Annotated in this window: 58 protein-coding genes (1 of these 58 running past the window's edge); 18 read left to right on the forward strand and 40 right to left on the reverse strand. The window is 58.6% G+C overall.

Annotation, left to right across the window (positions count from 1 at the left end):
• From ACI3K0_RS11005 to ACI3K0_RS11015, 3 genes are all read left to right on the forward strand, one after another.
• Nucleotides 1–229: the end of a DNA recombination protein RmuC gene (locus tag ACI3K0_RS11005; RefSeq protein ID WP_183823541.1), read on the forward strand. The gene continues 974 nt to the left of window position 1, outside the view; the window shows 229 of its 1,203 coding nt (coding positions 975–1,203); its start codon lies beyond the left edge, outside the window; it ends in the stop codon at nt 227–229.
• A 49-nt stretch (nt 230–278) separates the two neighbouring features.
• Entirely contained in the window at nt 279–1,178 is a 900-nt protein-coding gene (locus tag ACI3K0_RS11010; RefSeq protein WP_148145963.1) for a ribokinase, read from the forward strand.
• 185 nt (nt 1,179–1,363) lie between these two features.
• Nucleotides 1,364–3,700 carry a methyl-accepting chemotaxis protein gene (locus ACI3K0_RS11015; RefSeq protein ID WP_404945327.1) on the forward strand — a complete coding sequence of 779 codons (2,337 nt, stop codon included), beginning with the start codon at nt 1,364–1,366 and terminating at the stop codon, nt 3,698–3,700.
• A 44-nt stretch (nt 3,701–3,744) separates the two neighbouring features.
• On the opposite strand, the gene ACI3K0_RS11020 is transcribed toward ACI3K0_RS11015, so the two are convergent.
• The gene (locus tag ACI3K0_RS11020; protein WP_183684933.1) at nt 3,745–4,686 is read right to left on the reverse strand and encodes a nucleoside hydrolase; all 942 of its coding nucleotides are present in this window, start codon (nt 4,684–4,686) and stop codon (nt 3,745–3,747) included.
• Between the two features lie 189 nt (nt 4,687–4,875).
• On the opposite strand from ACI3K0_RS11020, the gene ACI3K0_RS11025 reads away from it, so the two are divergent.
• Together ACI3K0_RS11025 and ACI3K0_RS11030 are read left to right on the forward strand one after the other, a co-directional pair.
• The gene (locus ACI3K0_RS11025; protein ID WP_148145966.1) at nt 4,876–5,304 is read left to right on the forward strand and encodes an Hsp20 family protein; all 429 of its coding nucleotides are present in this window, start codon (nt 4,876–4,878) and stop codon (nt 5,302–5,304) included.
• A gap of 43 nt (nt 5,305–5,347) precedes the next feature.
• Nucleotides 5,348–5,605 carry a DUF1150 family protein gene (locus ACI3K0_RS11030; protein WP_148145967.1) on the forward strand — a complete coding sequence of 86 codons (258 nt, stop codon included), beginning with the start codon at nt 5,348–5,350 and terminating at the stop codon, nt 5,603–5,605.
• Between the two features lie 24 nt (nt 5,606–5,629).
• Here ACI3K0_RS11030 and ACI3K0_RS11035 read toward each other — a convergent pair whose 3' ends face one another.
• From ACI3K0_RS11035 to ACI3K0_RS11110, 16 genes are all read right to left on the reverse strand, one after another.
• Nucleotides 5,630–6,334 (reverse strand): tRNA (guanosine(46)-N(7))-methyltransferase TrmB, encoded by a 705-nt coding sequence (locus ACI3K0_RS11035; protein ID WP_148145968.1) that lies wholly within the window; start codon nt 6,332–6,334, stop codon nt 5,630–5,632.
• 96 nt (nt 6,335–6,430) lie between these two features.
• Nucleotides 6,431–7,693: a methionine adenosyltransferase gene (gene metK / locus ACI3K0_RS11040; protein ID WP_183823548.1), complete on the reverse strand. Its 1,263-nt coding sequence runs from the start codon at nt 7,691–7,693 to the stop codon at nt 6,431–6,433.
• A gap of 174 nt (nt 7,694–7,867) precedes the next feature.
• Nucleotides 7,868–8,284 carry a helix-turn-helix domain-containing protein gene (locus ACI3K0_RS11045; RefSeq protein ID WP_148145970.1) on the reverse strand — a complete coding sequence of 139 codons (417 nt, stop codon included), beginning with the start codon at nt 8,282–8,284 and terminating at the stop codon, nt 7,868–7,870.
• A gap of 147 nt (nt 8,285–8,431) precedes the next feature.
• Nucleotides 8,432–10,033: an apolipoprotein N-acyltransferase gene (lnt, locus tag ACI3K0_RS11050; protein ID WP_183823550.1), complete on the reverse strand. Its 1,602-nt coding sequence runs from the start codon at nt 10,031–10,033 to the stop codon at nt 8,432–8,434.
• 73 nt (nt 10,034–10,106) lie between these two features.
• On the reverse strand, nt 10,107–11,285 hold the full coding sequence (locus ACI3K0_RS11055; protein ID WP_183823553.1) for a hemolysin family protein: 1,179 nt from the start codon (nt 11,283–11,285) through the stop codon (nt 10,107–10,109).
• Between the two features lie 10 nt (nt 11,286–11,295).
• Nucleotides 11,296–11,805: an rRNA maturation RNase YbeY gene (ybeY, locus tag ACI3K0_RS11060; protein ID WP_183823555.1), complete on the reverse strand. Its 510-nt coding sequence runs from the start codon at nt 11,803–11,805 to the stop codon at nt 11,296–11,298.
• Nucleotides 11,806–11,826: 21 nt separating this feature from the next.
• Complete coding sequence (locus tag ACI3K0_RS11065) at nt 11,827–12,885, reverse strand: PhoH family protein (RefSeq protein ID WP_148145974.1); 1,059 nt, start codon at nt 12,883–12,885, stop codon at nt 11,827–11,829.
• A 23-nt stretch (nt 12,886–12,908) separates the two neighbouring features.
• Nucleotides 12,909–14,333: a tRNA (N6-isopentenyl adenosine(37)-C2)-methylthiotransferase MiaB gene (gene miaB / locus ACI3K0_RS11070; protein WP_183823557.1), complete on the reverse strand. Its 1,425-nt coding sequence runs from the start codon at nt 14,331–14,333 to the stop codon at nt 12,909–12,911.
• A 55-nt stretch (nt 14,334–14,388) separates the two neighbouring features.
• Nucleotides 14,389–15,192, reverse strand: coding sequence for a lysophospholipid acyltransferase family protein (locus ACI3K0_RS11075; RefSeq protein WP_148145976.1), 804 nt, complete (start codon nt 15,190–15,192; stop codon nt 14,389–14,391).
• Nucleotides 15,193–15,216: 24 nt separating this feature from the next.
• Nucleotides 15,217–15,645, reverse strand: a complete 429-nt coding sequence (locus tag ACI3K0_RS11080) for a Fur family transcriptional regulator (RefSeq protein ID WP_148145977.1) — start codon at nt 15,643–15,645, stop codon at nt 15,217–15,219.
• Nucleotides 15,646–15,684: 39 nt separating this feature from the next.
• On the reverse strand, nt 15,685–16,179 hold the full coding sequence (locus ACI3K0_RS11085) for an N-acetyltransferase (RefSeq protein WP_183823559.1): 495 nt from the start codon (nt 16,177–16,179) through the stop codon (nt 15,685–15,687).
• Between the two features lie 3 nt (nt 16,180–16,182).
• Nucleotides 16,183–16,821, reverse strand: a complete 639-nt coding sequence (gene tsaB / locus ACI3K0_RS11090) for a tRNA (adenosine(37)-N6)-threonylcarbamoyltransferase complex dimerization subunit type 1 TsaB (protein WP_183823561.1) — start codon at nt 16,819–16,821, stop codon at nt 16,183–16,185.
• Nucleotides 16,822–16,839: 18 nt separating this feature from the next.
• Nucleotides 16,840–17,406 (reverse strand): NifU family protein, encoded by a 567-nt coding sequence (locus tag ACI3K0_RS11095; RefSeq protein WP_148145980.1) that lies wholly within the window; start codon nt 17,404–17,406, stop codon nt 16,840–16,842.
• A 112-nt stretch (nt 17,407–17,518) separates the two neighbouring features.
• Nucleotides 17,519–18,010, reverse strand: a complete 492-nt coding sequence (locus ACI3K0_RS11100; protein WP_148145981.1) for a universal stress protein — start codon at nt 18,008–18,010, stop codon at nt 17,519–17,521.
• Nucleotides 18,011–18,121: 111 nt separating this feature from the next.
• Nucleotides 18,122–19,186: a tryptophan--tRNA ligase gene (gene trpS, locus ACI3K0_RS11105; RefSeq protein ID WP_183823563.1), complete on the reverse strand. Its 1,065-nt coding sequence runs from the start codon at nt 19,184–19,186 to the stop codon at nt 18,122–18,124.
• Between the two features lie 145 nt (nt 19,187–19,331).
• Entirely contained in the window at nt 19,332–19,730 is a 399-nt protein-coding gene (locus ACI3K0_RS11110; protein WP_183823565.1) for a VOC family protein, read from the reverse strand.
• Nucleotides 19,731–20,098: 368 nt separating this feature from the next.
• Between ACI3K0_RS11110 and ACI3K0_RS11115 the strand changes: the two genes are divergently transcribed.
• Nucleotides 20,099–20,584: a DUF882 domain-containing protein gene (locus tag ACI3K0_RS11115; protein WP_148145984.1), complete on the forward strand. Its 486-nt coding sequence runs from the start codon at nt 20,099–20,101 to the stop codon at nt 20,582–20,584.
• Nucleotides 20,585–20,596: 12 nt separating this feature from the next.
• Here the strand turns inward: ACI3K0_RS11115 and murJ are convergent, their stop codons facing one another.
• The 7 genes from murJ to mutS all read right to left on the reverse strand — a co-directional run bounded on the left by murJ (nt 20,597) and on the right by mutS (nt 32,070).
• Complete coding sequence (murJ, locus tag ACI3K0_RS11120; protein ID WP_404945328.1) at nt 20,597–22,171, reverse strand: murein biosynthesis integral membrane protein MurJ; 1,575 nt, start codon at nt 22,169–22,171, stop codon at nt 20,597–20,599.
• A gap of 13 nt (nt 22,172–22,184) precedes the next feature.
• On the reverse strand, nt 22,185–25,001 hold the full coding sequence (locus tag ACI3K0_RS11125; RefSeq protein ID WP_404945329.1) for a [protein-PII] uridylyltransferase: 2,817 nt from the start codon (nt 24,999–25,001) through the stop codon (nt 22,185–22,187).
• 160 nt (nt 25,002–25,161) lie between these two features.
• On the reverse strand, nt 25,162–26,172 hold the full coding sequence (locus ACI3K0_RS11130) for an AraC family transcriptional regulator (protein ID WP_183823569.1): 1,011 nt from the start codon (nt 26,170–26,172) through the stop codon (nt 25,162–25,164).
• Between the two features lie 135 nt (nt 26,173–26,307).
• Complete coding sequence (locus tag ACI3K0_RS11135) at nt 26,308–27,237, reverse strand: MYG1 family protein (protein ID WP_183823571.1); 930 nt, start codon at nt 27,235–27,237, stop codon at nt 26,308–26,310.
• 149 nt (nt 27,238–27,386) lie between these two features.
• Nucleotides 27,387–27,869, reverse strand: coding sequence for a transcription elongation factor GreA (gene greA, locus ACI3K0_RS11140; protein WP_183823573.1), 483 nt, complete (start codon nt 27,867–27,869; stop codon nt 27,387–27,389).
• Between the two features lie 137 nt (nt 27,870–28,006).
• The gene (locus tag ACI3K0_RS11145) at nt 28,007–29,287 is read right to left on the reverse strand and encodes an RDD family protein (protein ID WP_404945330.1); all 1,281 of its coding nucleotides are present in this window, start codon (nt 29,285–29,287) and stop codon (nt 28,007–28,009) included.
• A 131-nt stretch (nt 29,288–29,418) separates the two neighbouring features.
• Nucleotides 29,419–32,070 (reverse strand): DNA mismatch repair protein MutS, encoded by a 2,652-nt coding sequence (gene mutS / locus ACI3K0_RS11150; RefSeq protein ID WP_394353668.1) that lies wholly within the window; start codon nt 32,068–32,070, stop codon nt 29,419–29,421.
• Between the two features lie 194 nt (nt 32,071–32,264).
• Here mutS and ACI3K0_RS11155 point away from each other — a divergent pair, with 194 nt between their 5' ends.
• From ACI3K0_RS11155 to ACI3K0_RS11170, 4 genes are all read left to right on the forward strand, one after another.
• Nucleotides 32,265–34,550, forward strand: a complete 2,286-nt coding sequence (locus ACI3K0_RS11155; protein ID WP_183823579.1) for an NADP-dependent malic enzyme — start codon at nt 32,265–32,267, stop codon at nt 34,548–34,550.
• A 112-nt stretch (nt 34,551–34,662) separates the two neighbouring features.
• On the forward strand, nt 34,663–34,875 hold the full coding sequence (locus tag ACI3K0_RS11160) for a type II toxin-antitoxin system Phd/YefM family antitoxin (RefSeq protein WP_246436066.1): 213 nt from the start codon (nt 34,663–34,665) through the stop codon (nt 34,873–34,875).
• Nucleotides 34,872–35,006 (forward strand): hypothetical protein, encoded by a 135-nt coding sequence (locus ACI3K0_RS11165; RefSeq protein WP_343062455.1) that lies wholly within the window; start codon nt 34,872–34,874, stop codon nt 35,004–35,006. Before ACI3K0_RS11160 ends, ACI3K0_RS11165 begins: the two co-directional genes overlap by 4 nt.
• Before the next feature lie 2 nt (nt 35,007–35,008).
• On the forward strand, nt 35,009–35,260 hold the full coding sequence (locus tag ACI3K0_RS11170; RefSeq protein WP_343062451.1) for a type II toxin-antitoxin system VapC family toxin: 252 nt from the start codon (nt 35,009–35,011) through the stop codon (nt 35,258–35,260).
• Nucleotides 35,261–35,263: 3 nt separating this feature from the next.
• Here ACI3K0_RS11170 and ACI3K0_RS11175 read toward each other — a convergent pair whose 3' ends face one another.
• The 8 genes from ACI3K0_RS11175 to sppA form a co-directional block, all read right to left on the reverse strand.
• Nucleotides 35,264–36,136: a GNAT family N-acetyltransferase gene (locus ACI3K0_RS11175; protein WP_183823581.1), complete on the reverse strand. Its 873-nt coding sequence runs from the start codon at nt 36,134–36,136 to the stop codon at nt 35,264–35,266.
• A gap of 98 nt (nt 36,137–36,234) precedes the next feature.
• A complete protein-coding gene (locus ACI3K0_RS11180; RefSeq protein ID WP_183823583.1) occupies nt 36,235–38,031 on the reverse strand; it encodes a hybrid sensor histidine kinase/response regulator in 1,797 nt (598 codons plus the stop codon).
• A 58-nt stretch (nt 38,032–38,089) separates the two neighbouring features.
• A complete protein-coding gene (gene lspA, locus ACI3K0_RS11185; RefSeq protein ID WP_183823585.1) occupies nt 38,090–38,578 on the reverse strand; it encodes a signal peptidase II in 489 nt (162 codons plus the stop codon).
• The gene (locus tag ACI3K0_RS11190; RefSeq protein ID WP_183823587.1) at nt 38,575–39,435 is read right to left on the reverse strand and encodes an RNA methyltransferase; all 861 of its coding nucleotides are present in this window, start codon (nt 39,433–39,435) and stop codon (nt 38,575–38,577) included. Before ACI3K0_RS11190 ends, lspA begins: the two co-directional genes overlap by 4 nt.
• The gene (locus tag ACI3K0_RS11195; protein ID WP_394353663.1) at nt 39,432–40,553 is read right to left on the reverse strand and encodes a class I SAM-dependent methyltransferase; all 1,122 of its coding nucleotides are present in this window, start codon (nt 40,551–40,553) and stop codon (nt 39,432–39,434) included. Before ACI3K0_RS11195 ends, ACI3K0_RS11190 begins: the two co-directional genes overlap by 4 nt.
• Nucleotides 40,554–40,764: 211 nt before the next feature.
• Complete coding sequence (locus ACI3K0_RS11200; RefSeq protein ID WP_183823589.1) at nt 40,765–41,076, reverse strand: lipopolysaccharide assembly protein LapA domain-containing protein; 312 nt, start codon at nt 41,074–41,076, stop codon at nt 40,765–40,767.
• Nucleotides 41,077–41,159: 83 nt separating this feature from the next.
• Nucleotides 41,160–41,459 carry an integration host factor subunit beta gene (locus ACI3K0_RS11205; RefSeq protein ID WP_112454414.1) on the reverse strand — a complete coding sequence of 100 codons (300 nt, stop codon included), beginning with the start codon at nt 41,457–41,459 and terminating at the stop codon, nt 41,160–41,162.
• A 26-nt stretch (nt 41,460–41,485) separates the two neighbouring features.
• A complete protein-coding gene (gene sppA, locus ACI3K0_RS11210) occupies nt 41,486–42,442 on the reverse strand; it encodes a signal peptide peptidase SppA (protein ID WP_148146000.1) in 957 nt (318 codons plus the stop codon).
• A gap of 189 nt (nt 42,443–42,631) precedes the next feature.
• On the opposite strand from sppA, the gene lptC reads away from it, so the two are divergent.
• The 6 genes from lptC (at nt 42,632) to ptsN (ending at nt 47,678) form a co-directional block, all read left to right on the forward strand.
• On the forward strand, nt 42,632–43,300 hold the full coding sequence (gene lptC, locus ACI3K0_RS11215; protein ID WP_148146279.1) for an LPS export ABC transporter periplasmic protein LptC: 669 nt from the start codon (nt 42,632–42,634) through the stop codon (nt 43,298–43,300).
• Between the two features lie 63 nt (nt 43,301–43,363).
• Nucleotides 43,364–43,882 (forward strand): LptA/OstA family protein, encoded by a 519-nt coding sequence (locus tag ACI3K0_RS11220; RefSeq protein WP_246436069.1) that lies wholly within the window; start codon nt 43,364–43,366, stop codon nt 43,880–43,882.
• 33 nt (nt 43,883–43,915) lie between these two features.
• A complete protein-coding gene (gene lptB / locus ACI3K0_RS11225; RefSeq protein ID WP_148146280.1) occupies nt 43,916–44,698 on the forward strand; it encodes an LPS export ABC transporter ATP-binding protein in 783 nt (260 codons plus the stop codon).
• A gap of 128 nt (nt 44,699–44,826) precedes the next feature.
• The gene (gene rpoN, locus ACI3K0_RS11230; protein ID WP_183823593.1) at nt 44,827–46,365 is read left to right on the forward strand and encodes an RNA polymerase factor sigma-54; all 1,539 of its coding nucleotides are present in this window, start codon (nt 44,827–44,829) and stop codon (nt 46,363–46,365) included.
• A 206-nt stretch (nt 46,366–46,571) separates the two neighbouring features.
• Nucleotides 46,572–47,150, forward strand: a complete 579-nt coding sequence (gene hpf, locus ACI3K0_RS11235; protein ID WP_148146003.1) for a ribosome hibernation-promoting factor, HPF/YfiA family — start codon at nt 46,572–46,574, stop codon at nt 47,148–47,150.
• Nucleotides 47,151–47,213: 63 nt separating this feature from the next.
• A complete protein-coding gene (ptsN, locus tag ACI3K0_RS11240) occupies nt 47,214–47,678 on the forward strand; it encodes a PTS IIA-like nitrogen regulatory protein PtsN (protein ID WP_183823595.1) in 465 nt (154 codons plus the stop codon).
• 132 nt (nt 47,679–47,810) lie between these two features.
• Here the strand turns inward: ptsN and hemW are convergent, their stop codons facing one another.
• The 4 genes from hemW to rph are packed head-to-tail and all read right to left on the reverse strand — an operon-like array spanning nt 47,811 to nt 50,802.
• On the reverse strand, nt 47,811–49,004 hold the full coding sequence (gene hemW / locus ACI3K0_RS11245; RefSeq protein WP_183823597.1) for a radical SAM family heme chaperone HemW: 1,194 nt from the start codon (nt 49,002–49,004) through the stop codon (nt 47,811–47,813).
• A 6-nt stretch (nt 49,005–49,010) separates the two neighbouring features.
• Nucleotides 49,011–49,655, reverse strand: a complete 645-nt coding sequence (rdgB, locus tag ACI3K0_RS11250; RefSeq protein WP_183823599.1) for an RdgB/HAM1 family non-canonical purine NTP pyrophosphatase — start codon at nt 49,653–49,655, stop codon at nt 49,011–49,013.
• A gap of 8 nt (nt 49,656–49,663) precedes the next feature.
• Nucleotides 49,664–50,071, reverse strand: coding sequence for a VOC family protein (locus tag ACI3K0_RS11255; protein ID WP_183823601.1), 408 nt, complete (start codon nt 50,069–50,071; stop codon nt 49,664–49,666).
• Nucleotides 50,072–50,082: 11 nt separating this feature from the next.
• On the reverse strand, nt 50,083–50,802 hold the full coding sequence (rph, locus tag ACI3K0_RS11260; protein ID WP_148146008.1) for a ribonuclease PH: 720 nt from the start codon (nt 50,800–50,802) through the stop codon (nt 50,083–50,085).
• 276 nt (nt 50,803–51,078) lie between these two features.
• Between rph and hrcA the strand changes: the two genes are divergently transcribed.
• Entirely contained in the window at nt 51,079–52,167 is a 1,089-nt protein-coding gene (hrcA, locus tag ACI3K0_RS11265; protein ID WP_148146009.1) for a heat-inducible transcriptional repressor HrcA, read from the forward strand.
• Nucleotides 52,168–52,258: 91 nt separating this feature from the next.
• Nucleotides 52,259–52,888 carry a nucleotide exchange factor GrpE gene (grpE, locus tag ACI3K0_RS11270; protein WP_183823603.1) on the forward strand — a complete coding sequence of 210 codons (630 nt, stop codon included), beginning with the start codon at nt 52,259–52,261 and terminating at the stop codon, nt 52,886–52,888.
• A 36-nt stretch (nt 52,889–52,924) separates the two neighbouring features.
• Here grpE and ACI3K0_RS11275 read toward each other — a convergent pair whose 3' ends face one another.
• From ACI3K0_RS11275 to dnaA, 4 genes are all read right to left on the reverse strand, one after another.
• Nucleotides 52,925–53,161 (reverse strand): hypothetical protein, encoded by a 237-nt coding sequence (locus ACI3K0_RS11275; protein ID WP_148146011.1) that lies wholly within the window; start codon nt 53,159–53,161, stop codon nt 52,925–52,927.
• A 123-nt stretch (nt 53,162–53,284) separates the two neighbouring features.
• Nucleotides 53,285–53,881 (reverse strand): bifunctional 2-polyprenyl-6-hydroxyphenol methylase/3-demethylubiquinol 3-O-methyltransferase UbiG, encoded by a 597-nt coding sequence (locus ACI3K0_RS11280; protein WP_183823605.1) that lies wholly within the window; start codon nt 53,879–53,881, stop codon nt 53,285–53,287.
• Between the two features lie 6 nt (nt 53,882–53,887).
• Entirely contained in the window at nt 53,888–54,505 is a 618-nt protein-coding gene (locus ACI3K0_RS11285) for a LysE family translocator (protein ID WP_183823607.1), read from the reverse strand.
• 162 nt (nt 54,506–54,667) lie between these two features.
• A complete protein-coding gene (gene dnaA, locus ACI3K0_RS11290) occupies nt 54,668–56,242 on the reverse strand; it encodes a chromosomal replication initiator protein DnaA (RefSeq protein WP_183823609.1) in 1,575 nt (524 codons plus the stop codon).
• Nucleotides 56,243–56,555: the final 313 nt, after the last annotated feature.

Genomic DNA, 56,555 nt, shown 5'->3' on the forward strand with positions numbered 1-56,555 from the left:
GCGGCTAGATGACAGAACGCGCAAGCTGCAGTCGCATTTCCTTGCCGCGGAAAAGGATGTCGAGCAGATACTGACCTCTACCGAGAAACTGACCCGACGTGGCAACCGGATTACTTCGCTGGAGCTGGAAGCACCCGCGAAAGCCGAGCAATCGGCAGATGCACCGCCGCCGAAATCGGTCGAGAGCCGTACAGGTCTTCTGCGGCTTCGGGTAGTTGACGAGGACTAGTGCCGTCGGGCAGTGTCCGCGCATATCAACACGCATGGCAGGGCACTTCATGATCACCGTCTTCGGCTCCATCAATATGGATCTTATCGCCACAACGGCAGAATTGCCCAAGCCGGGCGAGACGGTTCCAGGTCAGACATTCTCGACGGCCGCTGGTGGCAAAGGCGCCAATCAGGCACTCGCGGCACGGCGGGCTGGCAGCCGCGTAAAAATGTCGGGTGCAGTCGGGAGCGATACATTCGCAGACCCGGCACTGGAACTTCTGAAGGCTGCCGGTACGGACCTTTCTTCTGTTCTGAAGGCTCGTGAACCGACGGGGACGGCACTCGTCCTTGTCGGCGGCGATGGCGAGAACATGATTGTCGTCATTCCCGGTGCCAACGGCACGATCACCGCCGATGAGGCCGTCAAGACGGTCGATGCAATGGCCGCGGGCGACATTCTGATGCTGCAGCTCGAAATTCCGCCAGCTGCCGTCGAGGCCGTGTTCAAGGCTGCGCGAGAAAAAGGCGTTACCACTATCCTTAATACCGCACCATTCACGAAAGAGGCGGTCCGGCTGTCCTCTTTGGCAGATATCGTCGTTGCCAACGAAACGGAATTCGATCTGGTATCAGGCGAACCTGCGGCCAGTGCCGAAGCCCGCATAGCGGCCCTGAATAAGCTGCATTCGGAAAGCGGTCAGACATTCGTCGTGACGCTCGGTGGCGATGGTGTCATTGCCATTCGCGATGGCGAGATCCTGACGGCCAAGGGACTTGTCATCGAGCCCGTCGATACGGTGGGAGCCGGCGATACGTTCTGCGGCTACCTGGCTGCCAGCCTCGACCAGGGCCTGACCTTCGCGCAGGCCCTTCGTCGGGCAGCGGTCGCCGGGTCGCTCGCCTGCCTTTCGCGTGGCGCCCAGCCTTCGATCCCTCTTGCCGAAGCCGTGGATCAGAAGCTGTAAAAACCTCTCATCGGCCTGGAAAACCGGGCCGATGCCTTGTTGCAATTTCAGTCAAATTTAACAGATGCCAGGTAGCGTCGCTGCGGCATCTTCTTCTTAAGGCGTCAGCCGAGCAGAACGCCCCATGACGGGGCCTTCACTTGCCATGTCAGCGATCTCCGCCCCACGGATCCACGAGGCAAGTCATGTCCTTCCTGCGCCTGAATTCCCTTTCGAAAAAACTGATCGTCGTCACCAGCATTGCCATCGCGCTACTGCTCATCGTCTCCAATTTCTTCATGATCTCCCAGACAAGCGACAGGGTGACCACGCTTACGCTGGAGCAGGCCAATGCCGAAGCGCGTTCCATCGGCAACGAAGTTGCGGCCGAAATCGGCCAGCTTGCGGGTGCGGCGCGCGCGATGGCCGGCGTTGTCGGCCGCGGCCACGAGGCGGGCTATCTCGATCGCAAGAATGTCATCGATGCGCTGAAGGCCAATCTCGAACAGAACACCTTTGCCTATGGCAGCTGGTTTGCCGAAGTTCCCGGCGCGTTCGACGGCCGGAACGCCGAGTTCATCGGCAATGGCGAGTTCGGCGGCAACAAGAAGGGCGAACTTGCTCCCTACTGGACCAAAAACAAGGCCGGCAACATCGCCTATAGCGTCTTCGAGGTCGACACCCAGGCGGAATGGTATGCCCTGCCGGCAGCGTCAAAAAAAGGCGCGCTGACCCAGCCCTATATCGAAAGCTCGACCGGCGACAAGACCGCCATGAGCTCGATCGCCTACCCCGTCATGTCCGGTGACAAGCTCATCGGCATTGCCGGCGTCGATGTTTCGATGGCAACGCTTTCGAGGACCCTGCAGGCGATGCGTCCCTTCGGTTCCGGCCGGGTTTTGCTCGTCTCTCAGGGCGGCAAGTGGATCGTTCCGGATATCGCCGACAATCTGATGAAGCCGGTCGAGGGCCAGGGCACGGACGTGCTGCTTTCGACACTGAAATCCGGCAAGCCGGCAACGATCGACAATCTGGCCGGCCCTGATGGCGAACTTTACGAGCGGGTCGTCTATCCCTTCACTGTTCCAGACCTCAACACCAGCTGGGCTGTCGTCGTCGATGTGCCGATGAGCGTGATCATGGCTCCGGTCACCGACCAGACCTTCATGATGATCGTCAGCGGCATCCTCCTGCTCAGCGCCGTCATCGTCACCCTCTCGGTTGCCAGCGGCTCGCTGCTGCGCCGCCCGCTGAACGCCCTGCTTGCCAGCGTCGGACAGCTTGGCGAAGGCAGGTACAACGAGGCCGTACAAGGCCAGGACCGAAATGACGAAGTCGGTGCGCTGGCGAGATCGCTGGAAGGTTTCCGCCACACGCTGGCCGATGGCAAGCGGCTCGCTTCGGAAGCCGAAACCCAGCGCAGTGCCGCCGAAGACCTGCGCCATCGCTCGGCGGCCGAGCGTGAAGCCGCTGCCCGTCAGCAGGCGCATGTGGTGGAGCTTCTCGCTTCAGGCCTTGCGGAACTTTCCAACGGCAACCTGCAGCATCGCCTGACGGGTGAATTCCCAGGTGACTACGAGAAGCTGAAGCACGACTTCAACAGCGCTCTCGAGAGCATCGAAAACACCGTCATCTCGGTCGCCTCGTCAGTGCAGAATATCGGTAACGGCACGCGTGAAATCACGGCCAGCACTGGTGACCTGTCTCACCGCACCGAGCAGCAGGCGGCAAGCCTTGAACAGACCGCCGCAGCGCTGAACGAGTTGACCGAGCAGGTCAACTCCAGTGCCGAAAACGCCGGCACGGCAGCCTCAACGGTCAATCTTGCCTGTGAAGACGCCGAAAAGTCCGGCGAAGTGGTGCAGAAGGCCGTCGCTTCCATGCAGGCCATCGCGCATTCCTCGCAGGAGATCTCGCGCATCATCAGCGTTATCGACGAGATCGCCTTCCAGACCAATCTTCTGGCGCTGAATGCCGGCGTCGAGGCAGCCCGCGCTGGTGAAGCCGGCAAGGGATTTGCCGTCGTCGCGCAGGAAGTGCGGGAACTGGCGCAGCGTTCTGCGACCGCGGCAAAGGAAATCAAGACCCTTATCAATGCCTCTACGACGCAGGTCAACGAGGGTGTGGACCTTGTCGGCAAGGCCGGCGATGCGCTGCAGAAGATCGCAATCCAGGTCATGCAGATCAACGGACTGATCCGCCAGATTTCCTCTTCCGCCGGCGAGCAAGCGGTGGGGCTGAAGGAGATCAACTCGGCCGTCAACCAGATGGATCAGGTGACGCAGCAGAACGCCGCCATGGTAGAAGAGACGACCGCTGCCAGCGCCGTGCTGAATGGCGAGGCGGAAACGCTCAGGGATCTCGTCCAACGCTTCCGCACCTCGGCTCCAAGCGTCGGTTCAGCGCAGCCGCTTCGTCAGATGGCGCAGAGAATGCAGTCTGCGGCTCCGCGCCGAGCTGAGGCGCCCGTCTATGCACCGCGTAAGGTGGCAGGCGTTTCCCATGGCTCGGCAGCCGTTGCGGAAAGCTGGGAAGAGTTCTGAGAAACACGATGGGGTGCCGCCCGTGAAGGGCGGCACCCTGAACTTCAGAGGCGCGCGACGCGTTCCGTCAGCAGCGCGAAGAAACCGTCGGCATCGACATTGCGCATGAAGGTCGCGTTGCGCCTGCGGTCGGTCACATGCCACCAGTCGACCACGGTCATACCGACCGTCAGTTCTGACTCGACCTCGATCTCCACATTGCAAAGACGACCAGAGAAGAGTTCCGGCTTCAGCAGATAGGCAATCACGCTCGGATCATGCAGCGGCCCGCCATCGGAACCGTATTTCTCGATATCAAAGCGTTCGAAGAAGGCCAGCCATTCAACCAGAACCTGGGCGGGACGCGTGCCGAGCGCCGCGATCTTTGCAACGCGGTCCCGTGTCGTCAGAAGCTGATGCGTCACGTCCAGCGGCATGATGACGGTCGGGATGCCGGCGTCGAAAACGATCTTGGCCGCTTCCGGATCAACATAGATGTTGAACTCGGCCGCCGGCGTGATGTTGCCGCCTTCGAAGCAGCCACCGCCCATCATCACCAGTTCCTGGATACGGCTGGCGATATCCGGCGCCTTCTGCAGTGCCAGCGCGAGGTTGGTCAGCGGGCCGAGCGTGCAGATTGTTACCGTTCCGGAAGGCTCGCAGCGCAGCGTCTCGATGATGAAATCGATGGCATTCTGAGCCTGCGCCTGCATGGTCGGTTCAGGCAAATCAGCACCGTCAAGCCCGGTCTTGCCATGCACATGCTCGGCGGTCACCTGCGGCCGGTTGAGCGGCTTCAATGCCCCCTCGTACACCTTGGCATCCGGCTTGCCGCAGAGTTCGCAGACGATGCGCAGGTTACGGCTGGTAAACGAGAGGGGGACATTTCCGGCAACGGCACAGAGGCCGAGGATTTCCAGTTCCTCAGGGCTTGCGAAAGCCAGCATCAGCGCTGCGGCATCGTCCTGGCCTGGGTCGGTATCGATAATGATCTTACGTGGCGACATTGTTCATCCCCTGAATTCGAGGGGGATTGGTGGAGGCCTGCGCAAGCTTTGTCAAGCACGGCAGGAGCAGCTTTCACGCAGCAGATCATCCGCCGCAACTTGCGCTTCCGATGTCGGCAACCCATATAAATCACGGTACCGGCGTGCCTTCTGGGCGTCGGCATGGTCGCTTGATGCAAGGACTGAACGATGACCCGGATGACACCCTTCGCGAGCCCGCTACTGCTGGGCTTCGATGCGATGGAAAAAACACTCGAACGCCTCGCCAAGGCGAATGAAGGCTACCCGCCATACAATATCGAGCGAATCAGGTCGGGCATTGCCGATGGCCATGAGAAACTGCGCATCACGCTTGCCGTCGCCGGCTTTTCGGAAGACGAACTTGACGTTACGACCGAAGAAAATCAGCTGGTGATCCGCGGTCGCCAGATCGAGCAGCCGGAGCGCGATTACCTCCACAGAGGCATTGCTGCACGCCAGTTTCAAAGGGTTTTCATGCTTGCAGACGGGATGGAAGTCTCCTCCGCCCTCTTGAAGAACGGCCTTCTCTCGGTCGATCTGGTGCGCCCGGAACCGCAACGCGTAGTGAGAAAAATTAACATTTCCGTCTCAGACTAGAACGTGTCGGCATCAAGGCCGACGCCCTCAAGCGGAGGCTGGAATGCTTTTGAAAGAAGCGAACACGCATTTGTCGCAATCCGAACTCGCCCATCTCGGTGCTGGTGAAGTTGGGTATATTCGCAGGATGCGGTCTGAAGAAGTCTCCCGCTGCTTTCCCGAAGCTCCCGATATGGATCCAAGCTTGGACCTCTGGGCTTTGTTCGGCGCCGACGGCACGCCGATCCTGTTGACCGACAACCGGTCCAGCACCTTCTTCAAGGCAGCAGAAGACGACCTGAAGACGGTCAGCCTGCACTGACCGCATTTCTCTTAAGGGCCGTTCTCAGGCCCTGATAAAGGTCAGATAGGCTGAGGAGCGCCCTTCCCTGCGGGCCTTGTTCTCGTAGCGCGTTCCCGGCCAGCCGGCATAAGGCGTCAGCCAGTCGGAAGACTGCTCCGCCTGCCAGGCAAAACCGCCGTGGTCACGGCAATGCATCAGCGTATGATTGATATAGGTATCGATATCCGAGGCAAAGCAGAACGTGCCGCCGGGTTTCAGCACGCGATGGAAACGATCCAGGTTGACCTGTGAGACGAAGCGACGCTTCCAATGCTTCCGCTTGGGCCAAGGATCGGCATAGAGAAGGTCTATCTGGTCGATCGAGCCTGCCGGCAACCAGTCCAGCACCTGCGTCGCATCATCGTCGTAGACGCGAATGTTCTTCAGATCATGGATCTCGACCTGCGACAGCAGCTTCGCCATCGAGTTGACGAAGGGCTCGACACCGATGAAACCGGTCGTTTCGTTTTCCCGGGCGCGATGAACCAGATGTTCGCCGCCGCCGAAGCCGATTTCAAGCCGCATACGCTCGACCGGAGCCGGATAAAGCGTGCGCAGGTCGTCCGGCGCCGGTGATGCGAGATCGAGCTTGAGGGCCGGCAACAACGTCGCCATGCCTTCGGCCTGACGCTCGCGGAGAGGCTTGCCCTTCCGGCGGCCGTAAAACGCTTCCGTTGCCCGCGTTGGGTGCTGCTGCTCGTCAGTCATGATCTCGTCGTCCAAAAACAAAGAAGCGGATGCCCGCAGAAGGCACCCGCTTTAACGTGTGATTACCAGATCGGTAAAGCCCCGATCGGAAAAGGCTTACTCAGCCGCGACCAGAAGATCTTCCTTCAGAGCATCCTTGAGCGGCTTCACGAGGTCGGTCTTTTCCCAGGAGAAGGAGCCGTCACGGCCGGACTTGCGGCCGAAGTGACCGTAAGCCGAGGTCTTGGCGTAGATCGGCTTGTTGAGGTCGAGATGGCGGCGGATGCCTGTCGGCGACAGGTCCATCACCTTGCGGATCGCGTTTTCGATCTGGTCTTCGGTGACGTTCTTGCCGGTCTGGTGCAGGTCGACATAGATCGACAACGGCTGGGCAATACCGATCGCGTAGGAGATCTGGATCGTGCAGCGATCGGCAAAGCCTGCTGCGACAACGTTCTTGGCGAGGTAACGGGCGGCATAAGCTGCCGAACGGTCGACCTTGGTCGTGTCCTTGCCGGAGAATGCGCCGCCGCCGTGGGGGGCTGCACCGCCATAGGTGTCGACGATGATCTTGCGGCCGGTGAGGCCCGCATCACCATCCGGGCCGCCGATGACGAACTTGCCGGTCGGGTTGATGTACCACTTGCAATCGGCGGCAATCGGCAGATCGCCGAGCGCTTCGCGGATATAGGGTTCGACGACCTGGCGAACCTTTTTCGAATCCCAGCTGGCATCGATGTGCTGGGTGGAGAGAACGATCGAGTCGACTTCGGTCGGCTTGCCGTTTTCGTAACGCACAGTCACCTGGCTCTTGGCATCGGGGCCGAGCTTGCCGGCATCACCTTCGCCCTTCTTGCGGGCAGTCGCGAGCAGCTGCAGAATCTTGTGCGAATAATAGATCGGAGCCGGCATGAGATCCGGCGTTTCCTTACAGGCGTAACCGAACATGATGCCTTGGTCGCCGGCACCTTCGTCGCCCTGCTTGTCGGCTGCGCTATCGACGCCCTGCGCGATATCGGCAGACTGGGAGTGCAGCAGCACGTCGATCTTCGCCGTCTTCCAGTGGAAGCCGTCCTGCTCGTAACCGATGTCGCGGATGGCCTTGCGGGCTGCCGACTTGAACTTCGACGGGTTGATGACGTCGTTGCCGTTCTTGTCCTTCTTCATCAGGCTTGGCGGCAGGCGCACTTCACCGGCGATTATTACGCGGTTCGTGGTGGCGAGCGTTTCGCAGGCAATGCGAACCGTCCACGGATCAACACCCGTCTTTGCAGCTTCGCGGTACACAAGGTCCACGATTTCATCGGAAATGCGGTCACAAACCTTGTCCGGGTGGCCTTCTGCCACGGACTCGCTGGTGAACAGATAATTGGCGTGCATGCGGGGAACCCCTCAAAGAATGGACAGTGAAATGTTTAGTGAGTTCAACTGATAAAAACAAGAACACAACGACATAAATATATCTTTATGCCTAAAATTGCCTCTGAGCTGAAATGAGGACAAAAAAAAGCGGCTGTAAAAGCCGCTTTCTCCTCCCCGTCTCTTGAAGAGAGACTACTCCTCCGCCTCGGCTGCGAGAGCCTTGACGAGATCGACGAGCCTGCGGCGAACCTTGGGATCGGCAATCTTCACGAACGCACGGTTGAGCTGGAGACCTTCCGAGGACGACAGAAAGTCAACGACGTAGTTGGAGCTGGATGCTTCGGCCATGCCGGTTGCACCGCCGGACTGCTCGCCCGGCGCGTCTTCGAAGAAGAAGGACACCGGAACATTAAGAATGCTCGAGATGTTCTGCAGGCGGCTCGCACCGACGCGGTTCGTCCCTTTTTCGTATTTCTGGATCTGCTGAAAAGTAATGCCAAGGCTTTCGCCCAGCTTTTCCTGACTCATGCCCAGCATCGTTCTGCGCAGGCGGATCCGGCTCCCGACGTGAATGTCGATCGGGTTCGGCTTTTTCTTGTTTTCAATCATAATGGGGGTCCTGGTGAAGTTGCAGTTAGGTTTTCAACCCGGTCCGCGTATGGAGAATACACCTCACGATTGGGACGACAGAACCAATGCGCGAAGCATATGACGAGACGGTAGGCATTCTCACTATGCAATTTTGGGGGTTTTTGGTCAATTCGCGCGGGAATTAAAACTTAGACGCGAGGACACTGCAATCAAAGACATAAATGCCACAACCAACCAGAAGTACCACCGCCGACTGCTATTACTCCAATATAGGATATATTTACCACCTATAGATGCGTCAATCACACCCTTTTGATTGTATCCAAGCCCCTGCACTACACGGCCAAATGGATCCACGACCGCCGAAATGCCGGTATTTGCTCCGCGAATCAGGAACATACCGTTCTCGACGGCCCTCAGACGGGCCTGCTGGAAATGCTGGTAAGGACCGGGCGTTGCACCAAACCAGCCATCATTCGTCACGTTCAAAATGGCCGAAGTCCGCTCGACATCCGGACCGATCTCGCCTGGGAAGATCGCCTCGTAGCAGATCAACGGATAGAGAAGCGCACCGCCTGGCAAGGTGAGAAGGCTGCGTGAGGACGCGGCCGTAAAGCCGCCCGGCATGGCGATCGCCTCGGTAATCCCAAGCGACGCAAGGATGCTTTCGTAGGGCACATATTCGCCATAGGGAACAAGATGCACCTTATCTGCCGCTGATGTTATTTGCCCATCACTATCAATAACATAGATGGAATTATAATATCGCGGCGCGACGCCGACGCCGGCGTTTTCGGAGCGTACGGCGCCGGTGACGAGCACCTGTCCGTCTTCAAGAACCTCGGCGATCCGAGCCAGCGCGTCCGGATTTTCGGTCAGGATGAACGGCACCGAAGTCTCAGGCCAGACCACGATATCCGGGCGGGCTTCACCGTCCTTGAGCGGCGCTGCCGTGAGGCGCAAATGCTCCTCGAAGATCTCCGTGCGGTTCGTATCGTCCAGTTTCTGGGCCTGATCAATCATCGGCTGAACAATACGTATGGTTGTTTTTTTGCCGTCTCCCGAGGCGAGTTTTTCGTCTGCGACATTTAGTCGCCACGCACCAAAGCCTACATGCGCCGCCGCCAGAAGGACAGCAAAGGCAAGACCGATAATCTTACCCTTCCCCGTGCCGAACAACGCAGGAGCCGAGAAAACGAAGACCGCAAGCACCGTGACGCCGAAAATCCCAAGAACCGCGTCCGACTGCATCATCAGCGGAACCGGCATGGCGCCATAAGCGATGGCATTCCAAGGAAAGCCAGTCAGCACAAAGCTGCGCAACCATTCCGCCACCCCGAAGGCTGCGGCGAGTGCTGCCAGACGCCCGATGCCATCGGACCAGACAGCGCGGGCAAGCGCCGTCGCCAGGCCATAGAAGATTGCGAGATAGGCGGGCAGTCCGAAGACGGCGAGAGGCAGCGCCCAGGCGAATTCCTCGGCATCGACCAGCAGGGCGTTGCCGAGCCACCAGAGGTTAGCAACGAAATAGCCGAATCCGAACAGCCAGCCGATCACGAAGGCCGCGCGCAAGCGGCTGGCTGCCCCGCCGCCAGGATTGCCCGTCGATCCGTCGATGAGCCAGACGAGAAGCGTGAACGATATGAAAAGCGTGGCGAAGATACCGAAGGGAGGAAGTGCCAGAGCACCAATGGCACCCGCAAATACTGCGAGTGCAATCCGGGACCACCCCGAAAGAAGCATGACCTTGCCCGCCAGCCACTCCATACAAGTCCCCTTTTCGCGAATCAGGGCGCAGTGTTTCAAAAAAACTGCGCCCTGTCGCGGGTCGGACTGTGGATCAGGCTTCGGGACGCGCGGCGCCGTTTTCGGCCGGAGCAGGCAGCAGCGCGGCCGCTTGCGGCGGCGCGGTAATCAGCGCCTCGCTCTCGCCTTTCACCTGTCGGCGACGGACAAGAGCGCGCTTGCGCAGGATCTTGACGCGCTTGATGCGGCGCGGATCGGCATCGAGGATCTGGAATTCGAAGCCGGGAACGGCCTGGACGACCTCGCCGCGAACCGGAATACGGCCAAGCGCCGAGAAGATCAGGCCGCCAAGCGTATCGACATCCTCGATGCGGTCGCGGACATCGAAATCGGGACCGATGGCCTTAGAAATCTCCTCAAGCTCGATACGGGCATCGGCGATGAAGACATCCTCACCGGCCTTGGAGAGCATGACTTCCTGATCGTCATGTTCGTCCTCGACATCACCGATGACCATTTCGACGATATCCTCATGACTGACGAGGCCGTCGGTGCCGCCATATTCGTCGATGACCAGAGCCATCTGTGTGCGGGCAGCCTGCATCGAGCGCAACAGGTCGGAAGCCAGCATTGAGGGTGGTACGAAAAGCAGTTTGCGGACGAGGCCCGCCTCGGCAACAGTCTGTTCGAGGTTGACGCGGCCGAGATCGAAGGCAGCCTTGGGTGCCGCGCGGGTCGGCTTTTCGGTGCCATTGACTGCTGCAGAGATCTGCACCGTCGAGGCCTTCGAGCTGACGCGGCGCTTATTGCGCGCCTGCTTGGCCAAATAGGAGAGGAGATCGCGAATGTGGACGAAGCCGCGGGCATCGTCGAGATTGTCGCTATAGACCGGCATGCGAGAGCGGCCGGTTTCCTCGAAATGGATCATCAGCTCGCCGATGGTCATGTTCATATCCACCGCCTCGATATCGGCGCGCGGCACCATGATGTCCTCGACGCGGACTTCGCGGAAACGGAGGATGTTGTGCAGCATCGCCCGCTCGTCAGGCGAAAAGGCGTTGCTGACATTCGTATCCGTCATCAACGCGTCGGCGAGATCCTCGCGGAGCTGTTCGCCCTGCGATGGCCGAAGCAGGCGCACGGCCCTCGACCAAAAGGAATTGTGGGATTTGGGATGATGTTCGGACCTCGCCGAACTACTGCCCTCGTCCGACGAGGCAGAGTCCGAACTGTCCTTGCCCTCTCGGGCGACATTGCTCGAATAATCGTTCATTGTTCCAAACTTATATCAACGGGTCCTGCCCCGCATAGGGGTCAGATAGGCCGAGACCGGCCAAAATGCGAGTCTCCACTGCTTCCATCTCTTCCGCTTCGTCCTCTTCCATGTGGTCGTAACCGAACAAATGGAGGAAACCATGGACGAGCAGATGGGTCAGATGATCGTCGAAAGTCTTGTCGAGATCAACCGCCTCGCGCTCGACAGTTTCCCTTGCAACCACGATATCGCCCAGCATCGGGCCGGGCATGCCGCCCGGTTCGAGTGGAAAAGCAGGGAAAGACAAGACGTTGGTCGGCTTGTCCTGATCCCGCCACTCGGCGTTAATTTCCTGGATGGAATCGTCATTGGTGAAGACCAGAGACAGTTCCGGCGCCATTTTCGGGAAGGGCTGGTCTTCTTCGCGGACAAGATAATCCACGGCAGCACCAAGCACGCGGCTTGCCAGAGACGCCAAAACGGCCTCGTCCGGCCAGCCGCCATCTTCCACGCTGATCTGTATGTCTAGTTCGGGCATGAATGGTGAGCCCGACCGGTATTACCGGTCGAGAGCTTCCTCGCTTTCCTCGTGGACGGCGTATTGCGCGTCATAGGCCCTGACGATGCGACCGACCAGCGGATGACGCACGACGTCCGTATCCTTGAAGCGGACGACCGAGATGCCTTCGACACCCTTCAGGATCTGCAGCGCCTCGACAAGACCGGATTTGACGCCACGCGGCAGGTCCACCTGGCTCGGGTCGCCGGTGATGATCATGCGCCCGTTTTCGCCAAGGCGGGTCAGGAACATCTTCATCTGCATCGATGTCGTGTTCTGTGCCTCGTCGAGAATGATCGCGGCGTTTTGCAGCGTGCGGCCACGCATGAAGGCGAGCGGTGCAATTTCGATGACGCCTGCGGTAATGGCACGATCGACCTTGTCGGCCGGGATCATGTCGTAAAGCGCATCATAAAGCGGGCGCAGATAGGGATCGACCTTTTCCTTCATGTCACCTGGCAAAAAGCCCAGGCGCTCGCCCGCCTCTACGGCCGGTCGCGTCAGGATGATCTTGTCGACCGCACCGCGCTCCAGAAGCTGGGCGGCGTGGGCGCAGGCGAGATAAGTCTTGCCGGTACCGGCCGGGCCGACACCGAAGACGAGCTCGGCGCGTTCCAGCGCCCGCATATAGGCGTCCTGGGTGGGCGTGCGGGCCTGAATGGTCTTCTTGCGGGTGGAAATCTGCGCCATGGAGAGCTTTGCCTTGCGTTCCAGCGTCGGCAGGCTCAACTGGTCATCGGCGGCCTGCGCCATGCGGATCGCACCTTCGACATCGGACGCTTCCACGGAGCCGCCTTTCTGCAGACGTTCATAGAGGGAATCGAGGGCTCGGCGCGCCTGATTCGTGGCAACGACATCTCCTGAAATGGAGACCGAATTGCCACGCGGGCGGGCATCGATATTGAGACGCTGTTCGAGAAGCTTGAGGTTCTGGTCGAACTGACCGAAAAGTTCGCTTGCTAATCGGTTATTCTCGAACGTCAGGACGAAGTGGTTGGCGTCGGTCGCTGCGGATCGGGGCTGGCGCGCTGTCGAAGAAACCAATTCTGATGCGTTCAAGTAAGCAAGCTCCTCAACTTGAATTAGACCTCGATTAAACTCTCAACCGGCTCGGCAAACAAGCTGTTCGGACCGGTGCCGATGATTCGTACACTGATAATCTCACCGATTTGCGATGTTTTTGCATCAACATTCACAGACTGCAGCCAAGGCGAACGTCCGATCACCTGGCCCGGCATGCGGCCCGGCTTTTCCAGAAGCAGATCGATGGTCTTTCCGACACAGGATGTGGCGAAGTCGGCCTGCTGTTTCAAGAGCAGCGCCTGAAGCCGTTCCAGCCGCTCGGTCTTGACCTCTTCGGCCACATGATCCGGAAGATCCGCACCCGGCGTGCCCGGACGGCTCGAATATTTGAACGAGAAAGCCGAGGCGTAATTCACCTCTTCGACCATTCTCAGCGTGTCCTCGAAATCCTGATCCGTCTCGCCGGGGAACCCGACGATGAAATCGCCCGACATGGCGATATCGGGACGGGCTGAGCGGATACGCTCGATCAGTGCCAAATATTCCGCACCCGTATGACGGCGGTTCATCGCCTTCAGGATACGGTCGGAGCCTGCCTGAACCGGAAGATGCAGATAGGGCATGAGAATGCGCAGGTCGCGGTGTGCATTGATCAGGCGGTCGTCCATGTCGCGTGGATGGCTTGTCGTATAGCGCAGGCGGGCAAGGCCCGGAACATCGGCCAGCCGATAGAGAAGATCGGCAAGGCCGATTGCATTCCCCTTGCCGTCTTCTGAAGCCCAGGCGTTGACATTCTGGCCGAGCAGCGTGATTTCGCGCACCCCGGCATCCACCAGCCGCTTTGCCTCGTCGATGATCTGGCCGATGGGACGGGAAACCTCGGAGCCACGCGTGTAAGGCACTACGCAGAAGGTGCAGAACTTGTCGCAACCTTCCTGCACGGTGAGGAAGGAGGTAACACCGCGCGAGCGAATAACCTTCTTTTCGGTTGCCGGCAGGTGCTCGAACTTGTCCTCGACGGCATATTCCGTATCGACGACACGCTCGCCATTGCGGGCCTTTTTCAGCGCGTCCGGCAGGCGGTGATAGGTTTGCGGGCCGATGACCACGTCGACTGCCGGTGCGCGGCGGATGATCTCCTCGCCTTCGGCCTGGGCGACGCAGCCTGCAACGCCGATCATGAATTCGCGGCCTTCGGCGGCGCGCTCTTTCTTCATGTCACGCAGGCGGCCGAGCGCGGAATAAACCTTTTCCGCCGCCTTCTCGCGGATGTGACAGGTGTTGAGCAGAACGAGATCCGCCTCCCCCATGTCTTCCGTCGTCACATATCCCTCGCCCGCCAGCGCATCGCCCATGCGGGTGGAATCGTAGACATTCATCTGACAGCCGTAGGTCTTGATGAAGACCTTGCGGGTGTTGGGACGGCTGTCCGGACAGTGAGCAGCCTCATTGGCCGGCGCGGGAATGGAGACATGTTCGTTCATGCCGCTTCCATACCGCAAGAAAGGGCGGAATTGAAGCGGCACATAAACCGTCCGCTCAATCCGCATCATACTCCCTTTGCCGCAGATGCCTTATCAACATGCGACGGAGCTGGGCGGTGATGTTCTGGCTCAGGTGCTTGCGATTGTCACCGGTGCGAAAATCGACCGTATCGCCGAAAGCGACCTCCACATCGAGCGCGCCTTCCTTCAGCACGCCGATCAGATGCGGCATCAGCTCTATATCGCCCGGCCAGGCGGCAAGCGGGCGATGGAAACGCCCCATCGCCATGCCGTGAACGCGGGTATAGGCGATCGCGACCGGCTGGACGTGCACGACACCATCGGGGGTGTGAGGCACTGCTGCTGCAGCAGCTCCGAAAAGCGAGGATTTCACCTCCAGCAGACGGTTGCCGTCCGAGGTGGTGCCTTCGGGAAAAAGCACGACGATCTCGCCGGCATTCATGCGCGCGGCAATCTCGTTGACCTGCTCGCCGGTGCGGCGTTTTTCTTCGCGCACGACAAAGATCGTCTTCTGCAGCTTTGCGAGAATGCCGAAGACCGGCCAGTTGGCTACTTCCGACTTGGCAATATAGACGACATCGGCAACCGCGCCGAGAACGAGGATGTCCTTCCACGAGGCATGATTTGCCGCGAGCATCAGCGGCCGGCGGCGTTCGATGTGGCCATGGACCCGGATACGGATACCCAGAAGCCAACAGGCGGAACGATGCCAAAGACGCGGAACGTAACGGCGGATCTTCAAGTCAAAGGCGAGGCCGAAAAGCTGAAACGGCAGGAGCGCCAGTGTCACGATCACGAGACAGACGACAACAAGGCCGATCCGGATGGATGTGATCACTTGTCTTGTCCCTACCGGTTCCGCTCAATCATCGTTCTTGTCGAGGGGAATGCCGTAAAGCTCGAGCCGGTGGCCGACCAGCCGAAAGCCGAGCTCACGGGCGATGCGCTCCTGCAGCGCTTCGATCTCGGCCGACTGAAACTCGATGACGTTGCCGGTATTGAGGTCGATCATGTGATCGTGATGTTCTTCCGGCACGGTCTCGTAACGGGAGCGGCCGTCGAGAAAGTCATGTTTCTCGATAATCCCCTCGTCCTCGAACAGTTTCACTGTCCGATAGACCGTCGAAATCGAGATGCGCGGATCAACCTTGGACGAGCGGCGATAAAGCTCCTCGACATCCGGATGATCGTCGGAATCCTGCAAAATCCGGGCGATGACCCGGCGCTGATCGGTCATGCGCATGCCCTTTTCGGCACACAACTCTTCCAGGGTCTTGGAAAGGTCTGTCATGACGTTCTGGCCTTCGAAATATTCACGTATGCTGAGGGACTAGCGAAGATCACGGCTCATGACAAGCGCTGCGGTCCGTCGACCATCCGCTCCCAGATAATAAGCCGGTCTCTCGGCCACCTTGGCAAAACCGAGTTTGCCGTAAAGCCCGACGGCAGGCCTGTTTTCGGCCTCGACTTCAAGAAACATGCTGTCGGCGCCGCGGGAGATTGCCTCACGCACCGCTGCCTGCATCAGGCGCCAGCCGAGCCCCTGGCGACCGAACTTTTCGGCGACCGCAACCGTCAGGATTTCCGCCTCTCCGCCAGCCTCGCGACTGAGCACGAAGCCGCCGAGTGGCTTTGAAAAGAATGCATTCGTCTGGCGTGCAATGAAGCCGAAGACATTTTTCTGCGAAAGAAGGTCCTGAAACTCAGCTTCGCTCCACTGGCGCGGAAAACGCAGGCCGTGCAGTTCGGAAATCTCGTGGCAATCGACATCCTCGATCGGCACGACTTCGAAAAACGGCTTCCAGGTCAGATAGTCGTCAAACATGGGCTACACCCGCGCCAGAGCAAAACCCGTCTGCGGTTTTGCATCAGGTCCACGCAAATAAAGCGGCTTCGGCCGTGCTCCAGCGGCATCCTTTGCAGCACCGATACGCGCGACAGTTCCGATATCGAAGCGATCACCCGTCTTGGAAATCCACGAGCCGGTAGGCTCGGCAGAGAGGGATTTGACAAGATTGTCGACGTTTTCTGCCGAAAGCGCTGCCGGTTCGTTCAGCGCAGCGCCATCGACGGCGAAAGCCTGCGCATAGATTTCCTCGCGCTTGGCATCCATGGCGATGAGAACCGGCATGTCGGAACCGCTGGTTGCCCGATACGATGCCGCGAGCGTTTCCAGCGTCGAGACGCCGACACAATCGATCCCGAGGGAGAGAGCCAGACCGCGAGCAGCCGCGACGCCGACACGAATGCCCGTGAAGGAACCTGGGCCGATGACGACGGCGATGCGGCCGACCGCATGGAGATCGACTTGGGCTTCATCCAGAGCCTGATCGATGACCGCCATCAGGCGTTCCGCATGCCCCTTGCCGATTTCTTCCGAGACGGCAGACAAAAGCCTGCTGGCGGAACTGTCAAATACCGCCGCAGAACAATCGATGCCTGCAGTGTCTATAGCGAGAACGATCATGAACAGGTCTTGCGGGTATCAGAGGGCCTCAACCGCCTGGACTTCGGGAACGAAGTGCTTGAGCAGGTTCTGCACACCATGCTTGAGCGTTGCAGTGGAAGACGGGCAGCCGGAGCATGCGCCCTTCATGTTGAGATAGACGGTGCCGTCCTTGAACCCCTTGAAGGTAATGTCGCCGCCATCCTGCGCAACTGCCGGGCGGACACGCGTCTCGAGCAGTTCCTTGATCGTGGCAACCAGCGTCTCGTCGCCTTCATCGAAAAATTCGCCTTCCTCGTCGGAAGCCTCGGCAAGGGACGAACCGCCGCCCATGACCGGCTGGCCGGACATGAAATGCTCCATGATCGAGCCGAGAATGGCGGGCTTCAGGTGCTGCCATTCGGAATCAGACTTGGTAACGGTGATGAAATCGTAGCCGAAATAAACGCCCGTGACGCCGGGAACGTTAAAAAGGCGCAGGGCCAGCGGAGAGGCTGCAGCTTCTGCTTCATTGCGAAACTCGGCCGTGCCTTTTTCCATGACAACCTTGCCGGGAAGAAACTTCAGGGTCGCCGGGTTCGGCGTGGCTTCGGTCTGGATGAACATGGGCTTGCTCCTGGCCGCGAGCGGCACTCAGTTTAGAACTCTTCCAAATAAGATAACCGTTCTCATCTTTGGGTTCAAGTGCGCCTTTGTCCGCTCATGGTCAATAGTGAGATCACGCCAGCGAGTCGATTTCCTCGTCCGAGAGCGTGTCGGGAAGTACCGTGACCGGGATTGGGAAGGCTGCACCGCGACCGGCGACTGCGGAGACCAGCGGTCCCGGGCCTTCCTTCGCCGAACCTGCTGCGAGCACGAGGATCGCGATATCGCGGTCTTCCTCGACCAGTCCGTTGATCTGTTCGGGAGCGCTGCCCTCGCGGATGACGATTTCCGGGTCGATGCCGATTGTTTCACGCACCCGGTGGGCGGCCTTCGCCATTACCGCTTCGGCCTCTTCCATCGCTTCGGCGCGCATGATCTGCTCGACACCCAGCCATTGCTGGAAATCGCCTTCGGGAATGACATAGAGGAGAACCAGACCGCCATTGGTATTCTTGGCGCGGCGGCCGGCATAATGGACCGCTTTTTCGCATTCCGGCGTGCCGTCGATGACCGCCATGAACTTGCGCCTGTGGCCTTCAAGCCGCGAAAGTCTCTTGGAAACCATAACGCCCCCTGTGTTGCCGAAGCAGTCTCGCCGCGGACCTTATACCAACGTGTAAAAATGAAAACCCGCCGCTTCACGCGACGGGTTTGCCTGTTCATGCCGCCTCAAAAATCAGCGCAGGAAGCCGATGATGTCGAAGACTTCGTCCATGACCTTTTGTGCACGTGCCCCGGCGCGCTCGCCGCCATCCTTGAGGATTGCGTCGATATGCGTGGTGTCGTCGAGCAGGCGGCGCATCTCGGCGCCGATCGGAGCCAGAACCTCGACCGCCAGTTCGGCAAGCGCCGGCTTGAAGACGGAGAACTGCTGGCCGCCGAATTCGGCCAAGACGTCAGCCTTGGTGCGATCGGCAAGGGCAGCATAGATGCCGACGAGATTGTCGGCTTCCGGGCGGCCGGCCAGGCCTTCGATTTCGCTCGGCAGGCCTTCCGGGTCGGTCTTGGCCTTGCGGATCTTCTTGGCGATATCGTCGGCATCGTCCATCAGGTTGATGCGCGACAGATCCGACGGATCGGACTTCGACATCTTCTTGGTGCCGTCACGCAGCGACATGACGCGCGGGGCCGGACCATCGATCAGCGGCTCTACCAACGGGAAATAACCATGGATGGGCTCTTCGCCGACGACCATGTCGACGCCGGTTCCCGTCGCACGGATCTTGTCCTGGAAGTCGATGTTGAACTTCTGGGCAATATCGCGGGCGAGTTCCAGGTGCTGCTTCTGGTCGTCGCCGACCGGAACATGGGTGGCGCGGTAAACGAGAATGTCGGCCGCCATCAGGCTCGGATAGGCGAGCAGGCCGAGCGAGGCGTTTTCGCGGTCCTTGCCGGCCTTGTCCTTGAACTGCGTCATGCGGTTCATCCAGCCGATACGGGCAACGCAGTTGAACACCCAGGCTAGCTCGGCGTGCTGCGGCACGGCCGACTGGTTGAAGACGATGTGCTTCACCGGATCGATACCGGAAGCGATGAAGGCTGCGGCGATCGAGCGGATCTGGCCGCGCAGGTCGTCATGCACAAGTTGCGCAGTGATCGCATGCAGGTCAACGACACAATAGATGCAGTCGTTGTTTTCCTGCAGCGCCACGAATTTGCGGATCGCGCCGAGATAATTGCCGAGATGGAGATTGCCGGTCGGCTGAACGCCGGAGAAAACGAGCGGCTTGAAGGTGTTCATGATGTCCTCGAATAGGCGGTTGGAAGGCCTCAGGCCTCAAGGTTACGCGCTCCCGGCAGGTTTGAACGTCTCCGGCAATCGCGCCCCGCGGGCCATGTAGCTAACGCCGCGCTCTAAGCACGTCGGGCGGTGCAAAATCAAGGCCTCAGCGCGGAGCATGCTCAATCAAATCCCAGGTGTTGCCGTAGGGATCGGCAAACACGGCTACCGTGCCGTAAACCTCACGGCGCGGTTCCTCCATGAATTTGACGCCGCGGGCACGCATTGCCGCGTGGTCGCGGGCAAAGTCATCGGTTTTCAGGAAGAAGCCGACCCGCCCTCCGGCCTGGTTGCCGATCGCGGCCAGTTGCCTGTCATCCGCGGCCTGAGCGAGAAGCAGAGCCGCACCCTCATCGCCCTTCGGCTTTACCACAAGCCAGCGCTTACCATCGGCAAGGGACGTATCCTCCACGCAGTCAAAGCCAAGGTCACCACAGTAGAAAGACCTCGCCCGATCGAAGTCATCGACCACCAAGGTCACGAGAAAAAGTGATCGGACTGGCATGGGCGGCTCCTGAGTTTCGCGTAGTGATCTGGCTAAAATCATGGGCCATAGCAACCATTAAGGGAATTTTTCGCAATTTTATGCCTCGGACCCCAATTTTTTTGGGGGTTTTGACAATCAACTTCGAGGACGTTGCTACAGAAGCTCGGAGTGCCGCTATGTAACAGTTTTATAACGAAGTTTTGGCGCTCCCCGAACAACTATAACAAACATCAAGACTGCAATTGGTTAATGAATATTAAGATTCATGACCTATTAATCTCAATTCGAGGTAAATCCCACCTTATTCACGTCACTTTTCAGAATGAAATACCCCGCTACGACGAAGTCGATCGTCATGACGACTGGTCTTTTCTTAGGGGACAACCATGCGCATCTTTTCTCGCGTCGCGCTGGCCTGCCTATTGGCATTCAGTATGAACGTAAACGCCGAGGCAGCAGGCAAGAACGACAAACGCCGCAGCACAGCAATTCAGCACGATTACTCCGCTTTCTACACGGTACAACGTGTCAGTGTCCGTACCGGCTGTTTTCCCGACAAGCTGGAAGCGATCCTTGCCCATATCGCCAAGCAGACCGGCAAGAAGCCGATGGTCACGTCAGGTCATCGCCCGCGTTCGGGCAAGTCGCAACATAGCCGCTGTTTCGCCGCTGACATCCGCGTGCCGGGTGTCTCCGAAAAACGTATCCTGGCAGCAGCCCGCACCGCGCCGGGCATTGGCGGCATCGGCCGTTACTGCAACGGCATCGTGCATGTCGATATCGGCCCAAGCCGTACTTGGGCGCACTGTGGCAAGAAGGGTAAGGGCAGCCTTGCCAACCTGAAGCCGAAGTCGAAGAGCCGCGATACGTGATCGCGGCATTCTTTAAGACGACGCCTTTGGCTTGCGCTTCAAGCTCCGGCGGATCATGCCGAGATCGGCCCCGCCGATGAGGAAGGCGACGCCGAAATAGACGACCATTGCCAGCGCAATCAAAGCGCCAAGGGCCGTGACCTGGCTTAGCAGATGAGCGCCCGGCGCCAACCATGATCCGGCATAGGGCAAGGCGTAGGTAAGCGCTGCCGCCATCACGCCTGCCGAGACGATCAACAGAACCGTGCGCCTGGCGAGCTGCCATTCCCAGACGAGATCGCCGCGCCAGACCAGGATCGTGAACAACAGCACAGTGTTAAGCCAGCCGGCTGCCGCTTCCGCTGTGGCGATGCCGCGCTCGGCAAGGATCGGGAAAAGCGAAATCGCCAGCGCTGAATTCACCACGACGGCAAGCATAGTGATGCGCATCGGCGTCTTGGTATCCTCGCGTGCATAAAAGCCCGGCTGCAGCGCCTTGATGAGCACGAAACCCGGAAGGCCGAGGCCATAGATCGCCAGAATGCCGGCAACGACCGAAGTATTTTCGGCGGAGAACGCCCCGCGTTCGTAGAGTACGCGGATGATCGCATCCGACAGGACCCAGAGACCGACAGCAGCGGGGAGCGTCAAGAAGAGGACGAATTCGATGGAGCGGTTCTGGATGCCGGCCGCTTCCTTCATCTTGCCGCCTTTGAGCGCTCGCGACAGTTCCGGCAAAAGAACGACACCGACAGCCACGCCTACCACGCCGAGTGGCAGTTGGTAGATACGGTCGGCATATTGAAGAGCCGCGATCGCGCCTTCCTTGCCGGAGGCGATCGCCTGACCAATGATCTGGTTGATCTGGGTAACGCCACCGGTAATCGCAGCCGGAACCGCCAGCCATAAAAGCCGCTTGACGTTCGGTGTCATGCGCGGGCGGCGAAAGCCGATATTGATGCCCGCATGGCGCACACCGATATAAACCACAGCAAGCTGTAGAACGCCCGCTACCAGCACGCTCCAGGAGAGATACCAGGCGATCAGCTGGGGCTCCGCACCGATCCAAAGGCCGTAGACCAGAGCGGCGATCATCACCACGTTCAGAAAAACGGGCGCAATTGCCGCTGCGAAGAAATGATGCAGCGAATTCAGCATTCCGCTCATCATCGCCGTCAGCGACATGCACATGAGATAGGGGAACATGACTGCGGCCATGCGGATGGTCAGCGACATCTTTTCGGCGTCGTCGGCAAAACCCGGCGCAATGATGAAACGCACCAGCCATGGCATGGCGAGTTCCATGACAATGGTTATGAGGAGGAGCGCCGAAAAGAGCACCCCGAAGACCTCTTCCGAAAAGCGCTTGGCGCCCTCGACACCGTTGGCCTCGATTTCTTTCGAAAACAGCGGCACGAAGGCGGCGTTGAAGGCGCCTTCGGCAAACAGCCGGCGAAACAGGTTCGGAAAACGGAAGGCGGCGTAAAAGACGTCGGCCATCGGCCCCGTTCCCAGCGCTGCCGCCATCGCCGTCTCACGGGCGAAGCCGAAGATGCGGCTGCCGAGCGTCGCGCCGCCGACGGTCGCGAATTTCTTGACGAGGCTCATGGTCGAATATCCGTCACGCGCGCGCCTTGCTCTTGCGCGGCGGCTGTTCTTCTGTGGCCGGTGCCGGTGTCGGGTTCTTCTTCGCTTCTTCTTCCTGGTCGGTCATGACCGACCACAGCCGGGCAGAGATGGTGTTCTGGCGGTTGTCATTGGTGACTTTCTGACCGACCAGATCGGTGACGTAGAAGGTATCGATGACCTTTTCGCCGAATGTGGTGATGCGGGCAGACTGGATGTCCAGCGACAGGTCGGCAAGGCCGGCGGTGATATCCGCCAGAAGACCTGTACGGTCGAGGCACTCGATCTCGATGACGGTGAACTTGTTAGAGAGGCCGTTCGAAATGGTGACCGAAGGCGGGATGTCAAAGGCCTTGGTCTTCTTGCGGGTCTTGGCGCGGGTGGCGATGACTTCCGGCAGGCGGCGCTTGCCCGAAAGCACATCCTCGATCATCCGGCCGATCGTGCCGGCACGGCGGAGTTCATCCTCGTCTACCGCAAATTCCCGGTTGATCAGGATCGTATCGAGGGCACGGCCGTCGCCAGTCGTGAAGATCTGCGCATCAACGATGTTGGCGCCGGCAGCAGCACAGGCGCCTGCAATGATCGACAGAAGGCGCGGATGGTCGGGCGCGAGTACGGTGATCTCGGTGATTGCCCGGAAGGCATCGGTACGGACCATGGTTGCAAGCGCATGGCCGGCGCGATCGGTATCGCGGATGAAGGTCGCGTGGCGAACCTGATCGTTCAGCGAAACGGCCAAGAGATAGGGCTGATAATGGAGCGACGAATAGGTCTTCCGCTCCTTCCCGTCCCAGGACGACAGCGCATCGAAAAGCGCCTCTTCGGCGACAGTCGCGCGCTCGCGGCGCGGCAGGTCGGAAAAGCCGCCGGAGAGCAGGATCTCGGTTTCGTAATAAAGGGTGCGCAGAAGCTGGCCCTTCCAGCCGTTCCATACGCCGGGACCAACGGCGCGCGTGTCGCAGATCGTCAGGACGAGCAGCAGTTTAAGCCGGTCCATGGACTGCACGACAGCGGCAAAATCGCTGATCGTCTTGCGGTCATGCAGGTCGCGGGTCTGCGCGGTCATCGACATGACGAGATGCTGCTCGATCAGCCAGACGACAATTTCGGTCTGCTTGTGGTTCAGGCCGAGTCTCGGGCAAAGTTTGCGGGCCATGCGGGCGCCGGCGATCGAATGATCCTCCTGACGGCCCTTGGCGACATCATGGAAAAGCACGGCGACATAAAGGGCCTCGCGCTCTTCGATGCCGGGCATGATCTTGGTGGCAAGCGGATGCGCTTCCTGCATCTCGCCCTTGTCAATCTCCGAGAGAGCTTCAACAGAACGGATCAGATGCTCATCAACCGTATAGTGGTGATACATGTTGAACTGCATCATCGCCACGACCTTGCCGAATTCGGGGATGAAGCGGCCGAGTACACCGGCCTCGTTCATGCGGCGCAGCATCAACGCCGGATCGCGGCGCGAGGTCAGGATCGAGAGAAACAGCCGGTTGGCTTCCTCGTTTTCACGCAGGCTGTTGTCGATCAGCGTCAGCGAGCGGGTCATACGCTTCAGCGCATCCGGATGCAGTTCGAGCTGATGGATATCCGCAACATGGAAGAAGCGGATGATGTTGACCGGATCGCGGGTGAAGACATCCGGCGAAGCGAGCGTGATGCGGCCACGGTCGGTGACGAAATCCGTGGTGCCGGGGATCTTGTGCAAACGGTGGGTGAAACGCGAGATGACGCGATTGGCAAGCCCCGGCGCGGCCTTGGCCTGCTGTTCTTCCAGTGCCGCGCAGAAGATACGTGTGAGATCGCCGACATCCTTGGCGACCAGAAAATAGTGCTTCATGAAACGCTCGACGGCGGAAAGGCCGGGACGCGTATGATAACCGAGGGCCGAGGCGATATCGCGCTGGATATCGAAGGACAGGCGCTCCTCCGACTTTCCGGTCAGGAAGTGCATGTGGCAGCGAACCGCCCAGAGAAAATCGTCCGCTTTTTCGAACAGCCGGAATTCGCCACGAGAGAACACGCCGAGCTTGACCAGTTCGGCGGCATCCTTGACGCGGTAGTAATATTTGGCGATCCAGAATAGCGTATGGAGGTCGCGCAGGCCGCCCTTGCCTTCCTTGACGTTCGGTTCAACCAGATAACGGGTGTCGCCGGACTTCTGGTGGCGCTGATCGCGCTCGGCAAGCTTGGCGCTGACGAATTCGGCACCGGTATCGGCCACGACCTCATGGTCGAAACGGGTCTCCAGATCTGCAAACAGGGTTGCGCAACCGCAGATCAGGCGGCTTTCGAGGATTGCGGTGCGGATGGTCATATCCGTCTTGGAAAGGCGGATGCATTCTTCGACCGTGCGGGTCGCGTGGCCGACCTTGAAACCCATATCCCAGAGAATATAGAGCAGGAACTCGACGGCCTTGCGCATCTCGTCGGAGTTTTTCGCCGGCAGCAGGAACAGAAGATCGATATCCGATCCGGGCGCGAGCGTAGCGCGGCCGTAGCCACCGACAGCAGCGATCGTGATGTCCTTGCCTTCAGGGTGTACGGCGGCTGCCACCATCTCATGCAGAATGCAGATGATCTGGTCCTGAACCCAGGAAATCCGCTCGGCGCAATTGAGCCCGCTGCCGTCCTTTACCAGAAGTTCGCGCGCCTTCTGGCGGCCCTCGTTGCTGGCACGGCGCATGATGGGCAGAAGCGCCGACCTCAGCTCCAGAAGCGGACGGGCCGTCTTCATCACCGCGCAGCATTCGGCCTTCAGGGCATCTACATCGAGAAGTTCGGAGAAATTGATTTCGTGTCTGGCCATATCATCCCTGCCGATGCCAGTTTGCCGGTCGGCTCCAGAGCATTTCCGGGCGCAAAACCGGCTCCCGATTTTGGTGGTGTTGCTCTAACGAATTCTGGTCACCTTGACCACCGATTATGGCAGTAGGTCGTTTCCAAGTTGTTGCCTTGCAGCATGAAGTTCAAGAGCCGGTTGTTTCGACTTTCGACCTTGCGCGCCACTGGCGCGGGCTCATGCCCGTTGCGCGACGAAACTCCCGGTTAAAGTTCGATTTTGTCGAGAATCCGACGTCGAGCATGATTGCCGTCGCCGATTGTTTTGTTTCATCCAGCAGGCGGCAGGCTTCGCCGACACGACGGTTGTTGACGAACTGGGAGACGTTGAGACCTGTGGCACGGTTAATGGCGGAAGACAGGTCGCGCGCCGGAATTTTCGCCTTGCGGGAGATTTTCGCGAGGCTGAGATTTTCATCCCTGTAGAGTTCGCCTTCGCCAAGAGCCGCTGTGACGCGCTCGACGATTGCTGCATCTGCCGGATCGGGCAAAGCCGATGCTTTGGGAGAAACCGCGGTGCGGTCCGGATCGGGCAGGAGGTAATAAATACCTGTTGCCGCAAGCGCGACGATGTTCATGATCGCCACCGCAAACGGAACTCCTTCTGCACCGGCGACACCCGCATAGACGGCCACGGCAACATCGCTCAGGGCGAAGAAGAACATCAGGATCGCGGTCAGACGCGCGGCGCGCAAAGCCGGACGCATGCGCTGAAGGCTCGCCTCCGCCATCACCTCGTCATCGCTGGTTCGCGCCAGACGCCAGATGGCAGTGCCGTAAACGAGGAAGATCACAAGCAGCAGCGGATCGACCAGCACCTGCATAAAGGCGACCGAAAGCGCGATGGAAGCCGGTGCCCATAGATGGATCCAGGGTTTGGGTATCGTCTCATCCGTCAGGCCACGAAATGCCAGGAAGGCGAGTGGCGGCATCACGGAGGCGGTAATCGGCTGGATCGGCGCAAGCGCCTTGACGCCGTAGCCGAAATGCAGGCCGACGACCACGCCCTGCAACGCATAAAGGATCAGGAAAGCCACGAAATACCGGCGACTTCCAGGCGCTTCCACGCCCTTGAGGCTGTGATGAAGAACCAGTGCGAAGATCAATCCGGCAATGAAGGGTAACGGTATGGCGAGCAATGGACGATCCCGATGGCGCTCAGAAAAGCCTGAAGAAAATTCTACGACAATCTATATCATCTTCGGACCCGAAAGGGAGATCGCGCTACCCGCAATAGCAGGTAGCCCGAACCCGGCTTCGCCAGTCTTGGCGGTTCAGGCCGATGCCAAGGCTTCCTTTACGGCAATCTCCGCCATGGCAAGGGCTGCCTCGCGGCTGGTGGCTGCTGCGATGAAGCGACCGTTATGGCAGAAAGTGGCGCCCTTGACGCCGGAAGCGGCTTCGAGATCACCGTTCGTCAGGCCCGCCCAGGATTTCGGCAGATCGGCGCGCAGTTCGAACCCGTCATCCGCCTTACGGATGCCGGTAACGCACCAGTCCTTGCCGTCGCGCGGATGGACGACGAAAAGAAGGTGATCGGCACCGGCCTTCACGATTGCCGGGCGGAAGGGCATGCCCATGGGAAGCTCAAGCACGCGACCCTCGCCAGCCTCGGCGATCGCTTCAAGGACGAGCGTTTCGGCACGCAACTTGGCGGCGCGCTTGCCGATACCAGCCTCGACAAAGGCACGGGCGATGGCGAGCGCTGCATGAAAAGCGCGATCATCGGCACCCTGCTCCTTGTCGTCGAAGTTGGGTTTGAGCGTTTCGAGCAGGCTCGACAGGGTGAGGCCGGCAAGAGGACCGGCGCTGGACGGGCTGAGCGCACCATTGTCCATCAGGTCTATCGGCAGGACGAAACTCTTGTCGAAGGAGGCGTGCAGGGCATCGACATGGGCGGTCGGGATATTCATGGCGGCAAGATAGTCGCGACCATAATGCTTCCAGATCAGGCCGAAGGAGCTGTAGGGCGCCTCGTCCTCGCGCAGCGGCGCGCCGCGCTGGTGGTGATCGAAGATCTGTTTTTCGGCATCATAAGCGCCGCCGACATCATAGATGATGCGATCGCTGCCGGGCGTGATCCACTCCGGCGCGCGGCTGCGGACGATTTTTGCCTCGGGAAAAAGCCGGGTCAGGATGACGCTGGAGAGAAGTTCATCGGCATGGAAGCCACCGGAATGGGTGACGAGATAATCTGGTTTCATGCCGGAATGCGCCTTTGTTGGTTTGTTTCATCGCAATTCCGGACGCAAAACCGGTTCCCACTTCTGCTGGAATTGCTCTAGGAAACGCACCAGATAGCCGCAGTCGCAGGTCTTCACAAGCACGGCAGCACCATGATTGGCAAAGCTGATTACGAAATCGCGATGATTTCGAGTTCCTGATGACCGACCGTCACCAGATCGCCTAAGGACTTGCCGTTGAGCGCGCGTGCGACCGGCGACACATAGGAGATCGTTCCAGCCTTGGGATCGGCCTCGTCTTCGCCGACGATGCGGTAGGTCTGCTCGCGGCCATCATCGCGGCTGAATGTAACCGTGCTGCCGAAAGAGACTGTAGCATTCGATGCAGACGCCGGGACGAGTTGGGCCGTGTGGACCCGTTCCGCGAAATACCGGATGTCGCGCGCCGGACCCGCCGCCTGGCGTCGCCGCTCATTGATGTCATCCAACCCGTTCGTCGCCTCATAGGCATCGCGGGCGGCCTGCAGCTGAAGCTCAAGCGCCTTCAGCCCGGTTTCCGTCACGAGGTTCGGATGGGTTGATATCGGCCGGTCAGGCAGCACCGTTTCGGCGGCCGTTTCGGCACTTTCTTCCTTCATGAAGGCAACGCTCACGCGTGAACTCCTCTGCACCCGTATCAGCCACCGCCTGACAGTGGCTTCAGCGTTTTTCACAGCCACTACACAATAGATGAGAGTATCTGCAAGTACCATCTCATTCGGAAAAACCCACTCGTCGGCGAGACCTCATCTCATGAGGGGGCAAACCGGACGATTGACAGCAGCGCGGAAAAGCAGGTTTCGTCGTCACAGGGCATGCTCGCCGGGACATTTATGTCCTTTGCTGTCGACAGAAGCGAATGAATGAGAACCTCCCTGATCGCGAGTTTGGTCAAAGGCCTACCTTCCACGAACAGAAGCATTCGCCAGGCGCTCCGACCGACGATAACGACAGTCAGTTCAACGTTGACATCCTTCAACTTCGGCTCAATGCCGGTGACGCGTGCTGCATCGAAACCATTCAGCTTGAACGGTTCCCATTTGCCGTTGACGGAAATGTCTTCGGCAATCACGCTTTGCAGCGCCTCACCGTAAGCAACCGCATCGACCGATGGCTGATCCATCGGCTCATAACCAAACAGAATTTCGGACGTCAGTTTGTCAGATGTGAAGTGATAGAGCTTGCCGCTGTCGGCTTTGATTTCTCCAAAGACCCAAGTGGACCAGAGATCCGCCTTTTTGCCCGTGGCGGGATTTTCCCAATACCGATAACTGGAGGCCATGCGCTCTTCTGCGCGCAGCATGTTCATGTAGCCGATCGCCATTACGGTCAGCATGAATGTGACTGCAGCAGTTGCGGCTGCGGCAGCAGAGCGAGAGAGCCTGCCTTTTCCGCGGACAATGGCTGCGCCTTCGTCATACCAGGCAGGTCTTCCCTTGGTGATGCGACGGTATTGCAGGATGCAGGGAATGATTGAAAGATAAGGAACGCCGACGGTGTTGACAAAGAACCAGATCCTGAATTCCCGCGTCATATAGAACTGCCAATCCGGCATGCCGGATCTGTTTTCCACCCTGAGCCCCGCAACCAGTTTGCCGGGGGTAGTGCCAAACAATGTCATCGCCCCCCACAAAACGATGCTGGTGATGGCAGCAAGCATCACGATGGTCAGAAGGTTGTCGGCTGCCGGGAAATTTACGCCAATCTCAGGCAGGTGTGGCCGGATTAAATAGCCGAAAGGCAATCCTACTACCGCCCCGATTATCATTTCGTCCGCAAGGCGCGCCCAAAAGCGCGGCCATGGCCCTGCAATCGTCGGATCGGGCAAGGGATCTGATTCCTTGTCCAACATGTCGCTCTCAAAACAAAGGCTCAGTTCGGAGGCTTCCGAGGCATTGACCCAATCTGCAAGGCCGGGGTGCCAGAGTAGTGTTTCCGGCTTTATCGTGCCTTTTCGGGCGAGCACGCCGAGGTCTTCAGCGGAAACAGGACCACCCTGTTTCCGGCCAAGCTTATAATACCAATAGGTCATTTAAATCAGTCATATCCCGTTTCCCCGCGGGCGAGGCTACAGGAGCAGATGAACACGATGCAAATGCCAAGTTGTATCAGGGGTGACCGAACAAACGCTTTTTGCCATCCTGCAGCGGTGCGAAAACCAAATCAGGTTTTCGCACCGGCTTGCTTCTTGAGCGCATAAAGCGCTTCGAGCGCCTCACGCGGGCTCATGTCATCCGGGTTGATGGCCTTCAACGCTTCTTCGACCTTGGAAGATCCACCGCGCTTTTCTTCCTTGCGCACCGCGACCTGGAAAAGCGGCAGATCGTCGATCAGCTGGCTTGCCGGGTTCTTGCGGTCGGAATCTTCCAGCTTGGTCAGCACGTCCCGGGCGCGGCTCACCACGCTATCGGGAAGGCCAGCAAGGCGGGCGACCTGGATGCCGTAGGAACGATCGGCAGCACCTGGGCCGACCTCGTGCAGGAAGATTACCTCGCCATCCCATTCCTTCACCTTCATCGTGGCGTTGGAAAGACGACCGAGTTTTTCCGAAAGCACGGTCAGTTCGTGGAAGTGGGTAGCGAACAGGCCGCGGCAACGATTGCCTTCATGCAGGTGCTCGACGGAAGCCCAGGCGATCGACAGGCCGTCGAAGGTCGCGGTTCCACGGCCGATCTCGTCGAGGATGACCAGAGAACGGTCGGTTGCCTGATTAAGGATGGCCGCCGTTTCGACCATCTCGACCATGAAGGTGGAGCGGCCGCGGGCAAGATCATCAGACGCGCCGACGCGCGAGAACAGCCGGTCGACCACGCCGATATGGGCGGCGGAAGCCGGCACGAAAGAACCCATCTGGGCAAGAATGGCGATCAGCGCATTCTGGCGGAGGAAGGTCGATTTACCGCCCATGTTCGGGCCGGTGAGCAGCCAGAGCGCGCCGAATTCGCCACCATTTTTCGGTGACAGATCGCATTCGTTGGCGATGAACGGGCCCGACGACTGGCGGCGAAGCGCCTGCTCGACAACCGGATGGCGGCCCCCCTCGATCGCAAACATTCGGCTGTCATCAACGATCGGGCGGCGGTAATTCCATTCCTCGGCGAGCATGGCAAGACCGCCGGCGACATCGATGATCGACAGCGCGCGGGCACCGGCCTTGATCGCCTCTGCTTCCGTGGTAACGGCGGCGACCATGCGGTCGAAGGCTTCGAGTTCGATCGTCAGCGCCTTGTCGGCGGCGTTGGCAATGCGGCTTTCGAGATCGGCAAGCTCGGTCGTGGTGAAACGCATCGCATTCGCCATTGTCTGACGATGGATGAAACGCGCCTTTGCTTCCGGCGTATCGGTCATCGGGCCGGCATTGCCGGCAGTGACTTCGATGAAATAACCAAGCACGTTGTTGTGCTTGATCTTCAGCGACTTGATGCCGGTTTCGTCGGCATATTGCAGCTGCAGGCCGGCGATCACCTTGCGGGACTGGTCGCGCAGGGCACGAACCTCATCCAGTTCAGCATTGGCGCCATCAGCCAGGAATCCCCCGTCACGCTTCAGAAGCGGCAGGTCTTCCGCCAGCATGTTGCCGAGCAGGGATTGAACCGTAACCGGCAACGCCTTCAGATCGACCAGCGCATCGGACAGTTCTTCCGGAAGCATTGATCCATCAAGAAAGGCCGCCACCCCGCGCGCGGCTTCCAGACCGGTCAGGATTGCGCCGAGATCACGCGGGCCGCCACGGTCGAGCGCAAGACGCGAGAGCGCGCGGGGCATATCCGGCACGTGCTTCAGCGATGTGCGCAGGTCGGAGCAGAGCGACGGCTCTTCCAGCAGAAAGGAGATGGAATCGAGCCGGAGATTGATGCGCTCCGGATCGGTCAGTGGCGACATCAGCCGCTCGGCAAGAAGCCGGGCTCCGCCGCCGGTAACGGTGCGGTCGATGGCCTTCAGCAGTGTTCCCTCGCGCTCACCCGAAAGCGTCTTCGTCAGCTCGAGATTGCCGCGGGTGGCGGGATCGATGAACAGCGTCGAGGCGCCGCTTTCGCGTTCCGGCCGCCCGAGCGGCGGGCGCTCGGAAATCTGGGTCTTTTCGACATAGGCGATGGCGGCCGCGGCGGCGGCGAATTCGGCACGGGAAAAAGTGCCGAAACCATCGAGCGTCGTGACACCGAAATAACGAGCGATGCGGCCTTCGGACGTGGCGCTGTCGAACAGAACCGAAGGCTGCGGCACGGCGACGCGGCCGAGCACATCAAAGACCGGTTTCAGCTCCGGATCGTGAAACATCGTATCCGGCATGATCAGTTCGCGCGGCTCTATGCGCAGGATATCGGCAAGCAGGCGCGACGGCTCTGTTTCCGCAAGGCGGAAGACGCCAGTGGAGATGTCGATCCAGGCAAGTGCCATCGCCGGCTCGGCGCCGCCCTTGATGCGAGCAAGCGTCATCAGATAGTTCGATTCCGAGGCGACAAGCAGCTTTTCTTCCGTGATCGTGCCCGGCGTGACGAGGCGCACGACATCGCGTTTCACCACCGATTTCGAGCCGCGCTTCTTCGCCTCCGCCGGATCTTCCACCTGCTCGCAGACGGCGACGCGGAAACCGAGCGAAATCAGTTTCTGCAGATAGTCATCCGCCGCATGGACAGGGACACCGCACATGGGGATATCCTGGCCCATGTGCTGACCACGCCGGGTAAGCGTGATGCCGAGCGCCCGGGATGCGTCAATCGCATCCTGGAAAAACAGTTCGTAGAAATCGCCCATGCGATAGAAGAGCAGCGAACCGGGATTGTTCGCCTTGATCTCGATGAACTGCTCCATCATCGGGGTGGCCGTGGCACGGCTTTCCTCCGAGGCGAGCTGGTCGGTGGTCAGGGCGTCGATGGACAAACGTTCAAACTGGGTCACTGGGCCGATTTTCATTGCGCATGGAAAGTCGCGACACTATCGGTGAAGCCCCTTTGAATACAACATTTGCAGCAGCTTCAGGCGAAGCTGCCCACAGGAAGCTGGAGGATATGGTCGTGAACGATAAGACAGCAAGCACGCGAACATCGGTAACCGAGCAGGAAGCACTCGATTTTCACTCCGATGGGCGCCCCGGCAAGCTCGAAATCACGCCGACCAAGCCGATGGCCACGCAACGCGACCTGTCACTTGCCTATTCGCCAGGTGTTGCGGTTCCGGTATTGGCGATCGCTGCCGATCCTGCCAAGGCCTATGACTACACGACCCGCGGCAACATGGTGGCCGTCATCTCCAATGGCACGGCAATCCTCGGCCTCGGCAATCTAGGTGCGCTGGCATCCAAGCCGGTCATGGAAGGCAAGTCGGTTCTGTTCAAGCGCTTTGCCGATGTCGATTCCATCGATCTTGAGGTGGACACCGAGAATGTCGACGAGTTCATCAACTGCGTGCGTTATCTCGGCCCGTCCTTCGGCGGCATCAATCTCGAAGACATCAAGGCGCCAGAATGTTTCATCATCGAAAGCCGGCTGCGCGAGCTGATGGATATCCCGGTTTTCCATGACGACCAGCATGGCACGGCAATCATCGCCGCTGCCGGCCTGATCAATGCGCTTAAGCTGACCGGTCGCGATCTAAAGACCACCAAACTCGTCTGCAACGGTGCCGGTGCTGCCGCAATCGCCTGTATCGAGCTTATCAAGGCGATGGGGTTTGCGCCGGAGAACATCATTCTATGCGACACCAAGGGCGTGATCTATCAGGGCCGCACGGAGGGCATGAACCAGTGGAAATCGGCGCATGCCGCCAAGACGGACCGCCGCTCACTGGAAGAAGCGATGAATGGCGCTGACGTGGTCTTCGGCCTGTCGCAGAAGGGAGCCTTCACCGAAGAGATGATCCGCTCCATGGCGCCTAAGCCGATCATCTTCGCCATGGCCAATCCGGATCCGGAAATCACGCCTGAGGAAGTGGCGCGTATCCGTGACGACGCGATCATGGCGACCGGCCGCTCGGACTATCCGAACCAGGTCAACAATGTGCTTGGCTTTCCTTACATCTTCCGCGGCGCGCTCGATGTTCGCGCCCGCCAGATCAACGACGCGATGAAGATCGCCGCAGCGCAGGCGCTTGCGAATCTCGCTCGCGAAGCCGTGCCGGACGATGTGGCCGCTGCCTATCAGGGCGTGCGTCCGCGTTTCGGCGCGCAGTATATCATTCCCGTCCCGTTCGATCCCCGCCTGATCTCGGCCATTCCGATGGCGGTTGCGCAGGCTGCGATGGAAAGTGGCGTGGCGCGTCGCGAGATAACCGACATTGCGGCTTACGGGCGCGAACTTGCTGCGCGGCGCGATCCGATAGCGGCCACGACACAGAGCATCTATGACCGGGTACGGCGCTTTCCGAAGCGGGTCGTCTTTGCCGAAGCGGAAGAAGAGCAGGTGATGCGGGCGGCGATTTCCTTCTGCAACCAGGAGCTTGGCACGGCCATCCTGCTCGGACGAGATGACGTGATCCGCGCCACGGCGGAGAAGGCGGGGATCGATCTCGACCAACCCGGCATCGAAATCGTCAACGCCCGTATTTCGAAGCGGACCGAAGCCTATACCGATCACCTCTATGCCAAGCTTCAGCGTCAGGGCTACCTGCTGCGTGACGTGCAGCGCCTGATCAACAATGACCGCAATCATTTTGCGGCAACGATGGTCGCCGTAGGCGATGCGGATGCAATGGTGACGGGCACGACCCGCAACTATGCCTCTGCGCTTGCCGACGTGCGGCGCTGTATCGCCACCAAGCCCGGCCACCGGGTGATCGGGGTCTCGCTCGTCGTTGCCCGCGGCCGGACGATCTTCGTTGCCGACACGGCCGTGCATGACCAGCCGAATGCGGAGGATCTTGCCGATATCGCCACCGAGGCCGCACGGGTTGCCCGGCGCATGGGCTACGAACCACGGGTGGCGATGCTTGCCTATTCCAACTTCGGCCAGTCGGTGGGTGAACGCTCCGAGCGTGTGCGCGAGGCTATAAAAATCCTCGATAGCCGCCGGGTCGATTTCGAATATGACGGCGAGATTGCTGCGGATGTGGCGCTCAATGCAACGCGCATGGAGCAGTACCCGTTCTGCAGGCTTTCAGGCACGGCAAATGTGCTGGTCATGCCGGCGATCCATTCGGCTTCGATTGCAACGCGCATGCTGCAGGAACTGGGTGGATCAACCCTGATCGGACCGCTTCTCGTCGGTCTCGACAAGTCGGTGCAGATCACCCAAATGGGTGCCAAGGACAGCGAGATCGTCAACATGGCGGCGATCGCCGCCTACAATGCAGGGTCGTAAGCATTTCTTGATACGCCCGTTCGAGCGGACTAAGTTCAGTGAACTAAGTCCGCTCGAGGCACCCACCATGAAAACGGTCAATATTCACGAAGCAAAGATACACCTTTAGCGGCTGGTCGAAGAGGCTGCGAATGGTGAAGGGTTCGTCATCGCCAAGGCGGGCAAGCCGATGGTGAAGGTCGGTCCACTGGAGGATGCTCCCGCAGGCGCCTCAAGTAAGAAACGCCACATAGGCTTTCTCGATGGCCAGTTTTCCGTGCCGGATGATTTCGACACCCTGTTCGCCAAAGACATTGAAGACATGTTCTGCGGCGAAGATAAATGAAACTGTTGCTGGACTCTCATATTCTGGTCTGGCTTGCGGCGATGAGTGCGAAACTTGCCGCACAGGCCAGACCATTAGTCGAAAATACCGACAACACGCTTTTTTCAGTGCAGCCAGCATATGGGAACTAACCATTAAGCATGCACACGGCCGGGAAGATATTCCGGTTCATCCACGTGTACTGCACCGCGCTTTGTTAGATAACGGTTTTCAAGAATTGCCGGTAACCGGTGACCACGCCTTCGGGCTTGAAACGCTTCCGTACCTCCACAAGGATCCGTTCGATCGGATCCTGATCGCGCAAGCCAAATCCGAAGGCATGCCTCTACTCACCTCCGACGAGACGATCGCCCGTTACAGCGGGCCGATACGGCTCGTTGTATAACACTCAGCTGGCGAAGCGGCCGGCGTCGGCGCCGAAATGGTTGATATAGCGGCCGGAAATGACGGCGATCGGCAGGACGATCAGGACGTCGGTCGTGTTGAAGGCCTGGTCGACCACTGCACCGTCACCGATCATTGCGCCGAGACGTAGATAACCCTTGACCAGCGGTGGCATGGCCGACAGGGCCTGGCGCGGATTGATCTCGTCGGCGGGGATCATGTCCATCTTGCGATAGAGATCCGATTTGGCCGACACCATCCACTCATCCTTCACCCGCGAATTCTGGTGCAGGAAGGAAAGAGCGAGCGCATGTTCCTGCGGATCGACACCGGGGAAGGATGCGCAGCCGAACATGGCACCCATACCGTGCCTCAGTGCGTAAGCCCAGTTGCCCTGCCAGAGCAGTTCCACGGTCCGCTTCGTGCGGTAATCGGGCAGGACGCAAGAACGGCCGAGCTCCATGAACTGCTTGTCGGGATGGCGCTTCAGGAGCGGCTCGATATCGAATTCCGAGGCGGAATAGAAACCACCATTGGCCATTGCGACTTCCTGGCGCAGCAGGCGGTAGGTGCCAACGATCTGATCTTCGATTTCGCCATCAATCGCATTGTCGACCACTAGAAGATGATCGCAGATATCGTCATAGCTATCGAAATCGCGCCTGAGATGCATCGCCTCGGGAGGCAGCATCGCATTCATCTCTTCAACGAAAACGCGATAGCGAACCGACTGTGCCGCATCGATCTCCCGGCTGTTGCGCGCAAGCCGCGTTTCCAACGAGCCTATGCGGCCGAATACATCGCTCTTCTCGATGGAAGGCGCCGGTGTCGAGGGATGATCGAGGGTCAATTCGCGGTTCAGGAGTTCGATTGCCATGGTGAGTCACCCGTACCGGTTGGATCACCGCCATTAATCACGTCTCTGCAACAGGAACGTGACATCGATTGTCACAATAGGCTGCGGGTAAGAATCCGTCAACGGAGACGCTGACGCGCGATATTCTCCGAGAGAAGATGACCAATGTCAGCGAGTAAACGGGCTGGCTCTACGGGCTTTTGCAGGACCCTTTGTGCACCGGCAGTCAACGCGTTTTGCAGAGCCTCGTCGCGATCTTCGCCGGTCAAGACGATCACCGGAACTGCGAGACTATTCATTGTTTTTTCGGCCTCGCGCAGATCGGTGACAACATCCAACGGATCCCCACCCGGCATGTTCAAGTCGGTTATAATCAGGTCAGGCGGCGCGCCGGGCGCGCGAACAAGATTGTGGAAACTTGGGACATCCGTGACCCATCGAACCTTGTGACCATTCTTCTGCAGCATCGTACGCAGCAGCATGGCACTGACCGGATCATCTTCGGCAAGAACGATATCCAACTCTCTTTGGATATCGAAAGGCACAAATGCTTCGATCCCATCCGCATGGGACGGCACGCTCTGCGACTGATTGTCGATACGGCTGAAACCACGCATGCGGCCACTCAACACGTCGACAAGCGACCGCTCTCGCAGGGGGCGGATCAGCCAGGCATCGAACAGATCCTGCGGCTGCGAGGCCCGCTCCTCCGGATTGACGAGGAGAATGCGATGCAGAGGTTTGTGAAGCGGCTCGCAGGCATAATCCGATGCCAGCCGATGGTCGACGATCAGATCCGTGAAAGGCGCTTGCCCATCCGCCGCCCGGTCGATCAGCATCGACACGTCCTGCGTTGTGGAAAGGTGGCGGCAACGGCCGCCCAGCGCCTCGATCGTTGCAACGGTAGCCTGAGCCGTTGGCCCTTGCGGCGCGAGCAAGATCACACAAGACCGCGCCAGCATGCCGCTTCTGTCGGTTTCGCCCGCGGCCACATCTTCGGCAAGACGAACAGGGAAGCGAATTGTGAAGGTACTGCCCTCACCCTTACGGCTCTTGACCGAAAGAGAACCGTCGAACTCCGCCAGAATGCGCGACGCGATGCCGAGGCCGAGGCCTGTCCCTCCACTGCGAGCCTCCACCGATCCGACCTGTTCGAACTCACCGAAGATTCTCGCCTGCTCTTGGGGTGTCATTCCCGGACCAGTATCGATGACAGCGATTTCGACGTTAGCCTCAGCAAGGGTCACCCGAACGAGCACACCACCGCTGGAGGTGAATTTTACCGCGTTGCCCATGACATTGAATAGAACCTGGCGAAGACGAGCGGGATCGAAATCCAGCAATTCGGGAAGATCGGCGGCAAAGGTCGCGGCGATCTCGATGCGTTTTTCGTGGGCGCGTGGAGAGAGCATTTCCACTACGCTTTCCAGCAACTGGCGAAGATTTTCCGCTCTCGTGTTCAGCCGGAAACGGCCTGCCTCCATGGTGGAGAGATCGAGGATATCATCGACCAGCTGGGCCAGGAGATGGCCGGACTGGCGAATGCCGCTGAGATAGTTCTGCTGTTCAGCGGTCAGCTTCGTCTGGCTGAGCAGATGTGTCATGCCGAGAATGCCATTCAGTGGCGTTCGGATCTCATGCACGACAGTCGAAAGGCGGCGCGATTTTGCTTCGCTAGCGGCTTCGGATTCTTTCAGGCGGTTCTTCAGCGAGTGCCGGCCGGGCGACAAACGTTTCAACTGGAAAATAAGGTTCTGCAGTGGGCTCAGGTGCCGCGGGGTTACAGCAGCGAAGAAATCCATTTCTGCGGGCGGCTCGACGATGAGTTCAGACAATTGCTCCGCCTGCCCTTCAGCAGAATGGGGCTGGGAGAAGGCCTTGGTCAATCTGTCTTGCAACTCGGCGAGGGTGCGCATGGATTAAGCCTACACGGGCTTTCCTTCGCAATCCTTAGGCCGACGGCTTAACAGGGACTTAATCGCCCGATTTCGATCCGATAAGCTCATCCAGAATAACCAAGCCGGCTCCGATAGTTATGAAGCTGTCGGCCAGATTGAAGACGGCAAACGACCACGTCTCTGTATGAAACAGGATGTAATCTATGACGTGACCATAGACCAAACCGTCGATCAGGTTACCGACAGCGCCGGCGATAATCAGGGTGAAACCTGCATGCGCAAATGTTCTCGAAACCGGGGTGCGGCGCCAAAGCCAGAGAACGACACCAACGATGACAATGCGCATGCCAATAATGAATTCGCGCTCCATGCCGGATAGAAGCGAGAAGGCAACACCGAGATTATACGTTCGGAAGAGCGCCAGGAACGGGATGACCGGCACTGCTTCGTGCATAGGCAGCCAAGCTTCCACCGCAAGCTTGATGGCCTGATCGAGAATGACCGCAATTACGATGACGATGCCTGCAATCAGTGGCCGAGACAGAGGTGTTACGCCTTGCGTCATGTTCTGTCTTCCAACGTCAAGAGGTGGCGGCGCGCTTCGAAAAGCATGACGGCGGTTGCGACGGCCAGATTGAGGCTGTCGGCAAGGCCCTGCTGCGGTATGCGCACGGTACGATTGGCGGCCTTGGCAAGATTATCCGGCAGGCCGGACTGCTCATTGCCCATCAGGATGACGACCGGCTTGCTCTTGTAGTCGGCCGTACGATAATCGACGGCACCGGCAAGATGGGTTGCGACGACATTGACGCCTGAACGCTTCTGCCAGCCAAGAAACTCGTCCACCGAGCATTTCACCACGGGAAGTGCGAAGACCGAGCCCATCGTGGCACGGACGGTTTCAAGCGAGAACGGATCAGTGCAATCGCCAACGAGGATGACGGCGGAAGCACCGGCAGCATCTGCCGTGCGTATGATCGTGCCGAGATTGCCGGGATCGCGGACGCGATCGAGCGCCACCAAGGTTTCATCCCTGCCAGGTGCAAGGTCTTCCAGACGCTTCCAGCGTTGTTCGAAAATGCCGACAACCATTTGCGGATTGTCCCGGCGGGTAACCGACGAGAGGACCTTTTCGGAAACTTCCAGAACAAGGCCACCATTTGCCACCGTGCGGGTGGCGGCCTGCTCGACCAGTGGCTTGCCCTTGGCGGCCTTGGCATAAATGAGAGTGCGGATTTCCCATCCGAGTTCCAGCGCGTCTATGACGAGCTTCAGGCCTTCGGCCATGAAGATCCCGGCCGCTTCGCGGTCCTTCTTGTTGGAAAGCGCCTTGATATCCTTGATGATCGGGTTGGCGAGCGAGGTAACTTCCTTCACCTGCCCGACCTTGCGGGCACCCGGCTTTCTGAATTCGTCTGTCATTGGGAAACCCAGCGGCTGAAGAGTGAGGTGGATAGGGCACGGCCACGGGCCTTGCCGTCGATACCCGTCTCACGAATGACGAGTTCACCCGATTCCACCGTGCCACCGGCACCGCGCATCGTCTCGCGCATCAGCTCGTGGATGGAATAGAAGCTCGCCCGGATGGAATAGGCAGTGAGGACCAGTCCGACGGAATTCTTCGACAGAAGTTCACGGCAGACGTCGAGCATGACGGGCAGGTGCTCGAAAAGCTCCCAGACTTCGCCATTCGGACCACGGCCGAATTTCGGCGGGTCGGTGAGAATGATATCGTAAGTGCTGCCCCGGCGCTCTTCGCGCAGGATGAATTTCATCGCATCCTCGCAGATCCAGCGGATCGGAGCCTTGTCGAGACGCGAAAGAGCCTGGTTTTCCCGCGCCCAGCCGATGGCCTTTTTAGAGGCGTCGACATGGGTCACCTCTGCGCCGGCAGCAGCTGCCACCAGCGACGCCACTCCGGTGTAACCAAATAGGTTGAGCACCTTGAGCGTGCGGCCCTTTGCCTTCGCCTCTTCGACCCGATCCCGGACCCAGGTCCAGTGGACGATCTGCTCGGGGAAAAAGCCCATATGGCGGAATGCGGTAAAGCGGCCTTGAAAATCGATGTCCAGCAGCGAAAGTGGCCAGGTCTCGCCGAGCGCTTCACGCGGAAACTTCCAGCGGCCCATGCCGTCTTCATCGGTGTTGCCGGTGAAGACGGCATCGGCCCTGTTCCAGACGTCCGCTGACAGAGATGGCTGCCAGAGCGCCTGCGCCTCGGGCCTGACGACAAAATACGGACCGTATTTTTCGAGCTTGAGACCCTTGCCGCTGTCGACCAGATGGAAATCGCCGGCATTCTGCGACTCAAGAATAATCGGAACATTTTCTTTCGGCAGATCGCCCTCGCGTACCATAAGCGGTCGCGTTTGCGCTGCAGACTGGCTGATGACGGGCTTGACCTCGCTCGCCTTGTCGCTTGCTTTCGGACGCGATGCGGCAACGGGAGACTTCGGCTTGCCGGTGACGCTATGCCGGTCCTGCGCATTGCCGCCCCGAGAAGGAGCCTTCTGCCCCATCCGCTTGTCTCTGCTCTTCAACGGTTGATCCTTCGCTTTCATTTTCGTGCAGATAGCATCTGCAGCGCATTCGGCAAAGCCCATGCGATCATACGCGACGAAAGCAAATGCGGGGAGCAGGATGGGGCTATTCCAGGTCTGCGGGCCGAAAAAAATAGCCCACGATGTCAGGAGGATTTCATCACAGCGGTTACGCGAGACTGGGAAGGAACCGGGGCCGGTTCGCCATCTGTCAGCCCCGTCGAGCGGCGATCGCCTTATGCTCTTTCTGCCATTTCACCGCTTCCTTGGCTTCGACGCGAGCCTGGCGGCGATAGTGGCCTTGTTTCCACCACGTCACAGAAGCGCCGATCACCATGCCCACCAAGATCGCCAGGAAAACAAAAACAAAGAACGGCGCCGAAACGGACAATATGCTGTCTTGTGGACGGAACGGGTTTAGCGCCAGTGTGACCACCTGCCTGTTCGCCACCGCCAAGACAATCAGGACGATGCCAATCGGCACGAAAACGACAAGCGAAACAATACGCTTAAGCTTCGTCATAGGTCACTCCGGCAATTTCTCATTCAGCCATAGCAGATTGGCCCGGACGCCACAGTTTCAAGACCCTGCGGCGATATCCGCGCTCAATCGTCCTCGTCGGCCATGCCCGGGTTGAGGCGCTCACGCAACTCTTTACCGGTTTTGAAAAACGGCACCCATTTTTCCTCGACAAAGACGCTCTCACCCGTACGCGGGTTGCGCCCGGAACGCGACGGACGGTTCTTTACCGAGAAAGCGCCGAAACCACGCAGCTCAACCCGGTTACCGCCAGCAAGCGCATCCGTGATTTCATCGAGCACGGCATTGACGATGTTCTCGACGTCGCGATGGTAGAGATGCGGATTGCGTGCCGCAACGATCTGTACCAATTCAGACTTAATCACGGTTGCCCCCTGAAAAAATTAGATTTTCAACCTTTGCCAACCTGCCAAACCGAGACAAGACCGTCAAGGAACAACTTGCCGGAACCCCAACCATCGATCGCATCCGGCGTGATCGGCAGAGTGACACCGAGATAACGGAAAAGCCCCGTCAGCGCATGGGCAAACCAGAAGGACGACGAGGAATCGCTCTTTTTCCACTCGACAATCGGCAGATCGCGGGAAACGTCGCGCGTATCAAGATAATCCAGAATGTCGTCGTCGCCGCCGAGCTTGTCGATGAGCTTGACGTTCAAAGCCTGCCTTCCGGTGAAGATCGTGCCGTCAGCAAGTTTCAAAACCTCGTCGCGCGGTAGCTTTCTGCGTTCGGCCACAAGGTCCACAAACCAGCCATAGCTATCCATGATCATGTTGCGGATCATGCCCTTGGCTTCCTCGCTGGCCGGATGGAAAGGCGACGGCTCGGCCTTAAGCGGTGAGGACTTTATTTCCTCGAGCGATACACCGATCTTCTTCATCAGCTCATCGGCCTGCGGATACTGGAAAATGACGCCGATCGACCCGGTGATCGAGCTTTCGCCGGCAATAATCGTGTCTCCGGCCGTAGCGATCATGTAACCGGCAGATGCCGCCAAGGTGCGAATGTCGGAAACGACCGGCTTCTTTTCGGCCACCTTGCGGATGGCCTGATAGAGGCGCTCGCCACCATAGGTGGTTCCGCCGGGTGAGGAAATAGAGACGATCAAGGCCTTGGCCTGGCTACTTTCCGCAACACGATCAAGACGCTCGATCAGCTCACGGTCATCCGTGATCATTCCGGAGATATTCACGCGAGCGATATGGGGGACGGCAGAACCGGATTGCTCACCGGCGATTGCCCAATAGGATACGAAGCCAATGGCCGCCAAAAAGATCAATGCCGCGACGCGCCAGAAGCTGAGCTTGCGGCGCAACTGGCGCCGATCCGCGATTGCCATTTGGTCCATAAAATTTCCCTTAATGCCTAAAGCGCTTTACATAGGCCCCAATTTGCCCGATTGCAGCGGTTCGTATCACGTTTTTATGTTCTCCATTATTGTTTGTTGAAGAATAAAAACCATATTGGCGGTCGACGATTGATCGCCCTGCCCTATCGGCTAGCGAAGAGATCGCCGGAAACGACGAAATGGAGCTTCATGCTGCAGCATATACGAAAGACAGGAAGCATACTCGCATCGATACAGGCGCCGACAAGCGCTTACGATGCTGCGCTGTCCCATTCTTCGCGCGTCAGCCGGCTGAAAATTCTCCTACCTGTGGCTGCGGGCCTAATTTCGCTTGGCTTTATTGGCGTTGCCATTGTCCGGACCTATCTGCCAGAAAATCTGTCAATCGAGAGCGCCAAGATAGAAGACGGAAAGATTGTCATGGAGCGGCCCGCCATATCCGGCCGCAACAGTGACGGGATCAGCTACTCTATGCTGGCCAACAAAGCTCTTCAGGACATCCAAAACCCTAATAAAATCACGCTCAAGGACGTCAAAGCGGCAGTGCCGATCAATGACGACCTGATCGCGCGCGTAACCGCAACAAGTGCAGATTTCGACCGTGGTGCCGACATCCTGGATCTGACTGCACCATTCGACGTCAATCTGAGCAACGGGATCACCGCCCACTTCCAATCTGCTCATCTCGATATTCCCGGCGGGACGATGAACACGCCCGATGCGGTTAATATCTCGATGAGCCAAGGCTCTATTGTTGCAGATTCCATGAAGATCACCGATAAGGGGCATACCCTCAACTTCACCGGTAAGGTTCGGGTCCATCTCGATCCCGCAGCCATCCGCAACAAAGGCAAATAGAGCCCGGCCGCCATGATGCATCGTTGTTTTTCACTCAGCATTCCTGCCGCGACCGCGGTGGCCATGTTTTCCTGCCTCAGTGTTTCCGCCTTTGCTCAGTCTACAACGAGCAACATGAGCGGTCTCAAGCTGTCGAACGATCAGCCTATCCAGATCCAGAGCGACCAGCTGGAGATCAAGGATCAGGAAAAAAAGGCTTATTTCACCGGTAATGTGAATGTTGTGCAGGGCACAACCACACTGAAGGCCGGCAAGATGACCGTTCAGTACAAAGAGAAAGCCAATGGCGACGGCGGTGCGGCGTCGATTTCCAGCGGCAACGCCGACATCGACAAGATTTTTCTCGATGATACGGTTTTCCTGAGTTCGGGTACACAGCAAGCGACAGCCGAAGCTGGCCAGTTCGACATGGCGAGCCAGACGTTTGTGCTGACCGGCAAGCAGGTTGTGCTTTCCGATGGACCGAATGTGTTCAAAGGCTGCAAGCTGACTGTGCAGATGGCGAGCGGCCAAGCCAAGCTCGACAGCTGCGGTGGTCGCGTTGAAATCATGCTCGACCCAAAGTCGCGGCCTAAACAATAGACTCATAACGTGAAACTTCCTTTTCTCCCCCAGTTGACGGCAAGGAAAACGCCTTCGCCCGAACCCTTTATCGCACGCGACAAGGCGCGCTATGAGGGGACCCTCGTCGCGCATGGACTTTCCAAGACCTATGACACAAGACGCGTTGTGAACGGCGTATCGCTGGTCGTGCGCCGTGGGGAGGCCGTTGGCCTGCTCGGGCCGAATGGCGCGGGCAAAACAACCTGCTTCTACATGATCACCGGCCTTGTTCCGGTCGATGAGGGAATGATCGCGATCAACGGCAATGAAGTAACGCGCATGCCGATGTATCGCCGGGCGCGACTTGGTGTCGGCTACCTGCCGCAAGAGGCTTCGATCTTTCGCGGGCTGTCGGTGGAAGACAATATCCGTGCCGTGCTCGAGGTCCACGAACCCAACCGGGACAAGCGAGAAGCGAAGCTCGACGAATTGCTGGAAGAATTTCACATCAGCCAGCTCCGCAAGTCTGCAGCCGTGGCCTTATCGGGCGGCGAACGACGCCGCCTGGAAATTGCCCGGGCACTGGCAACAGACCCGTCGTTCATGCTGCTCGACGAACCTTTTGCAGGTGTCGATCCAATTTCCGTATCGGATATCCAGAATCTTGTCCGACACTTGACGGCACGCGGCATTGGCGTACTGATAACCGATCACAACGTGCGTGAGACGCTCGGCCTTATCGATAGAGCCTATATCATCCATGCGGGTGAAGTGCTGACCCACGGCCGGGCTTCTGACATCGTTAATAACCAGGATGTCCGTCGACTTTACCTTGGCGACAAGTTCAGCCTTTAAAATAGCGTCACAATTCCGCCACCTCGGCGCTTGACCAAATCTCTCAAAAAAGCAATTCTTGTGCCAGATGCGCATGACGGCCACGCAATGAGTGCGCGGCCGGGTGTTTTGGGAGTTTAGCGTCCACCATGGGTTTAACCGCCAGCCTTTTCCTGCGACAGACCCAATCGCTTGTGATGACTCCGCAGCTGATGCAGTCGATTCAGCTGCTGCAGATGACGCATTTCGAACTGAACCAGTTCATCGCGCAGGAAATAGAAAAGAACCCACTGCTCGAAATTTCGCCATCGGACGGCGAAAGTGGCGCAGAATTGGGCTATGGCGACACAACGGATCACATTGCCGCAGAAGCCGATGTCGATGCGGGAGCATGGCGGGACGAGCAGGGTATCGTCATTACAGAAACGTTTGGCGAAGGCCTGGACGGCGGCACTGAAAACGTCTTTCCCGACGACCCGCCCGAGCGGCGAGGAGATGCGCCCGAGCTAATGGGCCAATGGAAATCGATGCCAGCGGGTGATGCCGGCGATGATTACGATATCAACGATTTCATTGCCAGCGAAGTCGGCCTACGGGAGCACATCAGCCAGCAAATCCCGCTGCTGCTCAAACAGTCGCAGGATCGCCTTATTGCCCAGCAGCTAAATGAAGAACTGGACGATGCAGGATATCTTCAGGCCGACCTCGACGAGATCGCTGCCAGGCTCGGCATAACGACCGAGTACGCCGAGCAAGTACTGGTGCGCCTGCAGACACTTGATCCACCCGGCATATTTGCCCGTTCACTCGGCGAATGCCTGGCGATCCAGCTTAAACAAAGGGATCGGCTCGATCCCGCCATGGATACCCTGGTCCGCCACCTGGACCTCTTGGCGAAGCGTGATTTCGCAAATCTCAGAAAGTTATGCGGCGTCGATGACGAGGACCTCATCGACATGTTTGCTGAAATTCGCCAACTGAACCCGAAGCCGGGTGCAGATTTCGCAACTCAGGTCGCTGATGTTATTTCGCCGGACATCGTCGTCCGTCCTGCCAATATCGGCGGCTGGGCGGTGGAACTTAATCCGGAAACCCTGCCACGCGTTCTGGTCAACCAGACCTATTTTCAACAGGTATCGAAGAACTGCCCGAAAAACAGCGGAGATTACGCATTTCTTTCCGATTGCCTGCAGAACGGCAACTGGCTGACCCGCAGCCTGGACCAGCGCGCCAAGACGATCATGAAGGTCGCAACAGAGATCGTCCGCCAGCAGGACGCTTTTCTCATGCACGGTGTCGATCACCTGCGCCCGCTCAATTTGAAGACCGTCGCAGAAGCCATCAAGATGCACGAGTCCACGGTAAGCCGCGTTACTTCGAACAAATACATGCTGACGCCGCGGGGCATGTTCGAGCTCAAATACTTCTTCACGGTTTCGATCGGATCGGCCGATGAAGGTGGCGACAGCCACTCCGCCGAGGCCGTTCGCCACAAAATCAAGATGCTGATAACACAGGAAGCTGCTGACGCCGTTCTTTCCGATGACGACATCGTGACCAGCCTCAAGCAGGCAGGAGTAGACCTAGCCCGCCGCACGGTCGCCAAGTATCGGGAAGCCATGAACATTCCCTCGTCGGTTCAGCGCCGGCGAGAGAAGCGCGCTGCGGCCAGAGTAGCCACGTTGTGACCAGCGTGCGATGCATCCATAGGTCGAGACGTTGACTTCCTTTCCAACGAAGGCTAGAAGCGCCGCCGCCAGCGGGGCTTCCCCACAATTCCGCGCAAGGCAGGACAGGTAGCGCTATTTTGCTGCAATCGGTTCGGACGGCTTGGATGAGAGAGCGGCTTGGCGTAGACTGGAACACGCAAGTCACGACAAGAAGGAATAATTCCATGAGTGTGCGTGTTTCCGGTAAGCATATGGAAATCGGTGATTCTTTCCGCCAAAAGATCGAGGACCATATCGGGGAGGCCATAACCAAATACTTCGATGGAGGCTATTCTAGCCAGGTTATCGTAGAGAAATCCGGCCCACGTTTTTCTGCCGATTGCAAAGTGCATCTCGATACGGGGATCGTGCTTCACGCCGCAGGCGAAGCCAATGATCCGCAGGGCAGTTTCGATGCTGCCGCCGAGCGTATAGAGAAGCGTCTGCGTCGCTATAAGCGCCGTCTAAAGGATCATCACGCTGGCACCAACCAGCAGAACGGCTTTGCCGAAGTGGCTTACACGGTCATGGACCGGGTGCCTGAAGAGGCAGACGATGTGCCGGACGATTTTGCTCCGACGATCGTTGCCGAAACTACCAAGCAGCTGAGAACGATGTCAGTTGCGACGGCCGTCATGGCATTGGATATGACGGATGAACCCGTGCTTCTTTTCCGTAGCCCCGGTGACGAGAAGCTGAACATCGTTTACAGGCGCCACGACGGCAATATTGGCTGGATCGACTCCACCAATATCAAGAACTAACGAAACTCGGGAGGCGTCGGCAACGACGCTTCCCCTGCCTTCGCGGCACAAAGGAAGAAACGAATGGCATTGGCAGATCTGCTGCATCAAGATGCGATTATCCCTGCCTTAAAAGCGACCTCCAAGAAACAGCTCCTGCAGGAATTGGCGACTAAGGCCGCCAAGCTGACGGGCGTTTCCGAACGGGAAATCTTTGACGTCATCCTGCAGCGCGAGCGGCTGGGATCGACGGGTGTGGGACATGGCATCGCCATTCCGCATGGGAAGCTTAACGGTATTTCATCGATCAGCGGCATTTTTGCGCGGTTGGAGAGCCCTGTCGATTTCGAGGCACTGGATGACGAACCGGTGGATCTCGTATTCCTTCTTCTTGCTCCGGAAGGCGCTGGCGCCGACCATCTCAAGGCGCTTTCGCGCATTGCACGCGTGCTGCGTGACCAGGATCTTGCCGCGAAACTGAGGCAGACCGATTCCGCCTCCGCGATCTATGCCTTCCTCAATGAAGAGCAGACTAATAACGCGGCTTGAATGCCGCTTTCCTTTTCATGAAAATCGATTGATCAGATCATTTCCGCGTTTCTTCGAAACGCGAAACGGGCCTGTCTATTTTTACCGCGATTCCTGACGGAAAACCGGTTTCCACTCCTGCCGATATTGCTTTTAGCAGGCGAGATCAGCAACGACCGCGTCTAGGATAAGCATCCCCTTTGGCGTGCAGCGCAGACGCGAATTGCCGAGACGCTCGATAAACCCGTGTTCCAGTAAAGTCTGCTCCCGGACAGGATCCGGATCGCGGCCGGAGAGTTCCTGCCAGCGGGCGAGATCGACGCCTTCGGTGAGGCGCAGCCCCATCAGCAGCAGTTCGTCTGCCTGCTCATCGTAGCCGAGAACTTCCTGATCGTTCATCCCGTGGCCTTCGGCTTCTACACGCTCAAGCCAGGTTTCGGGACGGCGCTCGGTGGCGGTGGCGATCTTGTTACGGCCACGGGTAAGACGACCATGTGCACCCGGCCCGATACCTGCATAATCGCCATACCGCCAATAGGTCAGGTTATGGCGGCTTTCGGCGCCGGGCTTTGCGTGATTGGACACTTCATAAGCCGGCATGCCGTGACGTGCGGTGATTTCCTGTGTTGCCTCGTAAAGCAAGGCGGATTGATCGTCATCCGGCACGATGAGCTTGCCTGCCTTGTGCAATCCGTAAAAGGGCGTGCCTTCCTCGATCGTTAGCTGGTAGAGGGACAAATGGTCAACCGCATAGGAAATTGCCTGCTTAAGCTCGGCTTCCCACGCTTCAACCGTCTGCCTGGGCCGGGCATAGATAAGGTCGAAGGACATGCGCGGAAAAATCTCACGCGCCAGCCGTATCGCTTTCAAAGCATCCGCAACATCATGCAGCCGGCCGAGAAATTTGAGATCGGCATCGTTGAGGGCCTGCACGCCCATGGATACACGATTGACACCGGCTGCCCGATAACCACGAAAACGCTCCGCCTCGACACTGGAGGGGTTGGCTTCCATGGTGATCTCGATTCCATCCGGAACGTTCCAGTGACGGGCAATGCCGTTGAGGATCGCCTCAACGGTTGAAGGATCCATGAGCGACGGCGTACCGCCGCCAAGAAAAATGCTGGTCACGACTTTCGGGCCGCTCATCTTCCGCATCGTTTCCATCTCTTTGAGGAAAGCGGCGGTGAAACGGGCCTGATCCACCGGCTGATGGCGGACATGGCTGTTGAAGTCGCAATAGGGACACTTGGCAGCACAAAACGGCCAATGGACGTATACGCCGAAGCCCGGCTCACCCGTGTCGGGAAGCAGCGTATTGGGCAGGTTGGAGGCTACGGCGTTCACGAAGGATCAGGCCTCCAGGCAGGTTTCGACGAAGAGTTTGAAGGCGCGGGCGCGGTGCGACAGGGCATGCTCGTCGCCCGGCTTCCAGCCATGCTTTTCTTCACTGGTCATCTCGCCGAAGGTCGTTTCATAGCCTTCAGGCTGGAAAAGCGGATCGTAACCGAAGCCCGCGGTGCCACGCGGCGGCCAGGCGACCACACCTTCGACCTCGCCGCGGAACAGCTCGGTATGGCCATCCGGCCAGGCGAGGCAGAGCACGCTGACGAAACGGCAGGTGCGCTTGTCGGGCGTATCAGCGCCCTTTTCCTGCAGCGCTTTCTCGACCTTTTCCATCGCCATCTGGAAATCGCGGCTGCCATCCTCGCGCTCGGCCCAGTTGGCCGTATAGACGCCCGGTGCGCCGCCGAGAGCATCAATCACGATGCCGCTGTCATCCGACAACGCCGGAAGGCCCGAAGCCTTGGCCGATGCCAGCGCCTTGATCGTGGCGTTTTCCTCGAATGTCGTGCCGGTTTCGTCCGGCTCCTCGAACTTCAGTTCCGCGGCAGACTTTGCCGAAAAACCGAATGGTCCGATCAACTCGGCGATCTCCCTGATCTTGCCGGCGTTGTGGCTTGCGACAACGATCGTCTTGGTCTCGAGCTTACGCATGAAAATTCCTACTTCAGGTTCCAGAGCATGGGCTCTGCACATTCCAGGCTGTTGCCGGCGGGATCACGGAAATAGATCGAGCGGGCGCCGTTGGGCCAGCGGAAATCGCTTTCGATCACAATGCCTGCCTTGTTGAGCTTTTCGACCATCCTGTCAATCGCCTCCGCACGCATACGGAAACAGAGGTGACCGGGGCCGGTTGCGCCGTGCGGCGGAACAGGGAGCGCGTCAGAAGACGGCGGCTTTACCGTCTCCTTCGGATCAAAGATCAGCAGGATCATCTCTCCGCAGCTAAAGAAGAGGTGGCGGTTGCCGGCGCGCAGGACTTTTTCAAGCCCCAGCACACCGCCATAAAAAGCCTCCGCCGCGTCGAGATCGTCGGTGTAAAGTGCGGTTTCGAGTATGCCTTCGATCACCGCTCCACCTTTCAGGCGCCGATGGCGGCCTTCTGCATGGCAACCAGTTCCTGCGTGCCGGCTTCGGCGAGCGTCAGAAGCTGCAGGAATTCCTCGCGGCTGAACGGCTTGCCTTCGGCTGTGCCCTGCACTTCGACGATGCCGCCCGCGCCGGTCATGACGAAGTTCGCATCGGTCTCCGCAGCGGAGTCTTCGAGGTAATCCAGGTCGATCACCGGCTGGTTGGCGAAGATACCGCAGGAGATTGCCGCGACGTGATCCTTCAGGACCTTGTCGAGCTTGATCATCGAGCGGGTTTCCATCCACTTGAGGCAATCGTGAAGCGCGATCCAGCCGCCGGTGATGGACGCCGTACGGGTACCGCCATCGGCCTGGATGACGTCGCAGTCGATGGTGATCTGCTTTTCACCGAGCGCCTCGAGATCGACGACCGCACGCAGCGAACGGCCGATCAGACGCTGGATCTCGAGCGTGCGACCGCCCTGCTTACCGGACGTGGCTTCCCGCTTCATGCGGTCGCCGGTGGCGCGCGGCAGCATGCCGTATTCGGCGGTTACCCAACCCTTGCCGGTGTTGCGCAGCCACGGCGGGGTCTTTTCTTCAAGGCTTGCGGTGCACAGCACATGCGTGTCGCCGAACTTCACCAGACAGGAGCCTTCGGCATGTTTGGAGAAGTTGCGCTCGAAAGACACTTTGCGCATCTGGTTTACTGGTCTGCCTGAAGGCCGCATTGATCACTCCCTATATCAGCGCATCGCATCTTCAGGCGAGACGCCCAAGCATGCGATGATCCTTTGATTTTCCGCATTGGATGACAGGCGAATTGTTGCCGTTTTCATCTGTTGCAGCGTTTCCCGCCTTCTAAGGTGCGCGGGCTTCATTTGCAAAGAAAAAGCCTTGGCCGCGCCTTATCGTGACAATTGGCACGACATCTGCGATTTCCCTTTTGAGGCCTCCGCTGCAATAACTATATTTCGGAGGCGAACAAATCGAGGTTACTTAGGGATATGAGCTTTTCTGCGGGTAGAGGCATGGATGTCGGGTCGATGCTCGACGAGCGCTCACGCGAGATCTTTCGTCGTATCGTGGAGAGCTATCTGGAAAACGGCGAGCCTCTCGGCTCCCGCAATTTGTCGCGCCTGCTACCCATGTCGCTGTCGCCGGCATCGGTACGCAATGTGATGAGCGATCTCGAACAGTTGGGCCTGATCTATTCACCGCATATCAGCGCAGGTCGGCTGCCGACGCAGAGCGGGCTGCGCTTCTTTGTCGACGCCTTCATGCAGACTGGCAACCTTTCCGATGAGGAACGCGCCAGTATCGATCGACAGGTGCGTCCCAACGACAGGGACCAGACGCTGGAAAACCTGATGACGGATGCGAGCCTGATGCTGTCAGGCGTCTCGCGCGGAGCCGGCATCGTCATCACGACGAAAAGCGACCCGATCCTCAAGCATGTGGAATTCATCCGGCTGGAGCCGACAAAGGCCCTGGCTGTGCTTGTCGGCGATCACAATCAGATCGAAAACCGCATCATCGATTTGCCGGCAGGCGTGACCTCTTCACAGCTTACTGAAGCTGCCAATTTTCTCAACGCACACCTGACCGGCCAGACGCTTCCCGAATTCCGGGGGCAGATCAAGAAGTTGAAGCAGGAGGTGCAGACGGAAGTCGATGCTCTGGCGCAAGATCTGATCGAGAAAGGCCTAGCGGTCTGGTCAGGCGACAGCGAGGAAGGCAAGCCGACCCAGCTCATCGTTCGCGGCCGCGCCAATCTTCTGGAGGGATTGGGAGAGGCTTCGGATCTGGACCGGCTGCGGCTGCTATTCGACGATCTGGAGAAGAAGGACAGCCTGATCGAAATACTGGAGCTTGCCGAAGCCGGGTCCGGGGTTCGGATTTTCATCGGATCGGAAAACAAGCTGTTTTCGCTATCCGGTTCATCGCTGATCGTCGCACCCTATCGCGATGGCGAGGACCGGATCGTCGGGGCCGTCGGCGTGATTGGACCAACCCGCCTCAACTATTCGCGTGTTGTACCGATGGTCGATTATACGGCCCAGTTGATCGCTCGCTTGTCGCGCGGCTCGATGTAAGTCAGCTCCTTCGTCCTCCAAGCCTTGATTTTTTGCCCGCAAACCTCGATATCGAGCGCAAATTCAAGATACAGATCAATCGGAGAACGTCATGACCGACGAAACCAAGAAAACCGGACCTGAAGCAGCTTTCGCGGATAACGAGGTCGAAGCTGCAGCAGCCGATTTTGACGGTGCCGCCGAAGAGAAAGCTGCTGAGGTTGCAGCCGAGCCGGATCCGCTGGATGTGCTTAAGGCCGAGAATTCCGAACTGCGCGACCGCTTCCTTCGGCTTGCTGCCGAAATGGACAATCTGCGCCGCCGAACCGAGCGCGATGTGAAGGACGCCAAGTCATATGCCGTTTCCGGCTTTGCACGTGACATGCTGGCCGTTTCGGACAACCTTCGCCGTGCTCTCGATGCAGTTCCGGCCGACCAGCGCTCTGGCGCGGACGCCACGCTGATGACCCTTCTCGAAGGCGTCGAAATGACCGAACGCGCCATGCTTTCGGCTCTTGAGCGTCATGGCGTGAAAAAGATCGATGCAGAGGGCGAAAAGTTCGACCCGAACTTCCATCAGGCGATGTTCGAAATTCCTAACCCGGCCGTTCCGAACAACACGGTCGTGCAGGTCGTGCAGGCAGGCTTCACGATCGGCGACCGCGTTCTGCGCCCGGCCATGGTCGGTGTTGCCAAGGGCGGCCCGAAGACCGAAGCCGCTACGGCCGGCGGCGACGCCTGATATCAAGCATCGTCACTGAGGCGTGCGAACGGCTCTTCAGTGGGTCGTCTCCAGAGCGGAGCTTGCCAGATTACGGATAAGCTCCAGCTCCTGCTTCAGATGGATCCGCGTTCTGCGATCCGTTTCGGCCAAAGCGCTGCCTTCTTCATCGGCAAGCGCGAAGATGATGTCGAGTTCGTCCAGCAGGTCTGGATCCTTGATGGCAAGCAGGGTGATGACGGCTTTCAACAACTTGTCGTTCGCCGCGATGCGGGCGCGCGCTTCTTCATTCATTGCCTTCCTCCAGAGATACGATCAAACATGTAGCGCCTTTCTCTAAAACAAAGGGGGAGGATTAGATGTTTCGAAAGAATTACTGCAACCGTACGCGCTAAGCTTCACTAAGTTCGCCCTGCATCAAGACTTGACGGCAGTTACGTGGAGCCATTCGGTTGGCTTGCGATCGTAAGCACTGCCCGACTGCTCTTCCATTGTTATCGATTTCCAAGGCAGGACTTCGTATTTCAACTGAAGCCAATCCCTTGACGGATAGTTGAAAAATCGGCCCAAGGTATCATGCCCTTCGGTTTCGCCTGCCTTGAAACTGGCGTAGAACACTCCGCCCGGGCGCAGGGCCGCATGGATCTTCTGCAGAATGCCGCCAAGCTCGCTACGTGGGACGTGCAACAGGCATGCATTGGCCCAGATACCGTCGAAGGCCGATACCTTATCGATATCCTCGAAACGCAGGACCGGAACGGGGATGGAAAGACGCAATGAAGCTTCGCTTGCCATCTCCAGGATGCCATCGGTGGGCAGGACATCAAAACCGCGGGCAATCATGACGGCGCTGTCACGGCCACTGCCGCAGCCGAGTTCCAGAATGGTTGCTCCTGCAGAAAGCCCCGCGAGAAAGGCATCCAGCCGTTTCAGGCTCGCATCTGAAAGCGCCGCCGCATATGTTGCCGCGTTGTGGGAGTAGAAGAGCGATGTCGGATCGTCCTTACCATGCATTGTCGCTCACCGCTGCGACAAGAGAAGCTTCGTGCCGAAACCGACAAACACCGTTGCGACGCCGAGATCGATCTTCCGTTTTGCCTTGAGGTAAGCCGCCGCCACTCGTGGATGGGTAATCAATGCAACGAGGCAGCTATAATAAAGCGCCGAGACGGTCACCATTACCCCGATCGCAGCAACACCGTAAAGAAATGGCGTGCCGGCCGGCATGGTGACGGCGAAGAGCGAGGCGACGAAAAGCGCGGATTTCGGATTGGCGAGATTGGTCGCCAATCCCATGCGGTAAGCAGTCTTCAGCGAAAAATCGGCCTTTTCTGAGATGGCCTCTGGTGCTCTGCGCGCCTTTCTAACGTCAACAAACACACGAATGCCGAGCCAGATCAGATAAAGACCGCCGGCAATTTTCAAAGCCAGATAGGCAAAGGGTGCCGCCTGAAAAAGAGCATTGATGCCGAGCCATCCGGCGATGCCCCAGCACAGGGTTCCGGTAATAGTCCCCATGACCGCAGAGATCGCCACCTTGCGCGGTGCCGTCAGGCAGTAGCGGATTACCAGAAGCGTATTCGGTCCCGGCGTGATGCAAGCAACGCCCCAGATCATAGCGACAGATAACAGGAACATGCAGAGCCTCTTGGTCGATTACCGGCATTTTCCCAGAAGTTCGACTTGCGGGCTCGACTCGTCAAGAGCCTCTCGTCGAGAGCACCCATTATGGATAGTGAAAAAATGGGCCGCTCCTTGCGGAACGACCCATCCGGTCTTCAAATTTGGCTCAGCAGCCGATCATGCATTGTTCTCATTGATCAGGCGCTTCAGGAGCTCGACCTCATGGCCAAGCTTGCTGTCGTCGCCGATCAATTCCTCGATCTTGCGCACCGCGTGAAGAACGGTCGTATGATCGCGTCCGCCGAAACGACGGCCAATTTCCGGGAAGGAACGCGGCGTCATGGTCTTCGCCAGGTACATGGCAATCTGGCGCGGCTTGACGATGACGCGGGTACGACGGTTCGAAACGAGTTCCTGCCGCGACACGTTATAGTGACGGGCAACGACGCGTTGGATATCCTCGATACGGACGCGCTTTGCCTCGCCGGCACCAACCAGATGCGCCAGAAGCTCATCAACACGCTCGATGGAAAGCGAGGGCTCGAACGAACGACGGAACAGAAGCTGGTTGAAGGCACCTTCCAGTTCGCGGCCGCTGCTGGCGACGTTGCGGGCAACGTGGCTGAGAATTTCGGCCGGAATATCGAGCGACGGATCGTCCTGCTTGGCCGTCTGCAGGCGGCCCTTGAGCATTTCCAGACGCATTTCGTATTCCGGGGATTCCAGCTCGATGGCAACGCCACCCTGAAGACGCGAGCGGACGCGCGGATCGAGCGATTCCAGCTCCCAAGGTGCACGGTCAGCTGCAACAACAACCTGCTTTGCGCTGTCGAGCAGCATGTTGAGGAGGTGGCAGAATTCGTTCTGGATCATCTTGCCCTGCAGAAACTGCATGTCGTCGATGATCAGAAGATCGATATTGCGCAAGCTGTCCTTGAGCGTCAGGGCATCATTGTCACGGATCGCAGTAGCGAAACGCCACATGAAATATTCAGCCGTCAGGTAGACGACACGCGGGTTACGGTTGCTGCCGACGGCAGCGTTGGCAATCGCCTGAAGAAGATGTGTCTTGCCGAGACCGACATTCGAATGAATGAATAGCGGATTGAAGCGGACAGCGCCTGCACCGGCTTCGGCAATCGTCTTTGCGGCGGCAAGCGCCACGCGGTTGGAAGAACCTTCGATATAGGTCTCGAACGTATAACGGCTATCAAGAGGAGAGCCGAACAACGGTCCGGAGTGCGCATTGCGCGTCGCAGTCGAGGCTGCAGCCAGCGGCGCCGGAAAGGCTGCGATCTTGCCGATTTCACGCGGCTGCGAAGCGCGATTGAAACTGGTTGTAGCGCTGTTCTCGACCGGTGCCGGCCGCTGTTCGGCAGCACCGGGAGCCTTGATCGCGCGGCTTGCGCTGCGGACCAGGATTTCCACCTTGAGAATTTCCTTATCCTCTTCCTTGAAGAGGCCTTCGATCAGCTCGAGATACCGGTTGTTGATCCAGGATTTCAGGAAGGTCGTCGGAACGGTGAGCCGCACAACGCTTTTTGATACAGAATGAAGCTTAAGACGCGCAAACCAACTTGCATAAACATCCTGACCGACCTGCGCCTTCAATCGCGCACTGAACCGCTCGAAAAGAGCATCATGCTGCATTTCCGCTGTTTCCCCTGCCGCTTGGGAGCAAACTGTATCGAATCCCTGTCGAGCACGGTCGCTGTCACCAAGTGCCCGTGTCGATACGGTATTGATCTGCATTATTTGCCGCCTTCTGAATGGAAGCCCGGCGAACTGATTTCGCCAGACATAGTCGTAAATTTCACCGAACCCTTCCCGCTAAGGAAAGGCTTTAAATCGTCCCCTTAATTTTCCCAGCTTCATCCGCCAGAACGAAGCTCATCTTCCGGTCCGCCTCGTTCAGGCCGGTCGATACGGGTCACTCCAATGTCTCATCCTCGTACGAGACATCATGAGTGCGGAATGCCCACAAACCGCCGAGGCGGGCTGCGGACACAAAAGGAATGCGGCCGAAAAGTATGCACTTTCCGGTTTGCAACCCTAAGTTTATGGA

It is taken from the genome of Rhizobium sp. ZW T2_16, assembly GCF_044987325.1.
Lineage (GTDB): Bacteria > Pseudomonadota > Alphaproteobacteria > Rhizobiales > Rhizobiaceae > Neorhizobium > Neorhizobium cellulosilyticum.

Excerpts from the sequence above, each read along its gene's own strand:
- ACI3K0_RS11010 (WP_148145963.1), top strand. The coding sequence starts at position 279 with ATGATCACCGTCTTCGGCTCCATCAATATGGATCTTATCGCCACAACG.
- ACI3K0_RS11015 (WP_404945327.1), top strand. The coding sequence starts at position 1,364 with ATGTCCTTCCTGCGCCTGAATTCCCTTTCGAAAAAACTGATCGTCGTC.
- ACI3K0_RS11020 (WP_183684933.1), bottom strand. The coding sequence starts at position 4,686 with ATGTCGCCACGTAAGATCATTATCGATACCGACCCAGGCCAGGACGAT.
- ACI3K0_RS11025 (WP_148145966.1), top strand. The coding sequence starts at position 4,876 with ATGACCCGGATGACACCCTTCGCGAGCCCGCTACTGCTGGGCTTCGAT.
- ACI3K0_RS11030 (WP_148145967.1), top strand. The coding sequence starts at position 5,348 with ATGCTTTTGAAAGAAGCGAACACGCATTTGTCGCAATCCGAACTCGCC.
- ACI3K0_RS11035 (WP_148145968.1), bottom strand. The coding sequence starts at position 6,334 with ATGACTGACGAGCAGCAGCACCCAACGCGGGCAACGGAAGCGTTTTAC.
- metK (WP_183823548.1), bottom strand. The coding sequence starts at position 7,693 with ATGCACGCCAATTATCTGTTCACCAGCGAGTCCGTGGCAGAAGGCCAC.
- ACI3K0_RS11045 (WP_148145970.1), bottom strand. The coding sequence starts at position 8,284 with ATGATTGAAAACAAGAAAAAGCCGAACCCGATCGACATTCACGTCGGG.
- lnt (WP_183823550.1), bottom strand. The coding sequence starts at position 10,033 with ATGGAGTGGCTGGCGGGCAAGGTCATGCTTCTTTCGGGGTGGTCCCGG.
- ACI3K0_RS11055 (WP_183823553.1), bottom strand. The coding sequence starts at position 11,285 with ATGAACGATTATTCGAGCAATGTCGCCCGAGAGGGCAAGGACAGTTCG.
- ybeY (WP_183823555.1), bottom strand. The coding sequence starts at position 11,805 with ATGCCCGAACTAGACATACAGATCAGCGTGGAAGATGGCGGCTGGCCG.
- miaB (WP_183823557.1), bottom strand. The coding sequence starts at position 14,333 with ATGAACGAACATGTCTCCATTCCCGCGCCGGCCAATGAGGCTGCTCAC.
- ACI3K0_RS11080 (WP_148145977.1), bottom strand. The coding sequence starts at position 15,645 with ATGACAGACCTTTCCAAGACCCTGGAAGAGTTGTGTGCCGAAAAGGGC.
- ACI3K0_RS11085 (WP_183823559.1), bottom strand. The coding sequence starts at position 16,179 with ATGTTTGACGACTATCTGACCTGGAAGCCGTTTTTCGAAGTCGTGCCG.
- tsaB (WP_183823561.1), bottom strand. The coding sequence starts at position 16,821 with ATGATCGTTCTCGCTATAGACACTGCAGGCATCGATTGTTCTGCGGCG.
- ACI3K0_RS11095 (WP_148145980.1), bottom strand. The coding sequence starts at position 17,406 with ATGTTCATCCAGACCGAAGCCACGCCGAACCCGGCGACCCTGAAGTTT.
- ACI3K0_RS11100 (WP_148145981.1), bottom strand. The coding sequence starts at position 18,010 with ATGGTTTCCAAGAGACTTTCGCGGCTTGAAGGCCACAGGCGCAAGTTC.
- trpS (WP_183823563.1), bottom strand. The coding sequence starts at position 19,186 with ATGAACACCTTCAAGCCGCTCGTTTTCTCCGGCGTTCAGCCGACCGGC.
- ACI3K0_RS11110 (WP_183823565.1), bottom strand. The coding sequence starts at position 19,730 with ATGCCAGTCCGATCACTTTTTCTCGTGACCTTGGTGGTCGATGACTTC.
- ACI3K0_RS11115 (WP_148145984.1), top strand. The coding sequence starts at position 20,099 with ATGCGCATCTTTTCTCGCGTCGCGCTGGCCTGCCTATTGGCATTCAGT.
- murJ (WP_404945328.1), bottom strand. The coding sequence starts at position 22,171 with ATGAGCCTCGTCAAGAAATTCGCGACCGTCGGCGGCGCGACGCTCGGC.
- ACI3K0_RS11125 (WP_404945329.1), bottom strand. The coding sequence starts at position 25,001 with ATGGCCAGACACGAAATCAATTTCTCCGAACTTCTCGATGTAGATGCC.
- ACI3K0_RS11135 (WP_183823571.1), bottom strand. The coding sequence starts at position 27,237 with ATGAAACCAGATTATCTCGTCACCCATTCCGGTGGCTTCCATGCCGAT.
- ACI3K0_RS11145 (WP_404945330.1), bottom strand. The coding sequence starts at position 29,287 with ATGACCTATTGGTATTATAAGCTTGGCCGGAAACAGGGTGGTCCTGTT.
- mutS (WP_394353668.1), bottom strand. The coding sequence starts at position 32,070 with ATGATGGAGCAGTTCATCGAGATCAAGGCGAACAATCCCGGTTCGCTG.
- ACI3K0_RS11155 (WP_183823579.1), top strand. The coding sequence starts at position 32,265 with ATGGTCGTGAACGATAAGACAGCAAGCACGCGAACATCGGTAACCGAG.
- ACI3K0_RS11165 (WP_343062455.1), top strand. The coding sequence starts at position 34,872 with ATGAAACTGTTGCTGGACTCTCATATTCTGGTCTGGCTTGCGGCGATG.
- ACI3K0_RS11175 (WP_183823581.1), bottom strand. The coding sequence starts at position 36,136 with ATGGCAATCGAACTCCTGAACCGCGAATTGACCCTCGATCATCCCTCG.
- ACI3K0_RS11180 (WP_183823583.1), bottom strand. The coding sequence starts at position 38,031 with ATGCGCACCCTCGCCGAGTTGCAAGACAGATTGACCAAGGCCTTCTCC.
- lspA (WP_183823585.1), bottom strand. The coding sequence starts at position 38,578 with ATGACGCAAGGCGTAACACCTCTGTCTCGGCCACTGATTGCAGGCATC.
- ACI3K0_RS11190 (WP_183823587.1), bottom strand. The coding sequence starts at position 39,435 with ATGACAGACGAATTCAGAAAGCCGGGTGCCCGCAAGGTCGGGCAGGTG.
- ACI3K0_RS11200 (WP_183823589.1), bottom strand. The coding sequence starts at position 41,076 with ATGACGAAGCTTAAGCGTATTGTTTCGCTTGTCGTTTTCGTGCCGATT.
- sppA (WP_148146000.1), bottom strand. The coding sequence starts at position 42,442 with ATGGACCAAATGGCAATCGCGGATCGGCGCCAGTTGCGCCGCAAGCTC.
- lptC (WP_148146279.1), top strand. The coding sequence starts at position 42,632 with ATGCTGCAGCATATACGAAAGACAGGAAGCATACTCGCATCGATACAG.
- ACI3K0_RS11220 (WP_246436069.1), top strand. The coding sequence starts at position 43,364 with ATGTTTTCCTGCCTCAGTGTTTCCGCCTTTGCTCAGTCTACAACGAGC.
- rpoN (WP_183823593.1), top strand. The coding sequence starts at position 44,827 with ATGGGTTTAACCGCCAGCCTTTTCCTGCGACAGACCCAATCGCTTGTG.
- hpf (WP_148146003.1), top strand. The coding sequence starts at position 46,572 with ATGAGTGTGCGTGTTTCCGGTAAGCATATGGAAATCGGTGATTCTTTC.
- ptsN (WP_183823595.1), top strand. The coding sequence starts at position 47,214 with ATGGCATTGGCAGATCTGCTGCATCAAGATGCGATTATCCCTGCCTTA.
- rdgB (WP_183823599.1), bottom strand. The coding sequence starts at position 49,655 with ATGCGTAAGCTCGAGACCAAGACGATCGTTGTCGCAAGCCACAACGCC.
- rph (WP_148146008.1), bottom strand. The coding sequence starts at position 50,802 with ATGCGGCCTTCAGGCAGACCAGTAAACCAGATGCGCAAAGTGTCTTTC.
- hrcA (WP_148146009.1), top strand. The coding sequence starts at position 51,079 with ATGAGCTTTTCTGCGGGTAGAGGCATGGATGTCGGGTCGATGCTCGAC.
- grpE (WP_183823603.1), top strand. The coding sequence starts at position 52,259 with ATGACCGACGAAACCAAGAAAACCGGACCTGAAGCAGCTTTCGCGGAT.
- ACI3K0_RS11275 (WP_148146011.1), bottom strand. The coding sequence starts at position 53,161 with ATGAATGAAGAAGCGCGCGCCCGCATCGCGGCGAACGACAAGTTGTTG.
- ACI3K0_RS11280 (WP_183823605.1), bottom strand. The coding sequence starts at position 53,881 with ATGCATGGTAAGGACGATCCGACATCGCTCTTCTACTCCCACAACGCG.
- ACI3K0_RS11285 (WP_183823607.1), bottom strand. The coding sequence starts at position 54,505 with ATGTTCCTGTTATCTGTCGCTATGATCTGGGGCGTTGCTTGCATCACG.
- dnaA (WP_183823609.1), bottom strand. The coding sequence starts at position 56,242 with ATGCAGATCAATACCGTATCGACACGGGCACTTGGTGACAGCGACCGT.